We start from the raw sequence: 57,671 nt of genomic DNA, 5'->3' as shown, positions 1-57,671 counted from the left end.
GAAGCCGATGCGAGTCGAGATCCGCTAAATACACAACCCGAGTCGGTACTGTCAGGTTTGACGATTGAAGAAGTAAGGGAGTCGTACTTTTTTACTCCTTTGATGTAGTAAAAGGACTTGGAGTGAAAAGAAATCGAAATTTTTGAGAGTTTGCAGAAAACTACTACCACTGTTGATAAAGCTAATAGATACGATAGAGAGGAAGCTTGTCTCGCGGCAACTCCTTTATTTGTTCATTCAAGTAACGGGTAAGTTAACGGGGAATCGATATATGGTATTTTATAGCGTAACCAAGTTAAAGTTCGTGTGTTAGTATGACAGTGTTCCAAATATACAGCGCTATCCTGCTACTGGGGTCAACATTTATTAGTGAAGTAAGCATAAAAATAAAATATCCTTATAGGACTAAAAATGAGTAACCTCTCATTTTATTAAAGTCAACTTCAACAAATAATCGAAGGCAGCCGCCCAGAAGGGATTGGCTGCCTTTTTTGATATTAACGTGTTAAACTTGGGTGGTTTTTATGATTTGAACCATACAATGCATCTTAAGCTAACGTAGAACGATAGCTAAATAAATACACGAAGGCAGCCGGTCAAAAGTGGGCAAGGGCCGTAAGGTAGGAATTGGTCTTGGGATCGAAGGCAACCAACGTAACGCATTACTTATAAATGAAGAAAGTAAAATTACTGGATTAAACAATTTCGGCTTAATGACTATGTATGGTGATTACTTATTTGATGTTGCTACAGGTTGGGTATTATTTGATATGTATGATGAATTGAAGGCAAATATATTGGAAAGATACCTTAACTTAATTATTAATACCCTAGGTGAAGAAGTGAAAACTCTATTTTTATTCCTCTTCCGCGGTGTATAATGATTCTCGAGGCATTAGCCTCGGATAAGGTCGTACTTTTTCCTTTGTTATGAAGAAGAGCAGCGAAAAGCTGTTTAAGATGTTGCGGAGTAAGGAGTTTAACATGCCTAAAAAAATTGCCCCTGCTTTTTATTTTATTGGTAACCATCCGGTCTTGGATTTTATAAACACGAAAATTGTTGTTGATGGAAAGCCTGTAGATTTACTGGAGAATTTTTCGGATGTACTGGCCTGGTTACCCAAAGCGGATCTTCTTAGTAAAGAAGAAACAGAGGAATATGAACAACGATGGGGGAGTGGCGGACAAGGAGAACCGGTCGTGACGGCTGCCAGAGCGCTCAGAAGCAGTTTGTTGGCGATGATTCAAAAACGTAAGGAAGAGGACAAGGCTTCAGAGGAAGATATGGAGCACATCAATAGCCTTCTTACGGATCAGGTCATTACAACTAGGCTGGTTAGAAGGGATAACCGATTTGCCAGTGAAAGACATGTTAAGATCCATAAGCCGATCGATCTTCTCATCCCCATTGCAGAGGCGGCAATCGTTTTTTTCAGTCATTACGATCTTCATCTCGTAAAGAAGTGCGAGAATCCGGATTGTGTGCTTCACTTTTATGACAACAGCAAAAACAACACCCGCCGATGGTGCAGCCAAAAAACGTGCGGCAACCGAATGAAGGTGGCGGCTTTCTTGGAAAGGCGTCGAAATCAATAACGTATGAGTCTTAGATTTATTTCTAAGGCTCATTTTTTTGCTTTATTTTTAATAATACCCAAAAATAATGTTTGAAGGTTAAATAAATTAATGTATAATACCCGTATGACCTTTATGAAGGTTAAAAGGAGGTGAGAAAAAATGAACGGCGTGTACCATACAGGAGAATTGACTGTACAAAAACTAGCTGGTGCGGATATCGTTGCACAACATAACGGTACGAACATAAAGCCTACTATTTTCAAAGGGGCGATGCCATTTCTAAGGACGCAATCACTCATCATAGCGTCATCCGTTGATCGGGATGGAAGAGTATGGAGTTCGTTTCTAACGGGCGAACCGGGATTTATCGACGTAAAGTCTGAGGCAGCTTTAACCATAACATCCAGCCCTGTTACGAGCGATCCCTTGGTCGGGAATTTGTTATCGAGCCCTGAGATCGGCTTGCTGGCGATTGATTTCAACAGAAGGATTCGAATGAGGATTAACGGAAAGGGAGAATTCGATGCGGATCGACGATTGGCAGTATCAACGGAGCAAGTGTATGCAAACTGCCCGAAGTACATACAGAAAAGATCGTTGCAGCCAAGTGGCGGTTTCCATAGAACTCAGATGTCCGCGCATCGAGGATATCATGTAAGTCCAGAACAACAAGAGTGGATTCGCAATGCGGACACGTTCTTTATTGGGAGTATCAGCTCGGAAGGGAACGCGGATGCTTCCCACCGGGGAGGAGCTCCCGGATTTGTAAAGGTTGTCGATGAAAACACGCTGCTTTTTCCAGATTATTTCGGCAACTCTATGTTTAATACCCTCGGGAATATTTATAGCAATCCGAGCACCGGTCTTTTATTTATTGATTTTGATGCCGGCCACTCCTTGCAGCTAACCGGACGATCCCAAATCATATGGGATGAGAACGAAATTTCCCGTTTCTCGGGGGCGGAACGGTTGGTTCGATTTGAGATCGATGAGGTTCTGTATACGGAAAACGGCACGCCAATCCGTTGGGATTTTATCGAGTTTTCCTCTGCAAATCCAACGTTGCAGCGTAATAATTAAAATTTGAGGAGGAATTGAAGATGGCAACAGTAAACAAGTATGTGATTATCGTTCAAGCGAATCAACAGGATGTAGGCAAAGCGGTTCATGGATTATTGTATGGACAAGAGCTGCATGATGAGGGCTTTGAAGTAGAAATCCTTTTTGACGGGGCTGGGACTGAATGGCCAAATGAACTCAGTAAGGCGGATCATCCTTTTAACGCGTTATATAAGCAAGTTATGAAGTCGGGGATCATTAAAGGCGGATGCCAAGCTTGTTCTGGATTCCACGAAATTGAAGAGGAAATCCAAGAAGCAGGGGTCTCACTGATTGGTAATGAAAAGACCGGAGGACATATTCCATTTGTTCAATATATAAAAGACGGATTTTTCCCCATTATTCTTTAAGCACAGAATCGGGTATAAGACATATAGCAGGCCGCATCGGTGGCCTGCTTTTATACTGCTTGATCCCGGAGCCGCGGACACTAACTTTCGATCAGATTCTGACACCCAAAAACATCTGTGCATAGAAGAGTGGAGATACTTTAATCGGGAATTGAATGCCGATATTATATCCCTAGATAATGAAACTCCGTTTGATTCACGGAAGTTAATCCGCTTAAATTGCGGTTTTTTTTATTTATGAGATAAAGCCATGTTAAATTCACAGGAATTCTTCTTAAATGACCAGTCGCTCAACTAGCGGGCAGCTTAGTTTAATAGATATATGGTAATATTAGGATAACGGTAACTAGATGGGGGGAATTTTATGAAACACCTTATTATTGGAGTTACGGGAATTTTAACGGGAATTATTTTATTTGAATGACCTTGATTTCTGTTTCCTATAGGGCCTAAGAAATAGTATTTTATCAAAAAAGGAGCGCCTCAGTATGATGGGCTTGTCAGGGGATTTATAACCCAACACCATCAGTGAGGCGCTCTTACTATGAATTTAACAATCAGACGGACAAAATCAACACATTGAGAAGAAGAACACAATCTTTGACTAGCTGAGGACATCTGTCCTTCCCCAAGTACCTGAATTATTATTTAATAATGGATAAGTCCAAATGAAGGAGAGAGAAAACTTGAAAGGGATTGTATTTGCCTTTTTAGGCGGAGCCTGTATTACACTGCAAGGAGTAGCCAATTTCCGGATTAGTCAGGATATTGGCACCCGACAAGCGGCAACAATTATCCAGTTTAAATTGGAGAATATTTCTTTTAAATACAAATATCTGAGGAAGTGGTCTCTATGAACTGGGTAAATCGACGAAGATTTGAGCCGATACGCTCATTCTGACCAATCCCTGCAGTCAATCAATTGGACTGGTATATTAAGGGCAGGATAGTGAAAAAAGAAAAATTCGAATGTAGCAACTTTCTAAAAATATTTCGTTTAATATATTCATGAGAAGGAGGTTATTATGTTTATGAAACGTTATGTTTTAGTAAGTTTATTAGTCATAATAATTACACTTGTTGGATGTCAAAGTAATATAGAGACGATACCAAATGCTAAGATGTTCAGTATTAATGTTGATGCTCCTAAAGATTTACAAGCGGATGAACTTTTTATTGTAAAAGGTACTTTGGTTAATAATTCCGACAGTACATGGGAAGTAGAACATGGTGCAGATATGTTCACTTATGTTGTTTATCATAATGGTGAACCTGTTCTGCAAGATGTAAAGTTACGAGTCGTTAATGACATCGGATTAATGATGTCTTTGAAGCCAGATGCGACATATAAATACGATGGAGAAGGGCATGTTAATCCAAAAAATAACGAATTCATATTACAAGCAGGAAACTATGATGTCGTTTCAAAGGCAAAATTCAGAATTAAACATGTTGATAAATACTATGAATTTGAAATCGAATCACAGCCTCTTAAAATCAAAGTTTCATAAAGCATTGTATTAAACTACCCTGAAAGTAGTCGACCAAGAATCTAATTTTCATTCATCTGTGGTGCCCTGCGAGGGGCATGGATGGCTAACGAGGAACGATAGTGAAGGAGCTTGTCTCGTGGCATCTCCTTTTTTTGTTCATTAAAGTAACGGGCAACATAGCTCAATAAATCCCCTTGTTATAATAACAAAATATTATAATATGGATATAAAATTGAAAATATTTTCTGCTGACGACACGTTTTAATACTGATGGACTCATTTATACGTTGTTTAATAAGAGGAATGGTGAAAATGAAGCGTATTATCGGAATAATTTCGTTATGTGCGATTATACTTAGCGGGTGTAAAGAGAATAGCAATATTTATTCGGGTATTGAGAAAAATGACATTGAAGATATATCTAATTCGAAAAATATAGAGTTTGTTTACGAATACAAAGGGCATACCGATCATTGGGCAGCAACTTATCACGTATACAAGAGTAAAAATAATGTCGATGAACACACTTCGAGACTTGTTTTAAAGTATATTGGAAAGCAGCCAGAACCAACAGGAGAATTAAGGTATGCTTATGAAACTGAAGGTGGAGGAAGTGGAAATGGAACTTTGCCAGGTGATATGTCGGAAGCTGGAATTTATTATCTAGGTCATTCTGGAGGCAATGGCTCTATAGCAGCCCAAAATTCCTTGGTTAAGGTGCAGGTAGCTTGGAATGGAAATACAGAATCATTTGAACTAAAGCCCGAGATTAGTCGTTAACCTTAACTGAAAAAATGGGTTCGCTTTAGGAGGATTACCCTGGGAGAAGAGGGAATATTCGTATATGTTCCGCGTTATTCAGACTGTCATGCTCTCGAGACTTGCTTTTTCGGAGTTGGAATAGGTGAAGGTACGGCTTTCTCGATATCGATCGAGATGAATATTTCTAACAAACTGATGATCGATCCTCTGGAATGACTAAATAAACGTAATAACAGAAAGTGGGGGGAAATGGATTCATGATCTCTAGAAGACAGTTTGTTAAAAGATTGCTTGTAGCCGCGTTCGCATTAACCGGTGGCGGTGCTCTGATCATGCAAACCCTAAAGGGCGGAGTGACGAACAGAGCGGTAGCCGAAGCCTCGGCGCAGAAAGCAATCCCGCAAGGATCCTTAAAACCGGAAACGGTCGGTAGTAATCGGCTATTGCTATCCTTTTTCCTTCTCAGCGATGCACATATTTCCAACGGGGTCTCTACTATGACCGATAAGCTACATTCGGCTTTGAAAGATATCAGTAGCTTCGAATTGCCGGTAGATACGATTGTTTTCGGAGGGGATGTCACGGACATTGGTCGGGAACAGGATTACAAGCTGCTTCGAAAAATATTGAACGACTACAAACTGCCGCCACTTTATGCAAATATGGGCAATCACGACTATTACGGCATTTGGATCAACAGTAAGGGCGAATGGTCCACCGAAACGAAGCCCAATGGGAACACTGATGCGATGGCCCGTGAACGTTTCATGAAGTTTTTCGGCTACAAGGATAAGCCTTATAAGGATGTCTGGATCAATGATGTTCATTTAATTATGATGTCTCAGGAGACATATGTGGAGGAAAAACCGGAGGTAGGGGAGGGCGCTTGGTATTCGGATGAGCAGCTAGCCTGGCTCGAGAATATTATGAAAGCCCATGAGGACGGAAAGCCCGCCTTCGTCTTTATACATCAGCCGCTGCCGGCGCCGGATATGGACGGGAGAACGCACCAGTTGATCAGGGCGAAGGAGTTTCGAGCAATCTTGAAGCCCTATAAGAATGTTTTTGTGCTGTCCGGGCACACCCATCGTAACTTCGCGACAGAAAATCACTATAATACACAGAACTCATTTCACTGGTTCAATAATGCCTCCGTCGGCAAAACACGCAATGCTAACAATCCGAATATAGCCCAAGGCATGTACGTTCAGATCTACAACAACGAAGTAGTTGTTCGCGGCCGAGAATTTTCCAATCAGACCTGGATCGAATCAGCAAAATACACCGTACCTATAATCTGACGCAAAGGAAGCTTAGTCCTATGCCTAGAAATCGTAGGGTTTAAGTTTTTTCAGTTACAGTTACCTTATATTGATGAAGAGCAAAAACAATGATAAATAGAATCTTATAATTTCCAGTCGGGTCTATTAAGTACGGTTTTGGACCACGATGAGAACGGGAATCTAATCCGAAAAGCTGGTGTAATGGCTATCGTGCTAACTGGGGGAGAAGTTCGAGTTGGGGACCTTGCTCAGTGAAATTCCTATGGCTGATCAGCTTCAAAGATCTATCAAGAGTCTTGGCCCAATCTGTACGGCAGCTATTCTTTCAGGTGCCGGTGACCTTAGCCAAGAGGTGCTTCCGAGCAACATCAAGACGCTGGCGGAGACAGGAACACGCTGGATTTCGGTTGGTAATGGGGAAGGCTGTTTCAGAAGTGGCTTAGCTGCTACTGAGACAGCCTTCTTTTGGCGACAACAATCGACATTTTTCCTAGCAACCTATTCTCTATCACGAGGGGAGATGGTACAATTTAGGTATCATTTTAGATCGAAAGCAGGAATGGCATAATGATGCAAACACAACACGCAGGAAAGACTCACGCCGTACAAAATCAGACGGTCACTTCCAGTCCGCAGGAAGCGTACCAACAGAAGACGTCTGAACAGGACTTCCTGACAGGAAGCGCTGTTCAAAGGAAGAAAATGAGTGTTCAATCGTTGAGCCCCGCTCATCTGATGCACCTTCAACGTACCATCGGCAACCGCTCGGTCAGCGCATTGTTCAATCAAAGCACACCGAGGACTGGCGATGCGAGTACGAACACTGACATTCAAAGACGCGAGACCGCAGAATCCATACAACCGCAGTCGGAGAGCTCGCAGCAGACGCTCAGCAGCAAGCCGGAGAGCTCATCTTCCGTGCCTGGCATTCAGCGCAAGGTGTACATCAAACGCACACTGCTCCCCGGGTACCGCAATAAGACGAAATCCAGCCATGGAAGTGAAGGCAAAGGGCAGCGAAACGTCGATTCGATGATGAGTGACGAGAAATCGCGCTATTTTGACAGCAAAGAGGAAATGACCCAGTACGCCGCAGGCACCACCGATAAAGTCGGCTATGTCGAGAAAACGAATACCTGGATTCGGATTCCGAGCGAGCTGACGGTGATTGGCGAAGACCACACGGAAACAACGATTGCTGACGTCGTAAAGGCTGTAGGTACGGATAAGTTTATGTATGAGGGGTTCACCGAGCATCCGCCTGAGGCAAGCGATAATCCGGAGTTGGAGCTGGCTATGCAGAGCCGAGACGCTCAAGTTACCGATAAATTCGGCGGTGTTGGCGTCGGCCCAGAAAGTAAAAGTCACAGAAGCGAAAGCTTTTATCCTAAGATCGTAAGGGCTTTGCAAGGCGTTACCGTCAACGAACCTTTTTACGAAGTACAAGGATCACCGACGGAAATTACCTATTTAGCCATGGCGATCCGTTTGGCGTCAAGTGCCCAAGAGGGCTCCGCTCTTTATCAGACCTATATGGCCAACGAAGAGATGTGGAAACAAACGGCGGCAACGGCAAGTAGCGCAAGCATGTATAAGACACCGCTCGTTACCGCGATGAAACAGGCAGGCAGCAGCCAACTGTTTACGGATTTTATTAGAGATTTATCCGAATACGCATACAGCAAAATTCAACAGGAACAAGCTGCTGCGCCGGCTAAAGATAAAGATGCCTTCGCAGAGAACTGGCATGTTGCCAAAGATGATTACGATAAAGATGGCTCGGATATTATGAAAGCGGAAAAAGCCCGTGATTTCTCGATGTATCAGCATATCAAGAAAGCCCAGAGTGACGGATACCTGCTGTATGGACTTGGCGACATGCATTTACAGCGACTCAAGGAACTTCTGGATGCGCAAGGCATCAAGAATGAGAATATGGACAAATTTATAAGTAAGCAGGCAACGGATCATCCGCAAACTTAAGCGGTTAGCCCATTTCAGACTTCATCTCCACTTCGCTTGTAGCCCAAATGGGACAACACCTCATGCCGCACGGGAGACTCCTTTTTGGACGAAAGAAAGTATAACGAGATCAGAATATCTAAGAACGAAATTCTTCTGGTCGTTAAATCGCGACAATAGTCGCTCTAAGAATGATCCGAAGGATACGCTTGTCATTGCTGACGTGATCAGCCGAGGTTACTACTATGATTACTCACGACAAGCTACAGTCTTTCAAAGGTTGCGAAAAATTATGAGTGATCGGAAATATTGGGTGACGAATAGCAACGGCTGCAGAATCGAATCATCCGCTGGATAGACATTTGCTTCTCTGAGTATTTTCTGTGTTTAAAGATTAGTCCTGCAGACGTTCCATGGCTACTCTTAAGGAATTCCCTTCTCCTCAGGTTGTTGAATGTCGATGACTCAGTGGCCCCTAAAAATCTGGGGCCAGCAGACGTTACCGTTGCCATGATCCGTGAAGACTGGCTGGAGAACGCATCGAAGCTAAAATGGGTAGTGAATAAAAGTGGGGTAGAGCAATAAGAATAGCTTAATGGCGTGATTGATGCTAACGGCTTTGAAGGTTTGGCTGGTCATCAAAGTGTAGGGGGGCTGCACGCTCCGTTTCTTTTAGGAGATCTGCACCAAATGGATGATCTACAATATACTGCCAACTTTCATCAAGCTGCTTTCTTACAATTTCTGAGGTATGGCCTTGAATTTGTAACGGGCTTCCATCTTCTCCAACGGTTTCGAGGATAAAGTGTGCTCGAAGCAAAGCGATGTTTTCAAATGTTATGCAGTAAATATTTTTGGATACCATTGTGCCTTTAAATCGTAATAGTTCCTCAAGGGTTTTACGAATCGGTTCAAGTCCTTCATCCTTATTGCCGGTCAGATTAATCAGAATGCCACCTGGTTCATATAAAGCAAGTAAGTTGTCTATGTCGCCGGAATTATAAGCTTGAGCAAATGCAGCATTCATATCTTCCGGATTCATGACTGAGTTTCTTGAAATGGGGGATTTCATAAGATCACTTCTTTCTGTATGATGTATACAGTTGTTAGCATATCTGATTTCTCACAATAATTTAAGTACGCAGAAAATAGTTACATAGTCATAAAAACTTAACCAATGGAGGTAAATATGCCCTATCAAGATGAATCATTTGGTTGTCCTGTAGAGGTGGGGCTTCAAATGATTAGCGGAAAATGGAAACCGAAAATCATGTACGAATTGCTTCAACAAACCAGGAGATTTGGTGAGCTCTTGCGTCTAATTCCTGGTGTATCAAGACATGTTATGACGATACAGCTTCGTTTGCTAGAAGAAGATGGTATCGTTAAACGCACTGCATACTTAACGATACCACCGAAAGTTGAATACGAATTGACCGAATTTGGTAGAAGCTTGGAACCCATTCTGATTCAATTGTTAAAGGTGGGGGAGCATTCCATCTCACTCCGTAAAAATGAACGCAATGAGAGTTGAAGTTTATCGTTAATTGATTTATTATTCTGCAGCAATTTTAGTGCAAATCCCAGGTATCGATTGGATTAAATCATATTCAAGTAACGCTTCAGCTAGGGCTTCTATCGATTTATTAAGGTCTGCTAGATGGTCCTTGTATTGAAGAAGCAATTTGATGAGCAGCTGCATGGAGATCAGATGACCTGGAAAAGCCGTCTCCTTAAAGTGATTTCGCCTTGCTGCTGCTACTAAGATTTGAGCGCGCTCTGGACACCATAAAGCCGTTTTGCCACGTCCTGTAAGGCGACCCGATTGTTGCAGCAATCTCCCTTTCATCCAGTTCCAGAACCTCTTTAGACGTAGGGTGTAAAGCCAGAAATCGAAGGGAAACCTTTGAATAAAGGTCACTAAACACGCCATGATATTCAGGAAAAACTTGATCCAGAATAGCCTGAAACTGTAGTTTTGCTTGGACATACATACCCGTTAAAGATTCATGTTGGCGTGTTAGATAGCGTAAATTCATGAGATGCTGACCTCGCTTTTTGTAGGGTTCAAACTCTTCTTTATAGAACAGCGACCCTAACAGATGGGCATCAGCGGCATCCGTCTTCAACCGTCGCAAATTGGTTTTCTTGGCGTTATGAGATTAAAGGATTAATGACGATGTTCAAATACTGGTGTCCATCCAGAAACTGAACAATAGGGCTATGATAATGGCCAGTTGCTTCCATAACGATGGAAGGGACGCATTCCTGCAGCTGATTCCACTCCTCTCATATAATTTAGAAAAGACGCTAACCCTTCAAGATCATGATTAAACCTAAAGGTCTTCCCATGATGTACTCCACGATCTAAAAAAGCTTGTGCATGGCTCTCTCCCTTTGATACATCCAAACCAATGACTGGATTTATAACATCACTCCAGAAGTATTTTCACCGGCAACCCCTAAAGGTCGAACAGAAATATCTGGTGACCTCATAATACGAACGGGCAGGATAATTGATACTAATACCAGTAGCTTGGTACAATTTTTGATATCAATATTAGAACGAATCCATCTAAATTAAATTATTTTATTGATAAGATACTAAGATTATTATAATCTCATACAGAATAATCCAAAGGGTGAGAAAAATGAACGGTGGTTGGCACGATTCTTATTTAGGCAAACTTCGCAAAGTCATTGGCACACAAAAGATAATCGTAAACTCAGTACGGGCAATTTTATTCGATGATGAAGGTCGTGCCTTGTTTATAAAGCGTAGAGGTGATAAAAAATGGGGTATACCTGCAGGAGCCATGGAACTAGATGAATCAGTGTTTGATGCGATGAAGCGTGAAGTTAAAGAAGAAACAGGGCTTGACGTTCTTAAGGCAACATTAACTGCTATTTATTCTACTCCAACAACGCAAACATTTATAGACCGTTGGGGAAACGAGCATCACATAATAGAATATTTATTTCAAGTGGATGAGTGGACGGGGACGCTTGATAAAGTGACAGATGAAAGCGTAGATGCAAAGTTTTACCCATTAGATAATCTACCAGAAGCTTCAAGCGAGCTTTTTGCAAACCATCACGAAAGGGTATTTAAAGATTATAAAAAGTTCGATGGAAAATTAATATTGGAATAGAAATCGGCATTGCGCTAACGAAGAACGTTAATTGAACAAGACAGCAGCAGTCTTTAGGCTGCATAGGACGGCTAGGGAATTATGCAGTGACGGAGTTCGGCTCGAACCATGATTTTTGATGTGACTAATGATTGCGGGAAATCAAAAAAGAACCTGGATAGTTTTATCAGGTTCTTTTATATTGCATATAAACAGACACGATGATATAATCTGATTACGACTCTGGCATATTACACGAACATAATTATTGCATCTTACAATTTAAGTGTACCATGCCGGTGAAGCTCTTGTCAAATGTTTTTTCTCAATTTAATGATTAGGAGAGATGTTGAATGAGTTCTTTGGTTCTCGGTTTTCAGGAAATGGAAAAAACGCAGCTTTTGCTCGTTGGCGGAAAAGGATTAAATTTAGGGGAATTATCACAAATTGAAGGAATACAAGTACCAGAAGGATTTTGTGTTACAACAGTGGGATATCAAAAAGCCATCGAACAAAACGAAACGTATCGTGCTTTGTTGGATCGACTAACAATGCTAAAAGTAGAAGATCGAGATCAAATTGGTGAAATCAGCAGAAAGATTCGACAAATCATTACGGAAGTAGAAATTCCTTCCGATGTTGTGACTGCAGTTACTCACTATCTCTCCCAGTTTGGTGATGAACATGCTTATGCAGTGCGCTCTAGTGCGACTGCGGAAGATTTACCACATGCTTCTTTTGCTGGTCAACAAGACACTTATTTAAATATTATCGGCAAAGAAGCAATCATACAACATATCAGCAAATGTTGGGCTTCCCTATTTACGGATCGCGCGATAATCTACCGTATGCACAATGGATTTGACCACAGTCAAATTTATATATCCGTTATCGTTCAAAGGATGGTTTTCCCACAGGCTTCAGGGATTTTATTTACCGCTGATCCGATTACCTCCAACCGGAATTCGCTATCCATCGATGCCGGTTTTGGACTTGGAGAAGCACTGGTCTCAGGCTTGGTATCTGCCGATTGTTATAAAGTACAAGAAGGGGAAATCGTCGATAAGAGAATAGCAACCAAAAAATTGGCGATCTATGGACGAAAAGAAGGCGGAACAGAGACAAAGCAGATCGATCCTGATCAGCAAACGACTCAAACACTTACTGAGCAACAAATTTTACAGCTGGCACATATCGGAAGACAGATCGAAGCTTATTTTGGCTGCCCGCAAGATATCGAATGGTGTTTGGCTGATGATACATTTTATATTGTCCAGAGTCGGCCGATCACTACTTTATACCCGATCCCTGAAGCGAATGATCAAGAAAATCACGTCTATCTATCTGTTGGTCATCAACAAATGATGACAGATCCCATAAAACCATTGGGATTGTCTTTTTACCTGTTAATTACTCCTGCACCTATGCGTAAAGCTGGTGGGAGGTTGTTTGTTGATGTTGCACCTAGGCTGGCTACACCTGTCGGCCGGGAAACTTTATTAAATACCGTGGGATCCGATCCGCTCATAAAAGGCGCACTCATGACCATAATAGAGCGAGATTTTATAAAATTGTTACCAAATGATCAAACAGCAGCGATTCCGGGCAGAAGTAATACAGATATGCTGGCACAAATTGAAAACAATCCGAACATCGTTTCTGATTTGATTAAGAGTAATCACGCATCGGTAGAAGAGTTAAAACAAAACATCCAGACGAAATCAGGATCGGATTTATTAGATTTTATTCTAGAAGATATCCAGCAATTAAAGAAGATCTTATTTGACCCACAAAGTACGGCTGTGTTTATGGCTGCCATAAATGCTTCATTATGGATCAATAAAAAAATGAACGAGTGGTTAGGTGAAAAAAACGCAGTAGATACGCTTTCTCAATCGGTACCCAACAATATTACTTCAGAAATGGGTCTGGCATTAATGGGTGTCGCCGATGTGATTCGCCCTTATCCGGAAGTCATTGATTATTTACAGCATGTAAAAGATGATAACTTTTTGGATGAACTGGTTAATTTCGAGGGTGGACAGGAAGCTCATGACGCAATCTATGCTTATCTCAATAAATACGGAATGCGATGCGCCGGAGAAATCGATATTTCTAAAACGCGTTGGAGTGAAAAACCAATTATGCTGGTTCCCATGATTCTGGGTAACATCAAAGCCTTTGAGCCTAATGCCGGTCATCGAAAATTTGAGCAAGGGCGCCAGGAAGCTTTGGAAAAAGAACAAGAGTTATTAGCTCGATTAATCCAATTGCCGGATGGTGAACAAAAAGCTGAAGAGACAAAACGAATGATCCGCCGAATTCGGAATTTCATCGGTTATCGTGAATATCCAAAATACGGTTGGATTAACCGCTATTTCGTTTATAAGCAGGCTTTACTGAAAGAAGCGGAACAGCTCGTACAAGCTGGCGTAATTCGTGAGAAGGAAGATATATTCTATCTCACTTTTGAAGAACTTCACGAAGTCGTACGCACAAACAAACTGGATTATCAGATCATCAGCAAACGAAAAGACGATTACAAATTTTTTAAAAAATTAACTCCCCCGCGTGTCATCACGTCTGATGGTGAAATCGTTGCAGGTGCGTACAAACGGGAAAATATCCCGGCCAAAGCTATTGTCGGTCTGCCTGTTTCTTCCGGAGTGATCGAGGGACGAGCGCGTGTCATCTTAAACATGGAAGATGCGGATCTGGAAGATGGAGATATACTAGTCACTGCCTTTACTGACCCTGGCTGGACACCATTATTTGTATCCATAAAAGGTCTAGTCACCGAAGTTGGTGGACTGATGACCCATGGAGCAGTTATCGCACGTGAATATGGCTTACCAGCAGTTGTCGGAGTGGAGAATGCTACCAAACTGATAAAAGATGGGCAACGAATTCGCGTGCATGGAACAGAAGGGTATATCGAAATATTGTAATGCAAAGGAGCATTAACAATGAAGATTTGGGAATTAAAAAGCGATAATAAATTCGGTGATTTTCAGCTTGGACGGTAAAACCTGAGAAGCTAAACTAATGGGGAACGATAGTTGAATGAATGGAGTGTAAACCAGTCCGTTTTACGGGCTGGTTTTTTCAGTTCATAAGATAAGTTATGTACTGAAATTGTCGTTGAGCGATTGTGCAGGATTGTTGAAGAATATCGAGAATAATACGATTATAAATTGACTAGTAAAGGGATGATTACAAATGGGTAAAGAAGGGAATATCCGAGGAGGAGACGGTCCTGGTCGAAGCGGTAGAATTGGATTGGGTTAGCCGGTTCCTCACATCTCTCGAGCAAGGTAACGTCGATCATGTGCTGTCTTTGCTGACCGAAGACGTCATGCTCGTCGCCGACGGAGGCGGAAAAGTAATCGCGTTCAAGCATCCGGTACAAACGCGCGATTTCGTGGCCCAAGTCCTGTTCGATCGGTTCAAGGGCATAGTGTCCTATTTTCAGGGAAGTCTTCACTTCGAGTTTGCCCCTTTGAACGGCGAAAACAGTTTAGTACTCCGTTCGGGGGACGAAACCGTAGCCACTATATTTTTACAACGCCGACGTGGAAAGTTTGGAAGATTGTAGCCGACTGCAGATTTTTCATAATGATAAGGAACCGGGAAACTAAGATAAAGCGTTCCAAGTCACCTTTAAGTTTGATGAACATTACATCATTGAACAACGGAGAACTATAGCTCAAAAGAACGAAACGAGGCTGCCGGCACAAACGGCAGCCTCGTTTCGTTAGCAGTTTAGTGAAAAAGGAATCAAGTGGTAATAATAAACAAAATTATTGTGCATCCGGGACGGTGAAATAAATGGGATTTGTCGGTATTCTTCTATGGGACATTATTTATTTCCCTTTATGACGTTATAATAGCGCTCCTTACCTGGGGACACTACAGAGAAGAAAAGAAAAAACAAATAACACTTACGCGGGCAATGATTGAAATAAATGGTTAGTGGGTTTTCAACGGATATCTAGAGCTCATCAAAGGTTGCCAACATAGGTCATCCTCGGGTCCCTCTAAACGGGGGACTTTGCTTCCTTGAATTCCTGAATAAAAAGTAAAGATAAGGCGAATAATTGCCTAGTAATGAAATCCACCTTAAGGAGGTTTGCAATGACTGAAAACAACCAGTTTGATGAAGTCGAAGACTTCGTGAGCTTTGAAGCTATGTCGGCTATAACTGCTGCTGAGATGCCAAATGAAAGCGAAAATCCTGATGATCATGATCCGAAAAAAGATAATCAATTCGATAATCAATTCTTATATCCCCCGATTAATCCACATCCCCGAAATGATTTAGAATAGTGTCATCTGCCAATGAACCCCGACAATTATTATCCCGATGAAGTTTGGTTCTCGTTAAAGGGAACGATAGCTCGCTTGAGGCTGCCGACAATGCAGCCTTTTTTCACTTTCGGGCAGTTTACTTTGATCTGTCCGTCGATATTTCCAGTAAGTTATTTCAATATTATGGAGATGATTTTTTGAAACTATATGTTGTGAGACATGGTCAGACAGAATGGAATTATAAAAATCGAGTTTGTGGAGTAAGTTTGCCGCGGCAGCAGCTCCTTGATCCCAGTTGAAAATTAACAAGTCTAATTAAGTCTCGATTAAACTAATCGTTCAGTTTTTTAAAATTGCACGTTCTAGGCTCATTCTTTAAACCTACCGTTTAAGATATAAAGGAGCAATCCGATCAATTCGATTCGTCCATATCCCGCCGGTAAAGTTTTTTGGCAGACGTGTTATATCGTCAGCAGTATCAAATCCACTTGAAAAGTCGCTGCCATTGCCACCGACCACGATGACAGGAGTCCCCGACTTATCCATCCGATTAATAAAACGGTCTGGCCAACCCCATAGCCATGGTGCGATTTTCTCTGGAATGTGAAGTTCCGTATTTTTACATGCTGGCGGAACATATCCAGCCCAGCCAGCAGCTATGTATGGGAGTAAACAGCTTTTCATGGTTGATTTAGACATTGCCTGGATAGTAGGAAGATTTTCCTTTAAAGAAGCAATGGGTTCATCTCCTCCATAGATGGTTAGCTGATTTAAACGATTTTGCGGTAAAGCCGAGAGAAATTGGGCGAGCATTTCTCCCTCATTGGGATCATTGCTTTTTATATGAATTAAAAAAGACTGTTCAGGAAAATAGCTCAGCACTTCATCCAGCGATGGCATCAATCCTATTCCATGACCGCGAAACGGGTAGGTTTGTCCATGGTCGGCTGTATATCCATAGCCAATATCCAAATTCTTCAATTCTGTCATTGTGTAATCCTTGGTAACGCCTTTTACATTCGTTCGACAATCGAGTGTCCAATCGTGAAATACAGCGAACTGTCCGTCCTTTGTTGGTTTTATATCGAATTCAACAATGTCCGCACCTGCCTGAAAAGCTGCTTCCATGGAGGGGATTGTATTTTCCAGATAAGGATGGTCCGGTACATAGATCCGCTCAGCCGTACAGGTTTCATTCGTAATGCCCTCCATTGTAAAGGTCTGGGCAAGTCCTCGATGGGCGAGTAGAAGTGGAGCATCTTTCCTTTGTTGCGTAAGGAGAGAACTGTTATTCAAATAAGTGAAGACAGATAGTACAGCGAGAAATATCACGATTTTGCTTCTTAGTATTTTTTTAAACCTATTCATCTGCAATCCCCTCCCACACCACATCCAACTGTTGCCGCAGCACTTGGAACATTTCTTCTTCATTAAGTTTTGATGAACAGGTAATAAGTAAATTGATAAACAGACCGACTAACACGGCGGCACTTACATTCGAATCTCTGCGACTTCGGAGGTCGCCGCTTATTTTAGCATTCTCAATTATGGTGCCGAGCGTTTCTTGAAATAGCGAGATGTTAGTTGTTGATTCCGGTGATTCGAATGCTGATTTGATCGTTTCAACCAAAGTTAGACGGAGTAAGTCTGCATGTTGTAAATAAATTCTCAGCAAGTCGCCTTGAATATGCAGTAGCCGCTCCTTAATCGAGCCTTCCTTGTGTCGATCAACAATTTGGCTCATAAGCTGCATGTATGAGTTAGACAAATGTAATAGTAAATGCTCCTTTTTTTGAAAATAGTTAAAAATGTTCCTTTGGCAATATCGCTTTTGAACGCTATTTCCTCAACGGTGACATTTGCATACCCTTTTTCTTTAAACAATTTAATTGCATTGCGAATGATATCTTCTTTCGTTTTCTTTTTTTTAACTTCTCTTGACAACCTATTCACCCCATTAAAATGACCGAAGTCATTTATGACCACGGTCATTTTATCGTATATAGCATGATTTAGCAATTAGGAGTTGTACAGGCAAAAGCGGCAGTGTGACGTTAATTGTTATCAATCAAATAAAGTATTTAGAAGTGCACTCAACCACTTCGGTTAGGAGTTCGATCCCCTTTGGATCCCTATATTTCGGTGCTCATATTATATTGGCCATGTTTTAGTTGATCGAGCATTTCACTCTATTGGATGAATACTTATGATTATTATTGTGGGAATGGTGGAGGAGGATGCTAGACTAGATGAATGAACGAATACTTTCTTAGGTGTGTTGGTAAGTGCATCGCCCTAAAGCATAATATATGCTCTTAGTTGTCAGCCTTCAAGAGGGAGTGATGCTATGAAATTCCTCCACTCTAACATTATCTACGCCACGATAAGTGCCGCAACTCCAAAGAATATAGAATTCCTTATTGCATCTTTGAACACTTTTCCTAATACCGCTTTGGGATTGTTAATCTCGACTGCTTGGATTAAACCTGGCAATTTGATTTCCCCGAGTTCATTTTTGAACTAATCCAGGTATTCAACAAAGGCATCAATAAATCCGGACCTGAATGCATTGACTGACATGACACAAGCCATAGAAATATAGTCATTTGAGACTACTTCCATACACAACCAACTGATAGTACTACCCCTGTACGCAAGACTATATCATAACTATTGACACCTCTTATAACACGTGTTATTTTGTTCTGGAGAAGGTGATTAAATGGCAAAACGCGTAACAAGTTTTGACGTCGCTAGACGTGCAGGAGTGTCTAGGAGTATCGTGTCAGCGGTTCTGAACAACACGTCAGGTATCGGTGTCGGCGAAGAGAAGCGGAAAGCGGTGCTAGAAGCAATTGAAGAGCTGAACTACCGTGTTGATGCGCAGGCTAAGGGAATGCGAACCGGTCGAAGTTACTGTATCGGTGTACATGGGGATTTAAGTAACCCGATGTTTACACAAATGTTGCAAGGGTTGCAGGAAGCCTGCAAAGAGAGGGGTTACCACGTCCTTCTATGCGGTGTGAATAATCGATCTGAGTTGATCGAGCTGTTCATGCACAAGCGAATTGACGGCATCGTGACCAAAGATACAACGGGCTATGCCGATGAGAGTTGGGAGAAGGAGCTGAATGATCAGCAGATTCCCTTCATTTCAGTTGAAGGATTTCCAGAGAGCCCGAGAACTACTTCAATCCTCATGGATTATAGACAAAGTGTGCATGATGCACTGAACGCCATGTGGGTGCTAACAAAGGCGCCTCCAATTTACCTCGGGGTTTATAAAGGGGCTGAATATAAACCGAATTGGGGAGACCGTGAACGATTGCAAGGTTATCGGGAGTGGACGAGTCAACACAGCTGCGAGGCTTCTGTCGAATTGCGACAGGAAGAATCTTGGCTCGATGCGCCCAAGGATTGGGAGAACTGGCTGGAGAAGCTGCCTAAGCCGGTTTCTATACTTTCCAATTGGTCGAGGGGGGCCATCTATCTGTACCGCGCCGCCAACATACTGGGCTTACGCATCGGTAAAGACGTGCATATTATGGCAGCAGACAACACAGAAGGTGTCAATAATTACTTGGTGCCCGCATTAAGCGCTGTAGAGGTTCCCTATTCAGATATGGGCAGAGCAGCGGCAATCCGTATTATAGATTACATCGAGGGAAAACAAGTACTTGAAAGCAAGGAAAAGCAATGGGTACCGGCAAAGCTAGTGATGAGGGAAAGTGTAAAGACAGGTAGGATCAGGTAGGCCTACCTTTTTTTAACGAGTATAATAACACGTGTTATGAGGAGGAGTAAGCATGTTTTGGATCAAGGAGAAGCTAGAGGCAAGATTAAAGGAGTTAGCCGGTTACAGGTACCGTGAGGAAAAAACGCTGACACATATTCGCAAGCAGGTTGATCCTGAGGGAATCATTGGAGCCTACCCTTCACGTGAGGGAAAGTGGGATGATGTGAACCTGGGAGATCGTTGGACTGGACGTGATTACTACGTTTGGCTATCTATCGATGTTGAGCTTCCTTCAGCATGGGCAGGACGTAAGGTGCTGGGACGGTTTGATTTCGGTCAAACTGGAGGAGGCCACAACAGCGGATTTGAGTCCTTGCTCTTTGTGAACGGTAAGCCCTATCAAGGGGTGGATTCAAATCACGAGGAAGTGTTCTTCACACCCGAGTTGATCGGAACTAACGTGAGCCTTCGATTCCGGCTTTGGTCAGGATTGAATGGCTATGCTCCTGCCGCTCCCATTGAAAATACACTGCGCCTAGCACGTATTGGTTGGTTGGATGAAGCAGCTGACGATCTTTTCTTTACTGCCCGCGCAGCTTTAGATACGGTGAAAGGACTGAACGAGAATTCGCCGGATTACCACGATTTATCGAAGGTGCTAGATCGTGCCTTTCTGCAGATTGATTGGTCATATCCGGGCTCCGAGGATTTCTATCGCTCAATCTCAGCGGCGAGAGAAACACTGCATAGTGAACTTGGACAGCTAACGAACCGGCACCCTGTGACGGTGCAATGCATTGGTCACACGCATATTGACGTAGCTTGGCTATGGCGTCTAAAGCATACTCGTGAAAAAGCAGCTAGATCATTTTCCACCGTACTCCGACTGATGGAGCAATATCCGGAATATGTATTTTTGCAAACCCAGCCCCAACTTTATGATTATATCAAAAAGGACTATCCGGAAATTTACGAACGAATCCGAGAACGGGTGAAAGAGGGGCGTTGGGAGGCTGGAGGCGCGATGTGGCTGGAGGCCGATTGCAACCTAACCTCGGGCGAATCGCTCGTCAGACAGATGATGTACGGGATGCGGTTCTTCAAAGAAGAATTCGGTGTGGATTGCAAATATTTGTGGCTTCCGGACGTGTTCGGTTATAGCTGGGCATTGCCACAAATATTGCGGAAATTCGGAATCGATACCTTCATGACGACCAAAATCAGCTGGAACCAATACAACCGGATGCCTCATGATACCTTCCATTGGAGAGGAATTGATGGCAGTGAGGTACTGACACATTTCATTACAACACCTGACCCAGGTGGTAATGAGGGAGCCTTCTACTATACATACAACGGAAAAGTGACGCCTCAATCTGTACAAGGAATTTGGGAAGCTTATCGTAATAAGGAGCTTAATCAATCGTTGCTGCTTTCCTATGGTTATGGGGATGGTGGAGGCGGTGTGAACCGCGAAATGCTAGAAATGCGACGTAGACTTGAGAACATGCCGGGTGTGCCGAAGGTGACAACTGGTCGGGCGGATGCTTATTTTGAACAATTGAAGGAGACAGTCAATCAAACAGATCAATATGTGCACACATGGGATGGAGAGCTTTATCTGGAGCTGCATCGCGGAACTTACACGAGCCAAGCTTACAATAAGCGGGCGAATCGCAAGCTGGAGATTTTCTACAGGGAGACAGAGTGGTTGAGTGCTTTGAACAGCATGCTTCGTTACGATTGGACGGAGTATGGACAATCTGAGCTGGCCGAGGGGTGGAAAATTATTTTGCGCAATCAGTTTCATGATATTATACCAGGCTCTTCCATTCGTGAGGTGTATGAGGATTGTAGGCTGGAATATGCAGAAGCATTCGAGATTGGTCAGCGCGTATGGAACCGTGCAGCAGACGCTATTACCGGTTCTAAGGGAGAGTTTGAGGGTAAAAAGGGCTACTTGGTATTCAACAGCGCCATTTGGGATCGAGATGGGATTGTAGCTCTTTCAAGCGATTCGCTGCCCACAACGGGGTTATGGAGCAATCATGAAGGTGTGAAGCTTGATGCGACCCTTTCCGGTGATCAGTGGTTGATCCATGTCAGACAAATTCCTTCTATGGGTTATTCTACGATTTACTATTCGCCTAGTCCATCTCCTGCTTTTCAAGATGAGCATAAGGAAGTCTTCGAACAGGGTACTGGTTGGATGTCTACTCCTTTTTACAAGCTTGAGTGGGATTCCGCCGGTCACCTGACACGAATATATGACAAGACGGAGAACCGTGAAGTGCTCGCCAAAGGCGAATTAGGTAATGTGTTTCAAGTGTTCGAGGATAAGCCGAAGGGACGTCATGAAGCTTGGGAAATTGATTTGTTCTATCAGCAAAAAATGCGCACGATCGGAGACCTCCAATCCGTTCGTCTAATCGAAAGCGGACCGCTTCGCGCCATCCTTTGTTTTGAGTGGCTATACGGGCAATCGACCATTACGCAAAAGATGATCGTGTATGCCGACAACCGAAGAATCGACTTCGATACGAAGGTGGATTGGCAGGAGCGTCGTCAGCTGCTTAAAGTAGCCTTTCCGGTGAAGGTACGAAGCACGGAAGCCACCTTTGACATTCAATTCGGCAACGCGAAGCGACCAACTCATTGGAATACGAGCTGGGATTATGCACGCTATGAGACGGTAGGCCAGCAGTGGGCAGATTTGTCAGAACGCGGATATGGTGTCAGTCTGCTCAACGATTGCAAATATGGCTACGATATTAAAGATAACGTTATGCGTTTGACGCTAATTAAATCGGCGATGATTCCAGACCCGACGGCGGATTTAGGAGAGCACATCTTTACCTATGCCTTGTTCCCGCATCGAGGAGATTGGCTTGAAGGAGGCACCGTCGAGGCTGCTTGGGATTTAAATAATCCGCTTCGAATTACACCAGGAACTACGAAGACAGGGGAGATGATGTCGCTGATCAAGGCTAATGGCGGTCATGTTATGGTGGATGCTGTGAAAAAGGCGGAGGATCAAGATGTGCTGATCTTGCGTCTTCATGAATATTCGGGTGCGCGCAATGAGATCGTTCTGGAGAGTACGATGAAGATCATTTCTTGGCAAGAATGCGACCTGTTGGAGCGGCCTTTAGAGAGGCCTAACTATGGGGAAGAGCTTCATTTTGAGATTAAGCCCTACGAGATTAAAACATTTATCATTGTAATAATGAAATAAATCGTTTACAACTATGGAAAGAAGGAATTATCGATTTGGAGCTGTGAGTGCCCATGATGAAACAGAAAGCGCTAACCATTAAGGCGAAGCTAGTATTTATTATTTTATTTTTCCTATGCGTTCCTTTACTTGCCTTCGGTACCTTGTGGTATTCAAGTTCAACCGAAAGTATTGAGAAGAATGCTATAGGATATAGTGAGCAACTAGTGCGGCAAATCAATGGGCAGCTTGATTCCTATTTTGGAGATCTGCAGCGTGTTACCTATCCGTTACTGCTGCATCCCCAAATCCAAACTTTCATGAAGCTGGATCCGAACGATCAATACGAACGATTTCTTATTAGTAAAAAAATATCTGATGAGTTATTTCCCGCGATCATATTTGGGCGTCCTGATATTTATGGCTTATCGATCGTATCCAAGAGTGGTACGGTGACCTCGAGCTATAATGCTATTGCAGCCAAGGCTAGCTATGACCTTTACAAGGATGCGCTGACGGGTGACCAGAATTACAAGATTACGGGTTTGTCTGTGATCGATTCTACGACTGTACTGACCATTACCCGAAGATTTGTGGATACATTGACTTATCAGTCAACAGGACTGCTTGTTGTGCATGTAAGAATGAACGAAATTATTAAAATATGCGAAAAAATTAAACTCGGACAAAGCGGTTTTGTTTGGATTATGGACCAGGACGGAAAGGTTATTTATCACCCCGAAAAGGAAAAGTGGGGAAAGGCAATTAACACGCAGCACATACAGCCAAATCTACAAGAGCCAAGAGGGTACTATGTAGAAACGATTAACGATACTAAAAAGTTGATCATCACCGACCGATCTCCTTTGACCGGGTGGACACTTATTTCGGAGGTACCGCTGAAAGAACTTAATGGTGATCTCGTCCGCTGGCGTAATGTAACGGTTTGGATCGGGTTGTTACTCGTTAGCTTGGCCTTATTCTTGGTGGGTGGCTTCTCCTTGTATCTTACTCAATCGTTGTTACATTTGCGTCGGTTGATGCGCCGGGCGGAAGAGGGAGACTTAAATGTCCGAGCGCCAGAGAAACGTAACGACGAAATAGGGGGCTTAAACCGAAGTTTTAACCGAATGGTCGGAGAGATTCAAAGATTGATTGTTGAGATCCAGCATTCTAGGCAAAAAGAGATCGAGATGGAGCTTCGACAACGAGAGTCGGCGCTTCTGGTCATGCAATCTCAAATCAATCCGCATTTTTTATACAACACGCTGGAAATCATGAATTCCTATGCCATCATTGAGGGGGTTAAGCCGATTAGTCGTATGGCAACCTCATTAGCGGATATTTTTCGCTATAGTATCGGATATCCTCAGCAGTCAGTGACACTTAAAGAGGAGCTTCGTTATATTAGCACCTACCTTGAAATTCAGCAGGAGAGATTTAAGACACTTCGCGTAGAACTAAATTTTCAAGAAGAGGATCTCCCTGGCGTATTAGCGCTACGTCTCATGATTCAACCCCTTGTGGAAAATGTGTTTAAGCACGGCTATGAGCGTCATAGAGTTAAGCCTACGTATATTGGCATTACAGGTGAACGTTCAGAGGATGGCTATATTCTCCGGATTGAAGATGAGGGTAAAGGAATGGATAATGAGCTAAAAAAAGAGTATAATCTAGCGTTTAACAACAATGAGGTTAATCTTCGGAGTGATTCAGGAGTTATAACGAATGGCTCCTCGGAATCGATTGGACTATGGAATGTGCATCAGCGAATTCGGCTCTCCTTTGGATCACCATACGGCCTTTACATTACCAAATCGAATGAGACGGGAACAGTCGTGGAGATGAAGCTTAAATATGCAGCTCACGAATAAGGAGGCCGACCATGTATAAGGTGCTCATTGTAGACGATGAGATTATGATTAAACGCAGCTTGTCTAAGCTCATCTCCGAAAGCCCGTATGGCTTTGAAGTACTCGGCGAAGCTGATGATGGCTCGGAGGCGCTGACTATTTGTGAGATGCTGCGTCCAGACCTGCTCATTACCGATATCTCTATGCCGGTCATGGATGGATTGGAGCTAATTCGAGAGGTGCGTAGAAGGAAATGGGACATGGATGTCATCATCATTTCTGGATATGATGACTTTGCTTACGCACAGCAGGCACTACGGCAAGGCGTTACCGATTACTTGCTCAAGCCTATTAAGGAGGAGCAGCTCTATGAACTGCTCTCAGACATCGACGGCAGATTGAAAGAAAGGCGCAAGCTTGCAGCAGATAGAAGCCAATGGGTGAAGCAATCCAAAGCTCGGAGTGAATCAGTATCGGAGCAGATATGGTTGTTGAACGAAGAAGAGGCGCTGCGTCTCATGGGCGATATGGTTCAGAAGCTGCGAGAAGATGGTGCTACTGAGGAGATTGCTCGAAGTCTTACGGAAGATCTACTGACCATGGTTGAGGCGGAACTCGAGCATCGCTCAGGTGGCGGAATGTCCGAGATGAGCAAGCCTTTTCTAGCAGAGAGCAATGAAATGCCGCCTGAGGGATGGCTCGAGCAAGCAAGAGGCGGGCTAAAAGCCATGGTGGAGAAGGTTAGAGCTTCTCGAAATTGGGGACAGCGTCAGTCTATTACGAAGGCTATCGATTTTATTAGATTGAATTATTCGGAGGAGGATATTTCTTTGCAGAAAGCTGCGGAGAAGTCGGGGATGTCGCTGTCTTATTTCAGTCGCTGCTTTAAAGATGAGCTTGGGCTAAGCTTCACCGACTATGTGATCAAGCTGCGTATGGAGAAGGCAAAGGAGCTGCTGAAGGCTCCAGGCTGCAGGTCCTCCGAGGCCGCTCTGGCTGTTGGTTACGGGGATTATCCCCATTTTGCAAAAACGTTCAAGAAATATTGCGGCTTGTCACCCACTGAATACAGAAAAAGAGTGGTCAGCAGCTAACGATATGGGGTAACTAACTGAACAATGATGGACCGTTCTTCAGGGAATGGTCTTTTTGTCTTGAAAGCATACTCAATAGGAATATAAAAACACAACTTTCGCAAGAGATCACATGGCGTATTCACTTGTAAGCGTATACAATGAAGTTACTTTCAAGGCAAAACACTTATCCCACAGCAAGGCTAGCACAGGCTCATGGAGAGGAGATATGAAAGAAATGAATATCAGTGAAGAGAAAATTGTGGCGGGAGCAGCTCAATCCACGGCACAGCGGGCAGTAAAACGCAAGCTGTATGTCATTAAATATTGGCAGATCTATTCGATGGTACTCCCTGGACTTCTTTTCTTTATTTTATTCAAATACGTTCCATTAGCAGGGATCATCATTGCCTTTCAGGATTATAGCGTGTTTACCGGGATTTTCGGCAGTAAATTCGTCGGGATGAAGCATTTTATCAACTTGTTTACTTATCCGGAGTTTCTGCGGGTGATCAAGAATACGTTCTTAATAAGCATTTATCAGCTTGTCTTCGGATTTCCAGCTCCGATCATTCTGGCACTTCTTATGAATGAGGTAAGAAAGCTGTTATTCAAAAAAGTCGTGCAAACGGTGCTGTACCTGCCTCACTTTCTCTCATGGGTCATTGTCGGCGGGCTTGTGATTAACTTTCTGTCTCCAACCTCGGGCATGCTGAATGATGTGCTTCGTATGATGGGTAAGGAGCCGATTTTCTTCATGCAAGAGCCTGATTATTTTCGGTCGATTGTCGTGATCTCGGCAATATGGAAAGAAGTGGGTTGGGGTACGATTATTTATCTCGCCGCACTTGCAGGCATTAACCCAGAGCTATATGAATCTGCAGAGGTCGATGGAGCGAGCAAGCTGAAGCAAGTGTTCAGTATTACCCTTCCGTCACTGCTGCCTACGATCATGGTGCTCCTGCTGCTAAGGATAGGGCACATTCTCGATCTCGGCTTTGAGCAGGTTTACATGCTGATGAATCCGCTCGTCACTTCCACCGGTGAAATCATTGACACTTATATTTATCGTATCGGCTTGCTAGGTGGTCAATATAGCTATACAACGGCAATTGGGCTGTTCAAATCTGTCATAGGTCTCATCTTAGTCGTAGGAGCGAATCAGCTCAGTAAAAAAACAACCGGCAATTCCATTTATTAAAAGGAGGGAGGCTTTCAAATGACGAAAAAACCAACTTTCTCACGAGAAGCATTTGCTTCCCTTAACTATACGTTGCTCATCCTAACAAGCATCGCCATGCTTCTTCCATTTCTACACATTGTAGCAGGCTCATTAAGCTCAGGAACGGCACTTTCTCAAGGGAGAGTTACCATCTTTCCCGTAGAGTTTACATGGATCAATTATATTGGGGTCCTAAAAAATATGGCGATTTGGAAATCCTTCGGCGTCACAATGCTGCTGACGGTGGGGGGCACGGCCACCAATCTATTCTTCACTTCGTTAATGGCGTACGCCTTAGCTAAAAATGAGCTTAGGGGCCGCTCCTTCATATTGCTTCTTGTTGTTTTTACAATGATTTTTCAAGTGCCTATTATTCCGGGATATCTGCTTGTAAAATCATTAGGCATGCTCAATTCACTCTGGGCACTCATTATCCCCGGGACGATCAGCGCGTTTAACTTGATCATCATGGTTTCGTTCTTTCGCCAAATTCCTGAGGGTTTGGTGGATGCCGCCAAAATCGATGGTGCTGGCGAGTATCGCACTTGGTGGAGCGTAGTGCTGCCGTTATCACTGCCATCCCTAAGCACGATTGGGTTATTTTACGCAGTTGGACACTGGAATGGTTACTTTAGCGCAATCATGTATATCCGTGACCCCGCGCTTTATCCCTTGCAAGTAAAATTAAGGCAGTTATTAGTTGAGAGCGATACGCAGGGCGTCGCCCAAAGTGTCAGCCTAACCTTGCAGTCAGCAGAGGGCATCAAAATGGCCACCATCATCGTTGCAACACTTCCTATCTTGTTTGTCTACCCTCTTGTTCAAAAGCACTTTATAAAAGGTGCGATGTTGGGTTCTGTGAAGGGTTAATTGTAGAGACAACGACAAAGTTCAATGAAAAAGGAGAAGGTCAGATGAACAAAAAATGGACGAAGGTCGCATTAGCAGTAACGGTAGCAGGAACACTTGTGGGCTGCTCTTCTAACAACATCGCAACATCGACGCAGGGTCCAGGGCAGAGTGATAGTAAGCCAGTTAAGTTAAAAGTGGGCATTGGTACCGAAGGCTTGCAGTACATCGAAGGATCTCCGAACATCAACGAGGAAGAATATACGAAGAAGCTTCGTGAAATTTCCAAAACAGATGTTACGCTTGAACTTATTCCACACCGAGAATTTGATCAGAAATTAACGCTCCTTTTTGCAGGCGGAGAACTGCCGGACCTTTTGCAAACGCACGGTATTAATAAACCGGAAGTAGCACCCGCCATTGATACGGGAGTGATTATTCCACTTAACGAACTTATCGACAAGTATGGCCCTAACCTGAAAAAACATATTTCAAAGGAAGCTTGGGACTTCGCAAGTGTTAGTAAAGATGGAAAGATTTATGGGATCCCTACCGTTAATGCGACTCCAAACGGAAGCGTCATGATGATTCGGAAGGATTGGCTGGATAAGTTGGGATTAAACGTGCCAAAAACGGTAGATGAATACATAGATATGATGCGGGCATTCCGTGATAAAGATCCTAACGGTAATGGAAAGAAAGACGAAATTCCTTTCTCCGGTCGTGAAAAGCTTGCGTTTACAGAAGCGTTCTTTGGAGCTTATGACGCGATACCTAGCGATTGGAAGCTGGAGAATGGACAATTGATCCCTAACCTCATTCGTCCACAGATGAAGCAGGCGTTAGCAACTTACCGTAAACTGTATGAAGAGAAGCTTTTGGATAATGAGGTGTTTGTACAAAAAGCGCCAGTATGGGATGCGAAAATCAAAGCACAAGGCCTTGTAGGTGTATGGACACATGCTCCGCGCCTTGCTGACAAGTGGTCCGCCGAGATCAAGACAGGAACGGCTAGTGCTCTTCTTGAAATCATCCCAGCCCCTGTTGGTCCAGACGGTAAAGGTGGCCATAGTATTGGGTCATCGGTAGGGTCGAATGTATGGGTTATTCCTAAGACGACCAAAAATCCGGAAAATGCGATCAAGTTCTTGGATTGGTTTTACAGTGACGATGCACAGAAATTTCTTACTTACGGACTTGAAGGCAAAGACCATACGGTAGAGGACGGCAAGATTAAGTATAAGTATCCTGAGAAGCAGGAAGACATTTACCGTGAAGAAATGCATCTGACTTGGTTGCGCATGGTAGGTCCACTTCATTTGACGGATGCAGAGTTTATGAAAAATCGTCCGGCTGGGGATAGGGTGATTAAAGGCATAGAGGTTGCTTCCAAAGAAGGTCGTAAAAATGACGCTCTCGGCATGCCTTCTCTACCAACTCTGCAATCACGTCCTGAGCTCGGAAGAGATGGCTTGTGGTTAGAAACGGCTGCCAAAATCATGACGGGTAAAGAACCTGTAGATTCATTCGATAAATTCGTCGAGGATTGGAAGAAACGGGGCGGAGACCAAGTGATCAAGGAAGCAACAGATTGGTATAAGAGCACTCATAAGTAATGAGGAGATAAGCATCCATGGAAAATTTAATTGGCACACATGATCTAAAGGGGCTCCCGTCGTGGGGGCCTTTTACAAAGAAATACATGGGAATCTCCCATATTGCCAATAAGGAACAAGGTATCCGGTTTGATCTTAGCGTGTTTCCCGGATTTTATAGGCGCAAAGTCGATATTCCGAATGTGATGTGGGAGTCAGGATATCACCCATGGGAGGCATCGGCAGACCTCAGCTACTATTCTCATCGCCATGAGCTTGAATGGAAAGATCAAGTTTATGCAGATATGGCTTATGCTTCAGCAGGGACTGATATTCGACTCATCCGTTGTAAGCTGGTTAATCGAACCGAGACAGAGCAGAACTTAGTTCTCCACTGGATGGCCTCGCTTCACTTGCCTCAGGTGCGTTCCCACGGTAAGGTGCTGCAGACGCTTCAGGTTGAGCTTCCAGAAGGAGCGGTATGGATCGATGCTTTGGATTATGTGGATCTTGTATTTGCGACGCCAAGGCCAACTGATCACCTTGTGTACGATGGTTTATATCGTGCAGAGGTAAGAGCGGTGCAGTTTGTTAATGGCTCAGGAATTGGCATGGGCTTTGCACAGGAAAAGGGCGATCGAGTTTCATATCGGATAAACTTATCCCAAACGCTGGACGATGCAGCATTAGGAATGAGGTTTAGGTTACCGAAGGGAGAGTCTGTCTGGCTCTCAATCGAAGGTGACTGCGCCAGTAGAGTGGAGCTCCTTGGTACAGGAGAAGATGAGGTGGCTGAGGTCGGTATTGATGGATGTTCACAAGGAACATTCGTAATCGAGTTCGTTGCTCTAGACGGTGGCTCTGCGCACTTGGAATTGGACGGTTTTTTCTTGGTGGAGCGGGCACAGAAGGAACTTGTGAAGTTTAACCCAGTTACTACCAACGTTCACCCCGAACTCATACCTGGGCCAGTGCCCAACAGCTTAATTCTGCAGTATGAGGGCATAGATCATGTTTACGGCATGCTATGGCATTTTGAGGATTACGAGATCCGGCAATTCCATAGTGATGAGCTGGATCGCTTCATGAGACATAATGTTCATCATCACGTTCATTCCATACTCAAGGGTGAAGGCGAGGGTCATTTCACCAATGTATTTCTTCGGCCTATTCCATTAAGGGCGCAAAGTGAGGAGACACTATATGGAATGGTAACTTCGGGATCACTGGATGAAGTGAACCGTCTAATTTTGGACTGGCATGTGGAGGATCCACGTTATTTGAATTCATTCGCAGAAGGGGAAGCTAAGGCGGCTGCCTTCGAGCATGCCGTTCAACCTGAAGGAAAACAATATGCATTTAGTCAACAACTCTTGTCGGCTACCGTTTTAACGAATGTCGTCTATCCCGTATACACAAAGCGCAGCTATATACGGCACTATACGCCTGGTCGTTGGTGGGATTGCCTGTACACTTGGGACTCCGGTTTCATCGGGCTAGGGCTAGCGGAGCTCGATACACAGCGCGCGATCGAATGCTTAAACGCTTATGTAACCGAGCCAGGTGATACCCATGCAGCTTTCATACACCATGGCAGCATGGTTCCCGTGCAGCATTATGTATTCCTTGAACTTTGGAACAAAACGCAGTCAAGAGAGCTGCTTGAGCATTTTTATCCGAGACTTCGCCAATATTATTTGTTCTATGTGGGTAAAAGTGAAGGCTCCACTACGCGTACCCTTCAGTCTGGTTTGCTGAAAACTTGGGATTATTTCTACAACTCAGGAGGTTGGGATGATTACCCGCCTCAAGTCCATGTCCATAAGCAAAAATTGACGGCAGAGGTTGCACCGGTATCTAATTCTTGCCATGGGATCCGTATTGCCAAGATTCTTAAGATGGCCGCAATCGCTATTGGTCATTTGGAAGACCATGTGAAGGAATATGATAGTGATATTGCCTCCTTCAGCAGTTCCGTTCAGCGAAATAGCTGGGATGAGGAAGCAGGGTATTTTGGATATGTGGTTCACGACCAGCAGGGTAATCCTACCGGACTTTTGCGTCACGAGAGCGGTCATAATTATAATATGGGACTAGACGGTGCTTATCCACTGGTTGCGGGAATCGCCACAAAAGAGCAGGAAGATCGTCTTTTGGGCTATATGCTAGATGCCTCACGGCTATGGAGCCCAATTGGTTTATCAACGGTTGACCAAAGCGCACCTTATTACCGGGCAGAGGGTTACTGGAACGGTGCGGTATGGATGCCGCATCAATGGTTTATCTGGAAGGCGATGCTCAGTCATGGCAGAACCGAGGGAGCACACCGAATTGCATCTACGGCATTAGGACTCTGGAAGCAAGAAGTTGAGCAAACCTACAATTGCTACGAGCATTTTATCGTTCAATCGGGGAGAGGCGCTGGATGGCACCATTTCGGAGGCTTGTCAACACCAGTGCTGAGCTGGTTTGCTGCTTATTATCGTCCTGGTACATTGACCTGCGGTTATGATGTTTGGGTGAATAAATCCGAATTCACCGAAGGCAATACCTCCTTGAATGCGGAAATCCGTTATTTTGGAGATCCAACCCGAGAACATTCCGTAATTGTATGTATGAATTTCGGCCACCGATATAGGGTTTCATGGAATGGTCAAGAAATAAAGGTGACCAGCCTTTCAGACGGTACTATAGAAATAAGGATACCTGGTGAACCAGAAGGTCGGTTGCGTATAGAGGCTATTCGTTCGTAGACGTTTTACAAAATAAAAGCCCACGCACCTCCTTCGGGGAGGGAGCGTGGGCTTTTATGAGGTCAGGGCTTATGGTCATAAACACCATAAATAGCAACAATAGGGGGAGATTCGATAATAGTTTTAGGGAATAAACTTTGGAAGTAATAGTATTTCATTAAAACATCTCCACCTTTTAATAAGTCGGCATAAATCGTTATTGAAAGGATATGTCAAGCATTGTCCTTCGCTATCGCTCCGTTCGCGCGGGCGAACCCATGACTTCATCGCTGCCAGCGATGCGCTCTCCACCATTGGGTATTTCACTACCATAGTTATGAACTTACCCAAACGGATGGGACAATTCATCTGCATATAAGATTACTACGGCAATAGCAATCAAGATATTCAGCAAGGCAGGCATCACTTTCCCAAACGGATGTTTGACTCTAAAATGCGAGAGGATCGCAATTAACATCATAATGCCTATCAATATTCCAGTCCATGCGGCAATCCCTGGATACCAGTAGCCGATAATGAGGCCTATGCATCCAACAATTTGAATATAGCCTGTAATGAGGCGGAACCACTGAGGAAGTTTAATCGAATCGAACAGCTCGACCTGATGCTTGGCTCCTGCAATCTTGCTTCCGCCAAAGAAGCCCATGGAGAAAAGCAGCCAACTATGAAGAACGATGGTTAGTATAATCATTTGAAACCTCTTCCTTTTTAATTTATTTGTATTCGACACCGATAAGTGTCCTAATTCATAACTTTATAATATAACACCATAAGGTGTCCTGTAAAGCAATTATTCTGATGTAGTTGAAACGGCCCATGCTCATGCAAGTTATACAAGTTCGGTAAAGGCACCGGCGTACCACGCATCGGGCTTTACGTCGCCCAATTAACGCGGTGATCGTATTAATTTGTTTTGGTATAAAAGAAGACTGTCGAGACTTTCTCGACAGGTCTGAACACGGCAAAATTGGCGTGTCTATTATTTGTGTTTGGTGAAGCCAATTGTACAGTCCAATGACACAAATGTACTGCACAAATGTGTCTACATTGTCATCCAGTGACACAAATCAACCTACAGTTCCTGGGGATGTTGATAGAAAGCGCTATACGTATACGCCGACCTCCTTCTTGAACAGCTGTCAAGATTGGTAATACTGTTAGCCTAAAGGTTGTTGCACCTCTACAGAGGTGTGTGATGGTGAACAATGATATGATAAATCCATTCCGATAATGGTTTATGGTTTCTTAAACAAGGGGAGCGTTAGTTCGACACAAACATCATGAGGCCGCCGCAGAATCGATCCGGCGGCCTCATTAAACTAAAGGGCAGCATAGTGGAATTGAATACTTGAGGACAAGTCTATCTAACATAGAGGGAGTCCACGTTCTGTTCGAGCCAGGTCATCAACTCGTTGAATAAAGGCAGTTTTTGCTCGTGTGTAGCCCTCAGGATCGGAATGATATGTTCAGGAGGTAGTCGCGAAATAGCAATTCTTTTCTTTCGTGAAATCCCACGATCGGCAGGAAATGCAAATGATGCGTTCGCTCATCTGCGAATTCTTTTGCAAATAAATGTCGCCCGGTCATGCCGGTTTCAACATAGTAGTAACCCGAATTACTAAGAAAGTCCGCATAAACCTCTTCATTAAGCAATGTATGAACGCCAGCGAACATATCGAAAAGAATTGAAAATGGCGCAACCAGCGGCGAGAAAAAATGCATCGCGAGAAATAAACCGGCAATATGCCAAGTTTATCCTGAGGTTTCTCTTTCACTTCCCGAGGAAAAGTGCGAGCATTGTCAATAATCATTCAACATCTGAGCTAATGATTATTGCGGAACTAAGCGTGCCGCTAATATACTTTGGTTATCTTTTCAAAGTAGATTAGGAGGTTGAAAGACTACATGATGAAAGCGCTTCGAATTATACTGTGTCTGTTGTTTCTTTTTTCCTATGTGCCGCTCACTAGTGCGTCTGAAGTTCGGGCGGCGGCGGCGCCGGTTACATCTCTTATCAATGATGATTTTGAAGGGAGTACGTTAGGAGTATTACCGGAAGGGTATACCCCGCCTTTTGGCAGCGGTGTGATTACTGCTTTTTCGGCTACGAACAATTCTACGATAATTAATAGTAGTAATCCTAGAAACAGCTATGGCCAAACATCGACTACTTTAGTCGGAAACACAACCAACGTATTATGGATCAGTGACGGTGGTGGCAGAGGTGGCTTCAATAAAGCGTTTACACCTGTAACCGCAGCGAGCAACAAAGGGATTACCGCCCAGCTCGAATTTATGGAAGGCGCTATAGTAAGCGATTCATATGTATTGGAATTGCTAGATAGCAATAAGAAATTAGCGCTTTCCTTAAAGGCCGATTTCGCCTTTCCGAATCCTCAAACAGGCGGCACACAAAAATTCCAGGCGAAAACCTGGTATACGGTGAAGTACGTTGCCGATATAAAAGCAAATACGGCAGATCTTTATATTAATAGCATATTCTCCGGAAATTTCAAATTCGCCAGCCCGGTTACAGATATCGCCTCTATAAATTTTAGAATGGCGGGTACGTCGACAGGGAATGCGTATGTTGACAACATCATCGTTTATCCACAAGAAGCGGTGACACCGCTAAATTTGACAGCCGAAGGCGCAAACCGCAGGGTTGAGCTGAGCTGGGATGCTACCAGCGGTGCGGATTCCTATAATGTGTATCGCAGCGAATCCCCGGATGGAACCTATGTAAAACTTGCTGAAGGTGTGCCGTCTAACAGCTATACGGATACTGCCGGTCTGATTAACGATAAATACTACTATTACAAGGTGACTTCGATGAACACGTCTGGTGAAAGTGAGTATTCGTATTATGCACCCGGCTATCCTAACAACGTGGAACCCCCATCAGACGAGATTACAAGCCTTTACGCCACCGTCAGAGACGGGCAACTTTCGGTCGCCTGGGATCCTGTTAATAAAGCGACCTTCTATACGCTTGAGCGAAGCACAACACCGGAAGGACCTTTTGTCCCATTACTGATGAACGGGAAACCAAAGCTTACCAGCACTTCCTATTTGGATACGAACTTGAGGTCGGATACGGAGTATTATTACAGACTTACAGCCGGGAATGTCGGCGGTCTAGGGCAGCCAAAACTGCTCGAAAAGGTATCCCCTGCAGCACCGTTAGGTGCTCCGACGTTATTGAGCGTCGAACCTGGAAATAACCAGGTCCAGCTAAATTGGACTTCAGTAACGAAGACATCTACTTACAGCGTAAAAAGAAGTTTGGTAAACGGTGGACCATACATAGCTCTGGCCAATGTTAACGAAACCGGTTACTTGGATACCTCAGCGGAAAACGGCAAGACTTATTATTACGTAGTTACTGCTGTAAATGATAGGCAAGAAAGCATGATTTCAAATCAATTAAAAGCAAAGCCAAATGCTCCGGTTATGGGTGCACCGGCTAAACCTACAAGCTTCAAAGCAGTCGCGAAAGAAGGCAGCATAAGCCTTTCCTGGGATGCGGTTAATGGTGCTACCTCTTACAATGTAAAGAGAGCTATTTCCGATGACGGATCATATACGGTAATCTCTTCAACTTACCATTCAACATTTGACGATTCGAGCGTGATAAACGGGATAACTTATTATTATGTTGTTTCCGCTGTAAATTCGAACGGCGAGAGCCCTGATTCGGATGAACTTGTTGTACTCCCAGCGGTTATGCTGACGGTAGATAAGAATGTAGCAGCTGATGGTGTAAGAGTATTCAATACGATTCAAAGCGCTATTAATAGGGTTCCGACAAATAACACCATAAGAACGATCATTTCTATCGCTCCCGGAACATATACCGAAAAGCTTAAGGTTGATCGTCCATATGTAAGTCTTGTCGGTGCGGGCATGGATAAAACATCTATTTTGTATGGCGATTACGCAGGGACAGCGGCAACACAGGGCAAGCCCGGTCACACAGGAAACACGTTCCTAAGCCAGACGGTGGACGTAACTGCAGACTTCTTTAACGCTTCCAATCTGACGATCGAGAACAGCGCCGGACCGCGCAATGAAGTGGCACAGGCGGTAGCACTGTCGCTCAAAAGCGATATGGCCGTATTGGAAGCGGTGAGATTGAAAGGCTATCAGGATACGCTGTACAACGGCTTAAATTCCAAAAATCAGGGACGTCATTATATCCACAACAGCATTATTGAAGGAGACGTCGATTTCATCTTCGGTGAAGCTCCCGCTGTCGTCATGGACAATGTGAGAATAGTGCTTGTGAGTAATGTCCCGGCCGGAGCGAGTGCAGGAGGACATATTACGGCAGGAGCGCAGAGAAATACGACGGACAAGGGATATGTATTTTTTAATTCTCAAGTGGTCGATGGCCCTTCTGCACAAGGGATTTACGACTTGGGGCGCGCTTGGAAGGATTACGCAAGAGTTACATTTATCAACACTTTAATCGATTCGAATAAGTTTCTTCCGGAGGGCTGGGCGGCTTCCTGTGCGGGTTCTTGTATAGCTAGCTATTTTTCGGAATATAACAGCTATGGATACGGAGCGAATGCAACCACACGTCAAATTTCCACTCAGCTCACAGGACAGGAAGCAAGTTTGACGATTCCGCAAATTTTAGGTGGTTGGGATCCATCCATTCCGGTTATCATGCCGAAAGTAAACTATACGCCAGAAGTTGTGGTTACATCCTCCAACTTTGATAAGAACCCGGCAAATAATGCGGATATTAACGTAAGTGTCAGGAGCAACGGATTTGCGTTGACGAATATCACGAATGGCACAGGAGTTCTTGGATCGTTGGACTACACCGTTACCGGCAGCGTATATACGCTCAAGAAAGATTACCTTTCCGGACTGCCAATGGGATCAACAACACTGGTCTTTAACTTCGGAGACATCGCCGTGCCATTGACCGTAAATGTGGTCGATAGCGGAGATAACGACATTGGCAGACAAGTACTGGCGCCTAATGACGGATGGGGATCCCATACCACAGGAACAACCGGCGGATCGACGGCTAATCCGGATCATATTTTCATCGTGAGTAAGCGCAGTGAACTGGTGAAAGCAGTGGCCGGCAGTACGCCGAAGATTATCTACATTAATGGTTCGATGAATATGAATGTGGATAATAACGACAACCAGATAGGTCTGGAATTTTACAAGGATCCGCTTTATGATTTTGACGCTTATCTCAAGACATACGACCCGGCCATTTGGGGTAAAACATTGCCTAGTGGCGCTTTGGAAGAGGCGCGTACAAGATCGGCTAGTAATCAAAGCAAACAAATCAAAATAAATGTCGGTTCAAATACGACGATCGTCGGTTTGCCCGGAACCAATGCGAAGATTCTCGGCGGCAACCTGAACCTAGAGAATGTGGATAATGTAATCATCCGGAACGTCGAATTCCAGAACACATTCGATTATTTCCCGCAGTGGGATCCGACGGATGGCGATTCGGGCAATTGGAACTCCGCTTATGACAACATCTCGGTTAAAGGCTCCACTCATGTTTGGATCGACCACAACACATTTAATGACTTAGGCGGCATTGATGATCCGAATCATAAATATTTTGGACGCAAGTATCAACAACACGACGGTGCCCTAGATATGACGAATGCATCCGACATGATTACTGTATCCTACAACTACTTCCATGATCATGACAAGACTACGCTTGTAGGTGGAAGCGATAGCTTTAGCGGCGATGCCGGCAAGGAAAGAATTACTTTCCATCACAACGTTTATCGGAACGTAGGTCAGCGTGCACCACGTGTACGTTACGGTCAAGTTCATGTGTACAACAACTATTACGAAGGAACAGCGCACCATCCGAATAACCCGTACCTCTATGCAATCGGGGTAGGATTCCAATCGCAGGTCTATGCTGAAAATAACTATTTTGCGAATGATGCAGGATTACTGCCTTCATCCCTGATTCAAGTATCCGGCGGAACTGCATTCACTGACAAAGGCTCCGTATTGAATAGCGAAAATGTTGAAATTGCCAAGAGTAGCGCTACTTTGCAGCCTGTAAATTGGACGCCTAGACTGTACACGTATACGAATCAAACGGCTGATGTTCCAGCTATCGTTCTTAATCAAGCAGGTGCAGAAAATACACAGGCGGGCGATACTTTTGCACCACTTTGGAACTCCGGCAATTTGACCTTAACCATTGTAACGAAAACCGACTTGACCCTAAAATGGAATGCAGCAGTTGATAACATCGGCGTGACCGGTTATAGGGTTTATCTAGTGAACGATACTTCTGCTAAGGAAATCGCTGTTTTGGGCAACGTCACAACTTACAATGTCGCCAATTTGCAAAAAGATACGAATTACAAGTTTATGATCAAAGCGGTTGATGCAACTGGAAACTTGAGTCTTTCCGGTCCAAGTGTCACGATTAAAATGGATCACGATAACAGGGACAATAATCCAAGCGCCGAAAGAAAGGGCAGTTAATCGTTTTTAAACAGAGATTAGGTCATATGTGAAGTCACCCCTAAGAATAGACATAGGAACTCCCATTGTTAATCCGATGAATTCTAGGGGGTGCATTTTTCATGCCAGCGAACAAAGTTCAAGGTATGGATGAGAAAATTCAGGAGTTAGGGGAATACGGCCTGCTGAATCAGTGTTATGTTAAATGCATCTAAGAATAACAAACATTTAAGGAAATTAGTCATTAAGCACACGGAGAACGATAGTGAAGGAGCTTGCCTCGCGGCAACTCCATTTTTTGTTCATTCAAGTAACGGTCAGGAATGGGGAAATGGTGCTAATGAAAACTTTTACACTTCGCAATGCCCTGTTTTTGCAATTCATCATCGTTGGCGGAATGTTTGCAATTAATTATGGGAGCCCCCATTTCAGTTATTTAGCAAATGTGGTCATTAGCATCATTGGAAGCTTGCCGTTATTCTTCTATTTTCGAAGCAGTAGGAGAAAAAGTTGGGCGTTACTGTCACTTAACTTTCTTGCGATGAATTTTTTGTTACTCGCCATGCCTGTCGCTAATGTGAGTTCGAAGCGTTTGCGAGCACCTTAATCTACCCAGACGCAGATAGTGACCACGATCGCAGCTATTTTTAAGGTTTCCAACTGTTTCATAGGATGACATTTCTATAACGAAAAAAAACCGCAAAAAAATAAAGAGCCGTCTTCCAAACAATTAATTGGAAGGCGGTTCTTCTATTTGTATGAACTCAAAAGAGTATCGTCCAGCCAGGTTTCACTTGATGCTTTGTATATGAGACTCCGGCGACTTTTAGGCCGCTACGGTCGAGTAGTGTAATAATATCACCCTTGTCTCGGAAGAATGCAGGTTCGGCTACTGGGATTGACATAAACTGTCCGGGTTCGATGATGCCATGAATCTTATACTTTTGCTTAGCCTTGTTTGCGATTACCCAACCTGTCAAGTCTACTGCCCGATTGGAAGCATTCAGCAGTGTGACCGTTTCGTAACTGCCATCTTCATTCTGTACGATGACCCCTGCGATTAGAATGCCGCCGACTTCCACCTGAACTGGTTCCTCCGCAGGGTCAGTAATTACGTGTCCCGAATTATCGTCGGTGTGCCATGACTGGGACTGAAAAGCGAGGAATACGGCGATCCACCTGTCTTCCGACGGGAAGTGAATCAGCAACCCCCCGTCCTGGTAGACACCGTCGTCTTTCGTAAATGTGCCACTATTACCTTGATTCATATGAATATTGTGAATGCCGTTGCCGATTTCGAATCCAAAAATTTTGTCCGCCTTGCCGTGTTCAGGACCCCATCTTTCACCGAATGCGTACATAACAGCATCATCTGTTTCCATCGCGCGTCTGATGTAGAAGTCAAGCTTCTCGTTCAAATCGTTGTCTCTTCCCGGTATATTGAAGGCAAGCGGTAGCATGTTGAGGCGATCGAATAGATTGCTGCGAATATAATCGAGTGCCTGTCCGTCAGGCTTGCTTGCCAGCTGCGAAAAACCAAATGGCATAGCAGACAATTCGGCCGTCATGACATGCTGAAAATGTTCAATCGTACAGTACAACAGCTCGGATGGACTCAACTGCGACTTGACATTGATCGCTATTCGGAAGTGTTCGTTATTTGCGCTAGCGTGCACCTGATAATGTGGGTTCTCGTTTGTGCCGAGACGCCGATCGTGTACTTTGCATTTGAGTACTCCGTAGGGATGGATGGGCATAATGTTCCTCCTTCAATCCGGACTCGAAAATGTCCGTTGTTCACTCAATTAACCTTTCCACATAAAGGGAATAATTCCTCTTTCTATTCATTGTAACTTTTTGTAAACCACATAAAAAGATGATGTCGGATGTCGGATTCAATCAAAACTGGTGGCCACAGCGTATTGGCTTTAGACAATTGTAACAGTCAGTTATATGAAGGAAATTTCTCACGGGTGTAGAAATACTTGTCAACACTGCAAGTCATCATCGTATGAGAAGAAAGTGGGGGCTGCCTGCGTGTGGAGACAGTGGGTAAAGAAGGCCAGTTTTAAGAGCAAGCTGTTGATAGGTATTTCCGCTATCATTTTCTTTACCGTGAACCTCACCGGGCTGATTTCCTACCAAACGCATCTTCGTTTATTCGAGGAGGAGGTCAAGGATCAGTATGTGAAGGCAAGCGAGCAGGCCATGACGCAACTGGAGCTTCGTATTCAGGAACTGTACCGGATTTCGAATTATATTGTGTTTAATCCGACCATTGAGAGAATCATCGCGAATCTTTCCACAGGCGGCCGGGAGACGTCGTACGCCGATCGGCACTTTGAGCAAGAGCAAATAGCCGAGCAGCTGCGGCAGGTCAAATTCGATGCGCCGCAGTTGCTGTCTCTATACTTATACGATCGATCTGGCACCAACTATTATCACAACCTGATGAAAGAAACAGTGGAGCCGCTGAGCCAGAAGGTGTTCGACGAAATCCAGAGCAGCGTTGCTTCCTCCAAAGGCGATCTGGTCTGGACCCGGAAATCGATCCCCAGTCAAATCGAGAAGAGCGGCTACCGGAAAGTCATTATCGGATCACGCTGGATGAAGAATAACGTAAATGAGGTTTATGGACTTCTAGTTATGGTCATTGACGAGGAATTTATTAACCGATCGTTCCAAGAGCTTGGTGGAGGCGACGGAGGCCGTGTGTATTTATTTGATCCTCAAGCGAAACAGCTCTATACGAATGAGCCTGATGGAGGCGAGGATGAAAAGCTTGAACATTTCCTGCATGGCAACACTACAAGCATGATGGAAGAACGCGGGAAAGCAACTTATTTGTATACATCCGTCCATTCCAAAAATATTCAGTTTACGTTGGTAAGCCGTGTTTCGTTATCCGATATTTTCCGAAAAAGTCGATTCATTCTGAACACTAGCTTATGGCTAGGGCTGCTCAGTATATGTCTCAGCGGGCTGCTTATCGTGCTGCTTAGCAGCAGGCTGCTGGCTCCACTGAAGGAGCTGGTCCAGGCGATGAGAATGATGCGGGAGGGGAATTTTGACATCAGGATTACCCCTCGCACGAATGACGAATGGGCATTTCTAGGTGAGAGCTTCAACTCGATGGCGGCTAATGTGCAGGAGCTGATCAAGAAGGTATATATCAGCCAACTTAGTGAGCGGGAGGCGGAGCTGAGGGCGCTGCAGGCACAGCTGAACCCGCATTTTCTATACAACACGTTAAATGGACTGTACTGGAAGCTGTATTTGCAGAATGATCTGGACACAGCGAATCTGGTGTACTCGCTGTCCAATCTGCTTAAGTATTCCTTGGAGCGCCTCAAGAAAAGAACTACCCTTCGCGAGGAGCTTGCACAGATCGACAATTATTTGCGTATCCAGGCGGCCTTCCTGGAAAATGACTTCGACGCCAGCATTCATGCGGACGACGATGTATATGACTGTGAAATTCAGCGGTTGCTTCTTCAGCCGCTGGTGGAAAATGCTTTTGTACATGCCTTTCGAGACCAGACTGCCCCTAAGCTGCTCGAAATTCGAGCATATCGACTGGGAGATCTTCTAAAGATTGAGATTAAGGACAATGGTCGCGGGATGAGTAAGCAAGAGGTGGAAAGACTCTTCACACCAGCATCTGAGAGTGCGGAAGAGCGAGGTTCCCTAGGTGTTCAGAGTGTCATGAGACGGATTAGCTTAGTTTATGGGTCTCCCTATCATCTGGATATCGTGAGTGTTCCTGCACAGGGAACGGTAGTGCATGTATACTTGCCCTTGGCACAGACTGGCAAGGAGGAGGCGAATACAAATGACAGGTAAGCTGATGCTTGTTGAGGATCAATCTTTTTTTCGCAAAGGGCTTCGCAAAATGATAGAGGAGCACTCCTTAGACTGGAAGGTCGTTGGAGAGGCGGAAAATGGGAGTGAGGCACTGGAGCTGATTGAAGTTCTGCAGCCGAATCTGGTGCTAACTGATATTCGGATGCCGGGAATGAGCGGCATTGAATTGGCCGAGAAGCTGCACGGCCAGCGCTCGGGCATCGACGTTGTGATTTTGACAGGGTATGATGATTTTTCATATGCGCAAGCTGCTGTACGTTTCGGGGTCATTGACTTTCTGCTCAAGCCCTGCAACGATCAAGCCCTTATGGAAGTGCTGCAGAAGGCTTACGTACGGCTTGAGGACCTGCTTCGACAAAAGGAGGAACGGGAGGCCGATCAGCGCAGGAGAGAAGAGGATCAGCTGCGAGCACTGCTTCTGAGATTGCCGGGCTTTTCACATGATGAGAAGCAAATATTGCCTAACGTAGCGGGAAATAAGCTGTTGTTAATTGCAGTAACGGACTACATTCCTTCCCATAAAAAATATCGTCCGAGCGACCTTAGCCTGCTGCAATTCGCCATAATCAATATCCTGACAGAGTTGCTTCAGCAGCAGCAGCTGCACGGTCCCTTCATTTCGCTGGAATATGACCGCTTTTGCATCCTGCTGGAGGGTGATCAAGATCAGGAGATGATTATGCAGCTTATGGAGCAAATGGTGGAAAGCTATTTGGCGATCAAGATTATACTGCACTGCTCCGAACGGATTGCTAATCAGAAGGAGCTCTCTTTCTTATATGATTCATTTGTTAAAATGATAGGGAAAGAAGACTCTGCAAGAAAAGACAGATTAGAGGCAGAAGCAGCAGCGATTCCAGCCGCGAGCGGGCATCGTGTGAAGGAGCTGCAGACACAGCTAACCGGTGCCATTCTCCTTGGAAATCCGGACAAGCTGGTGCAGATAGTAAATGAGTTGGCAGAAAAGCATGACGCTCTCCCGCTCGAGGATGCGAAGATGGAAGCGCTGGGGCTGGCCTTCGCTATGCACCAGGTAGCGAAGCAGCAGCTGGAGCATGCTGAGAAGAGCCCGCGTTTGGCGGAGCAAATCGATCGGCTGCAGCGATTATCCACAGAGAAGGCTATCAAGGAATGGACGAAAGAGCAGGCAGGACGCTTCCTCGAACTATATGATGCATGGCGCCTGCATAACCAGGAGGGCATCATCCGACGCTCGCTGGAATTTTTGGACAAGCATTATATGGAAGACTGCACGCTGACGGATCTCGCGAATCGGGTTCATGTGACCCCCGCCTATTTCAGCAAATTGTTTAAGAAGGAAACAGGAGATAATTACAGCACTTATTTGACCAAGCTCCGGATGCAAAAGGCGGTTCTGCTGCTTGTACATTCAGATATGAAGGTGTTCGAGATCGCGTCCTCTGTCGGTTATGATGATCCGAATTATTTCACGAACGTTTTTCGCATGTTATTCAAGATGTCGCCGAGTGATTACCGAAAGCAACTCAAGAGTTGAACGAAGCCGTTTCAAGGGACAACCTTGAGACGGTTTTTTTCTTTCTGTGCAAAAAATTACAGATTGTGTGCTTGAAATTCAAGGTTTCCGTTTGGAAAACTCCGTAAGATAGAACTACAAGGGCTACAACGACAGCTCAATTATGCAGATGAGGTGATGTAGGTGGCTGTCCAATCGAGCCAGACGGATCCGGTGCCCCATACCGATACAAACCGATGGCTGAAAGCTAGCACCATTAAGCGAATCAAGCAGAACATTCCGCTCATGCTGATGTTTTTGCCCGGACTCATGTTCTACATGATTTTCAAATATGCTCCGATGGGTGGTGTGATCATCGCCTTTAAGGACTTCAACCTTCGAGAGGGCGTATTCGGAAGTCCTTGGGTTGGAATGGACAATTTCGTCCAGCTCTTCAATCAGGTACAGTCACTTCAAATTATTCGAAACACGCTGCTAATCAGTATTGTTGGGATCGTTGTAGGGTTCCCCGTTCCGATCATTCTGGCGATTATGCTCAATGAGGTTCGAAAAATGTGGTTCAAGCGGGTAGTTCAGACGTTGGTTTACTTGCCGCATTTTCTTTCATGGGTTATCGTAGGCGGTATCGTTCTCTCGTTATTCGCGCTCGAATCCGGCACCATCAACCGTTGGCTGGAAAGCATACTCGGGGAGCCGTATCCGTTCATGTATGAGAAGCTCTCCTGGCTCATCATCTATTTCAGTTCAGGAATATGGAAGGAAATGGGTTTTGCAGCGATTATTTACTTGGCGGCCTTGGCCGGAATCGATCCTCACTTGTACGAGTCAGGGAGCATCGACGGGGCCAACAAATGGCAGCAGATGCTGCACATTACCCTTCCCGGCATTAGCACGACGATCATTTTGCTGTTGATCCTGTCCGTGGGAAAGGTGATGGATGTGGGCTTCGACCAAATTTACAATTTGCAAAATTCGGTTGTCTCCGATGTGTCGAACGTGATTAGCGTTTATATTTACCAAATCGGGATTCAGCGTGGACAGTACAGCTTGACGGCAGCGATGGGCTTGTTTGAAAATCTTGTCGGCTTTGTTCTCGTGCTCTCGGCTAATTATATTGCCCGCAAATTCAATCAAGGCTTATGGTAAGGAGGAGCAAAAATGAAAGCAACCTTGGGAGAAAAAGTATTTTATGGAGTTAACTATTTCATTCTGCTCTTGCTGGGTTTAAGCTGTCTGCTGCCGCTAATGCACATCCTGGCCTTATCCTTCAGCGATGCTCACGCTATCATGTCGGGACACGTAGCCTTATGGCCTGTAGGATTTACGCTGGAATCGTTCCAGTCGTTGTTCAAAGGGACCCGAATGGTAGATTCGTTCAAGAATAGCATCATTATTACGCTAGTAGGCACGCTACTATCCATGATCGTTACGGTACTGACCGCATATCCGCTCGCTAGGAAATATTTTATCGGCAAACGATTTTTCATGCTGGCGTTTCTGTTTACGATGATGTTTGGCGGCGGCACCATTCCGAACTATCTGGTCTTAAAATCTCTTGGAATCATTAACACCTACTGGGCTCTTTGGCTGCCGGCGCTCGTCAACACCTATAACCTGCTCATACTGCGTTCTTTTTTCCTTGGAATACCTGAGGAAATCGAGGATGCGGCACGAATTGACGGGTGCGGCGAATGGAGGCTGCTGGGCAGAATTATTATTCCATTGTCGCTGCCCGTGCTCGCTACATTAACCTTATTCAATGCGGTAGGTTTCTGGAATGCATTCCTGTCTGTCCTGATCTACATCAATGACACACACAAATATAATCTGACGGTGCTCGTTCAGAACATGATTCAAAGCCAATCCGTACTGCAGGAGGTCGTTGCTTCACAGCTGATTCAAGCCGATGACTCCGCTCAGATTACTCCCGAGGGGATTAAGGCTGCAGGGATTATCACGCTAATGGCACCTATGGTGATGGCTTACCCGTTTCTCCAAAAATATTTTGTGAAGGGCGCGTTGCTGGGCTCTGTGAAAGGCTAGAGCTTCTCGTTTACCTTGAGCGGGAGGGATGTGAATGAGTTAATAAGGGATGGCTATCGAACAACGAATGAACAAACCAATGAAGAAAAAGAGGGGATTGTATATGAAAGTTGGAAGAGCATGGTTAAAAGGCGGAGCTGCGCTGCTGATGACCTCAGGACTGATTGTTGCTGGCTGCTCACAGAGCGGTACTACTGCGCCGATGAACACCGACAACAAGCAGGCTGATGTGCGTAAAGATATATCCGCAACGATCTATGACCGGGGATCCGTTCCGGCGGCAGAAGGCTCGATTGAAAATAACCGATGGACTAAGTGGCTGAATGACAAGGGGCCGGCCAATGTAAAGTTTGTTGCCGTGCCGAGATTCGAATCTCAGCAGAAGCTGAATGTGCTCTTTGCGTCTGCCAGCGCGCCTGACTTGATTTTTGAATATGCCCCGCATATTAAAAATCCGCTGATCGATCAAAAGCTGCTCATGCCTCTTGATGAAATGATTGAGAAGCACAGCACGACCTATAAGCAAATGCTGCAGCAGTATCCGGCGCTGAAAAAGGTCGGCATGAAGTCGGACGGCAAAATCTATGAGTTCGCCCGGCTGTCGGAGGTATATCCGATACATGCCCTGCTGATCCGTGAGGACTGGCTGAAGAAGCTAAATCTGCAGGCTCCACAAACGACGGAAGAGTTGTACAAGGTAGCGAAAGCGTTCGCAGAGAACGACCCGGACGGCAACGGTAAGAAGGATACGCACGGTATTGCTATCAGCTTGCAATCCGGTCAGGTTGTGGATCAAATATTCCAAGCTACACGCTGGGTCGTGAAGGACGGCACAGTGACACGGAATTGGGATAACTTCACAGCCGTAACGGATTTTAAGAAGCGCTTGTTTGATGAAGGCATTGTGGATAAGGATTTCTTGAACGATAAGAATGGGGCGAAGGCGAAGCAGGACTTTGTGAATGGCAAGGTCGGCATTTATCCGCTGCAGATTAACTGGGTCAGCTTCGCACAAAACGAATTGACCTCACTTAAGAAGAATGTTCCGGACGCTATCGTGACTCCGATTGCGTATCCGAAGAGCCCGGCGGGTCAGTTCAACCCGGCCTACGCGAACCCGGTGCAAGCAACGGCAGTCGTGAACGCTAGCACGAAGCATCCGGATGCTGTGATGAAGTTCGTTGACTTCCTGGTGAAGCAGGAGACGGCAAGCACGCTGAAGAATGGGATTGAGGGCGAGCATTGGAAGCAGGGAACGAATGGATGCCCCGAGCCCATCAGCGCAGAGAAACGGAAAACGGAGGTGGCGTGGAACACCGACACCCAGATGCTCAGCAGCCCCGTTCTCGATATGAAGTGCGGCAAGTTGGAGATGAGCTTCAACCTAAGCGAACCGGTTCAGAAGGAAGGCTTCGAGATGTACAAGAAAGCAATGCAAATCTATTCAGACCCGAATAAGCCGTATGTGGAAATTACGCACCCGGAGCACATGCCGCAGCTGCCGAAGGATATTGAAGCTATCTCCGGCCCGCTTGTTAAGCCTATTGATGACATGTTCGTCAAAGGAATTTTGGGTGGGAAGGCGTATACGGCTGAACAAGCGACGAAGGATGCAAAGGAGGTATGGGAGAAAGGCAACGGGAAGAAGATTGAGGAATGGTTTAGACAATGGTATGAAAAGGACAGCAAGAATGCCTTCTTGGCAAAAGATATGTATGAAATACTGAAGCAGCAAACTAGCCAGAAGTAAGAAGCGAGGGGACGAGGTATACAGCTGCTGCGTCCCCTTTTGTATGTGTAAGCGCATTGGAGGTTAATATGATTGATTCAAATTCTTACACCGTTCCTTTAGATTTTCCGGCTTCTATCGTCTCTGAAAATGAAAAAGACCATCTATCGGTGAATTAACACTGACAGATGGCCGCTTGCGGAATATGAGATTAGTCACTTTTCCACGTCAATCAACAATCGCCAGAATTGCGAATGCTTTAAATGTTCCGAAGAGGATTTAATCGTTGGTCCCCAGTATAGTCACGATGATTTGATGCGAATGGTCATTGAACAGCATATCTCTGATTTTATCGATGAAAATCGGGAAGTGATAGCTAAAGCAGTAGCAGAGGTTTTGGTAAATGATAAGCAGGTAATAAAGTTGAATAAATTATTGAAGACAATTTTAAAAACTGCAAGTGAAACAATGTGATTTTTATTGATGTCAATTAGCGCAGCGTTAGTCTAGGACTTTATTTCTAGACTTTGGTTTGTTAGGAGTCTCGGTTCGGGTTAGTTGATTAGTGGTAATTTCGTAGTCCTTTTCACTACTAATAAAGCAAGCCCCGATTCCTACAAGGATCGGGGCTTGTTCGTTCTCTAGATTCATTTATTTCCCGCCCGCAACTGTGTCTACAGTGATCGGTTGCCGGACGTCCATTAATTTTCGTTTGGCAATGAACAACGTTAAGATCCCGCTTGATATTGTAATGAGGGCGAGCGTCAGTAAAAATGTGGAGATCCCAAACCAATCGAGACAAGCACCGGTCGCAAGCAGCGAAATCTGGAACATGACGCGGTCAAGCATTCCACGAAATGAGAAAAAGCGGCCTTGTGCTTCTTTCGGCACTTTGATTTGGAATAGTGTAGATACCATCGGAAAGAAAAAAGCGACTGCGCAACCGAACATAACGAAAGAGCCGAGAACCGCAAAACTGCTCTCGCTGAAGGACATTCCTGCAAAAGAAAGCGCAAATAATAACATAAACAGCGTAGAGCTGGTTACCAGATTCCGCATGCCGATCACACGCTTTGCGAATAGACCTGCAATCAAAATGCTAGTGCCTTCTAAAGAATAGATCCAGCCCATCAGTTCCGGTTTCTGCTGGATTTGACTAAACTTCAGTACAAGCAAATTAAAACCGCCTAGAAACAAAGTAATAACCCCGCTATTGATAAGTGCGATGAATATAGACGGTTCTGATCGAATAAGTGGAAACAACTCCGTAAAGCGGATTTTCTCCTTCTTTCTTGCAGCCAAGGTATCCGCAGTATTGGGAATCCTCAACTGTGTAATGAGCATCACGAGGATGACGTAAAAAGCAAGCGATAGCGCGTAGACTGTGTACAAATTCATCATGGATACCAATATACCTGCTGCTGCAGTGCCGCCAATTCTCGCTATAGTAATCACGTTAAAATTTACGCTGTTCGCTTTAAGAAGTTCGGAGGCTGGAACGACGGAAGGCAGCGCTGCTTGTACGGTAGGCATATAAACAGTAGCCGCTACTTGCATGATGACGACGGACAACAGCATGATGGCGACAGATTGATACTGTATGGCCGCAAACATGACAATCGGAGCCAGACAGCGGACAATCCCTGATATAAGCAATATTTTTTTCTTATCATAGCGGTCTGCCCACACCCCGGCTTGAGGCGAAATGAGAACACCGAGAAATAAACCGCACATCAAGATCAAGCTCTTGCCTAAATCAGACGGGACGTGGCTTTGCATAAATTGCAAATTGGCAATGACGCTTGTCCAAATACCTGCGCCCTGAATGGCTTCTCCGATCATCATGAAAACAAATGTCCGATTCCGAAGTAACGAATAATTCATACCTAATCTCCAATCTAAATGACACTCAGAATCTTCCAATTATAGCACGTACGTTCGTGATGTGTCTATTAGAACACGAGGCCGAAGAGGATCTCCTGCCTACGCTCGGGCGATGGCGATACGCCTCGTTATCGCCAGGAATGAACTTGTAACTAGGGAAATAGATAAGATTTTATCTGGGTAAGAAGAGTATCATGTCTGGTACGGGAACGTATTTAGATATCCCATATGAGTCAATGATAGAAACTGTTGAGTTTAGGAAATTGATTGAGATTTGGCTAAAGGAGTTAATGGATTTAAACAGTAATGCATACAGTTGATTTGCCAATTGCTCATTTAGCTTCTGCAGTATTTCGAATCAGCCTTATGACCTCTTCGATTCGTTGCTTTTCTGTTTGAATGTTATATTTCTGTAGATTGACTACCCATAGAGCCTGTTCTCTGTGGCCTTTCTTTAATAACCTCATGACATCGTAGACGACAGGAATATCGTATCCCTTAATTTAAACATGTAAGGCAACGAATGCTTGAACATGGAACGATGTGTAACATCTTCTTTTACTTGCTGTTCGAGGTACGTCGGGTACCAAGTCGAGTTCTTCATATCGTCGCAAGTTGGTCGTGCTAACGCTAAGTTTCTTGGCAATCTGCTTCGGCGTATAATTGATTTCCATTGTTGATCACCTTTCCTTTAAGTTAAACCTTAAACTTCTACAACAATATTAAACGAAATATTTGGTTTCTGCGCAAGGGTTCAAGGAATATGAAACGAAATCTTGCATGAATGTTATATGATCAAATATGATCGGATGGAAAGAAAAGAATACGAGGAGGTAAAACATGGATTGCATTTCACCGAAAGAAGCGGCGTTAAAGGTGAAAAGGTGGCCTAAAGATACCATAGCGGCGGGTTATCGTCATACCGTCGGGCTTAAATTGGACGGCACGGTGACAGCTGTGGGTGATAATAAATATGGCCAATGTGATGTAAGCGGCTGGCGCGATATTGTGGCGGTTGCGGCGGGTAATGCTCATACGGGTAATGCTCATACAATCGGGCTTAAATCGGACGGCACGGTGGCGGCTGTGGGTTGGAATAAGCATGACCAATGCGATGTAAGCGGCTGGTGCGATATTGCGGCGGTTGCGGCGGGTTGGCGTCGTACCGTCGGGCTTAAATCGGATGGCACGGTGGTGGCTGTGGGTCGAAATAATGAAGGCCAATGCAATGTAAGCGGCTGGCGTGATATGGTGGCGGTAGCAGCGGGTGACTGGCATACCGTCGGGCTTAAATCGGACGGCACGGCGACGATTGTGGGTAATAATCGGTATGGCCAATGCAATGTAAGCGGCTGGCGCGACATAGTGGCGGCAGCGGCGGGTTACCTTCATACCGTCGGGCTTAAATCGGACGGCACGGTGGCGGCTGTGGGTTGGAATAAGCGTGATCAATGCGATGTAAGCGGCTGGCGCGGTATTGTGGCGATAGCGGCGGGTAGTAATCATACCATCGGCCTTAAATCGGACGGCACGGTGGCGGCTGTGGGTTGGAATGAGCATGGCCAATGCAATGTAAGTGGCTGGCGCGATATTGTGGCGGTTGCGGCGGGTTGCGCTCATACTCTCGGCCTTAAATCGGACGGCACGGTGGTTGCTGTGGGTGATAATGAATATGGCCAATGCGAAGTAAGCGGCTGGCGTGGCATCCAACTGCCCGGCAATTAGTTTACAATATTAATAATACATATAATGAAAGCCATGCGCCGATTTCCCTCGCATGGCTTATATTTTGTATTAATAGCCAAATGTTTTACACGACATCACGGAGCAGCTGAGGGTCGAAGCCAGGTACTCAGGGCTTTATTTTGATTGCAACTACTTTTGCTTCACAAAAGGGGAATGCGAACCGGTTTTGCTTCCATGCCTGAAAAGGTGAAGGGTTTACTCTTAGGAAAACTTTTGGATGAAAATGGACTAAACCTTTAAGATTTTGCAAATCTTAACAAACCCTCATTATCGCTTTCTTGTAATTAGTTCAAGAGTAAGATTTACTACTCCTGTAGATTCATTGTGGAGTACTTTGACCTTTTGATGGGGATGACGCAATGTATTTCTCGAAAGGATGGATAGGCCCTATTAGATTCACACTGTTAAGTAATACAAAAAAACTACCCGAAGGTAGTTAACTCTACAATTTTTTAAAGTTAAGAACAAGTCCACCAGTGCCTTCTAGACTTACAACCCATTTTAATGCGTTGCCTGATCCTATTTTTGCACTCACAGATACTTGAAGATTATTTAATTCAAAGTTGGTAAACTTGGCTGCGATTTTTTCAACGATTTCTTGAGTAAAGGGAACAAGTTCTTCATTGGTGTCGTCTTCTGTTAAGTCGCCGAGTGTATTAAAGGATTTTTCAACAGATTCTTTTTTTACTGGAATATAGAGCTGGATGTCATCAGGCATAATATCATCATCTCCCTATAATTAATAGGAAAATTATACCATTGTGTAGTTTTGAAGTCAGTAATTTAATTTAATTCTTGCATGAACGGAGCCTAGAAATAGGCTCTTTTAACTTTGTAGAGGTAGGAGAAACATGGCAAACGAATTTATTGACGGTGAAAGACTAGCTAGGCTAGAAGCAAAATTCGAGACAGAGCTAACAGCTAAAGTCGACTTGAGATAGCGGAGGGGGCAGCAGGAGAAAGGAAAAGCCATTGTTGAATATTATCGTGATGGCGTTGGCTTTCGTGAAATCGAACAAGGCCCCGATGGTCTCCCGAAAAGGATCGCTAACGCAGTTGATCTTGCTTATGATGAGGCTATTCTCGACGCACTGGATTCTTGGAAAATGGGATGGAGGGACCTAGCACCACTTAAAGAAAAAGACTGGGGTAGTAAGTACTTCAAAAATGGGAAATTGAGTGTGAGGACTTTGGTGGACATAAGTTGGAAGTATTTTATCTTTCTGACTTTAATGTTGCATGAGGGTAAGTGATGCGATTCCCCATCTTATCTTTATTGTAGTTTAAGTTAGAGTTTTTTGATCTTACTTTTTGTCAATAATGTATGGATGGAGGGATGTTTATGAGTTTTCAGACCGTAGTTGTTGTGCTAGTAATAAGCTTAATACCAATGATGTATTATTATTTCCGAGAAAAGTTAAACCAAGAACGTGAAAACATTATCGGAATGTTGAAAATCAATCACGAATTACGTGATACGTTAAAACATGGTATTTACCAGAGGTTTAAGAAGGATGAGGATAATCCTGATAAAGAAGACCCTTTTGATTTTGAGTATTTTGTAGCAGAAATTATGGAACACATACACGATAGTCGAACCTATGTCACAAAAAAATCTGGAGATTTTGGTGTTGATATTGAAGAGTATCGGGAAGACGGTTTATACCTTGGACAAGTTAAGTGTTATGACAAACCTTTAAAATATGAACCAATAGCAATAATCCACTCTCAGATGATAAAACAAGGTGCAAAAGGTGGTTATGTAGTAACAACCAGCAGTTTTACAGAAAAAGCACGTGACTACGCAGAAGGACTTAATATCGAACTAATAGAAGGTACACAATTAGTAGAAATGTGGTTAAGAAGATTGGAGTCAAGAGCCGTTTTCCATAACCCAACGTTAGTGCATTAAGTAACCAGAAAAGCATCATCATTCGATGATGCTTTTCTCATTCCCATCAGAGCGAAGAAGCAATATAGAGGTGTGTTGATGTGGATTGGATTCAATCATTCATTCATTCATTCATTCATCAATCAACTTTATCCCATTCCCGATTTTGACAAGAACTTTATCTCATTCACGACAGATGGTTGGGAGTGAATGAGGTGGATATAGAAATAGCTGGAAAGGATACCTAATGATTGAACTGGCAGGTTAACGCAACTATTTAAGTTCCATTAAGATGGGCTTTGGTTTGTTGAATTTAGAAGAAAGGGTGAAGGAGTGTAACAGAGAAGTACGTTTTAGGATGGGTCAGAAGACAGGCTTAGCAGTTGAATTTAAATTTCCTTATTCAAAAATGTGCGACAAAATATAAAATCCTGGATGGTTATACTTTGCTGGTTTATCCCTTTGTAGAAGGCATCGAATAATCCAGAAAGACAAGCAAAATTAGACGGCCTCATTCCGATGGAGTTCAGGAGCAAGGCTGCCTAACAGTTTGTAATATTTATGCTGTGTACTTGATGGGTCTACACATTCCTCTCTATCAATTCCCCTAACTGCTTGGCTAATTCTTGGTGGGGGATTGGTCGGTCATTCTTAAACCACCATTCCACTACACCTACGTAAGCAGATGCAATAAAACGTACAGTAACATCCCTATCGAATCCCTTGTTTATTCCATTTGTAACATCTATGTCTTTAACAAACTCTTCGATCTGATAGTCCATGAATCGCTTATGAAAATAAGGAGCTCCCTTACTCGCTAACATCGTGGCGAAGAAATCATAATTATTATCTAAGTATTCGGTGCAAATGAAAGAACATTCAATATGATCCATGTCCGCATGGTCAACGCACATTTCTCTCATTTCGTCTATGTGTCCTTCAATCAGCTTATCAAGCAGATCATATTTATCCATGTAATGAAGGTAAATGGTCCCACGGCTTACATCCGCTCGGTCCGACAGATCTTGAATAGTAATGTCGTCAAAGTTTTTTTCAGCCATCAATTCAAGAACCGCTTTCTTTAATGCTTGTTGGGATTTTTTAATTCTTCGATCAACTTTCGGCATCAAAATTCACCAAACTTTCTATATTAATTAACGTTAATAAACTATAATCGTGCAACTGTGTGCTTGCCTCTAATAATTGACAAAACACACCAACTTAACCATTGCGTGCTCCCCATACACGTATATAATTATAGACGAATGTTTAATAATACATCAAGGTCTACTATTGGTTATGTTTTCAACGACCAAGAAAGGAGGATTAGCACGCTCATTAGACATTTCAAACAATTCATTAGTAAGTTGGCGGCAGTTGTAAGCACTTGCTGCATAGAAAAAAGCTTCATTTGAAAAAAATGATGTTTCGAAGGAGGGAAAACGGTGAAAAGAATATTTTGGCTTGTTCTCGGATTAGTGCCAATTTTAGTAGTCACCTCATGTGGAAGCAAAAATAATGACATGATGAGCATGACTGGACAGCTGGAAGCTAAAGTCGAGAACTATCAAAAAAATTATGATAATCCTGTTAAATTTCCTGGAAATTACGAGGATGGTATTCTCTATTCAACTATAAAGCGAGGAAATATCACAGAACCGCTATATACAAGTCGGGAAGCGATTGAGGCTGCGAAAAACGGAGAGCCTTTTCCTGATGGAACAGTACTCACTCTTGTGATATATAAAGATGGAAAGCTTGATGAAACTCTCGTAGCGGAAAAGCGCAACGACTGGAACGATGAGCCCTCAGGGGAGAAAAACGGGGATTGGCGTTATCAAGCATTCAATCCCGACAGGTCGGTAAATGAACAGCGCAGCATTCCAAGCTGTATCTCCTGCCACGCAGGCCAGGAAGTTAATGATTTCACGTAAGCTTGTCATTGATTTTATGATGCTGATTTTCACGATAGTCGCAATGGCTTATTCGATTACTGGAAATCGGGCCCACGAAATAGTCGGAGTATTCCTGTTTATCTTGTTTATTGTCCACAATATCTTAAACCGGCGCTGGTATAAGGCGATCCTTAAAGGCAAGTACAATGTATAGCGAATTATCGGTATAGCGATAAATCTGTTATTTCTGATGACTATGACTATGGCGCTGATTAGTGCCGTGCCTATATCCCGTGATCTATTCGACTCTATTTCTACCAATGATGATATGCTCGCTAGACAGACTCATGTTCTATCTGCATACTGGGGATTTATTCTTATGGCTGTTCATATTGGAATATCCTGGGGAAGAATCATTCAAACGGTACGAAAAATGACAGGAATAACTGCTGAAAATCGCCAACGCCTCATTATCCTACGTATACTTGTGGTGTTAATTGTTATCTATGGTGTGGAAGCTTCCGTTAAGGGGAATATGGGTTCCAAGCTATTTATATATAATCCTTTTGGTTGGGGCGGTAATGGTTCTCTTTTAAGTTTTATTAGAGATCAACTAGAGATCATGGGAATCTATATCGGCGGGACTCATTATTCGTTAATATTTATGCGGAAGCAGAAGGTAGCCATCAACGAAAAAATGACTGATTAGCGTTTTTTAAGGTGGTTGAAGCACAATAATTAACACTTTTAATGTGAATGTTCAATACTTGACAGATTAAGCGTAATTAACAATTGAAGAAGTCCTATACATGTTTAATATATAGACATATGTGCTACATCAAAGAAAGCCGACACTAGCTGGGATCAATGTGCTAAGAAGAAGACATTTATAATAGCCTATTTGGACATAAATCGAGGTGTATTTTGGTTAAACGCAATAATTTGTTGATTTTCATTTTAACCGTAGGAGTCTTCGGCATTTTAAATACCGAAATGGGGGTTATTGGATTATTGCCTTCCATCTCTGATCACTTTAATGTGAGTGTATCCACTGCAGGATGGTTGGTAAGTTCTTTTGCCCTTGCAGTTGCAGTGTCTGGTCCAATCTTGCCATTATTGTTTTCGGGTATGAATCGGAAGAAGGTCATGTTACTGGTACTTGGTGTTTTCGTTCTGGGGAATATAGTCTCCATATTTACATCTAGCTTTACTGTTGCATTAATTGCTCGTGTAATACCAGGGATTTTTCATCCAGTTTATTGTTCATTGGCATTTACTGTAGCTGCGGCCTCGGTTAATAAAGAAGAAGCTCCAAAAGCTGTTTCAAAAGTTTTTATTGGAGTATCTGCCGGAATGGTAATCGGTGTACCAATCGCCAGTTTCATTGCAAGTGTAACTACTTTACAAATGGCGATGGTATTCTTTGCTGCTGTAAATATTATGGTATTCATTGCTACATTACTATTTGTACCATCTATACCTGTTGAGGAAAGACTTTCTTACGGAGCACAATTATCCGTATTAAAAAAACCAATTACATGGCTTTCCATCGTGGCTATTCTTTTAATCAACTCAGCAATATTTGGAGTTTATAGTTATCTTGCTGAGTATCTGAAAACTGTTACGAATATGTCTTCGAATACAATTAGTTCAATGTTGTTTATATACGGTGGTGCCAATATTATTGGAAACGTAGTCGCAGGAAAGCTACTCACTAATAATGCTAGCAAATCTGTCGTATCTTTTCCTTTTATATTAGGAGCTGTTTACACCATATTATTCTTCACAGGACAGTTTAGCCTACCAATGGCGATCATTACTTTAATCTGGGGTATATTAGCTGGTATAGGGGCGAATATGAATCAATATTTGATGATGTCTTCGGCTCCTGAAGCACCTGATTTTGCTAATGGACTATTTTTAACATCTGCTAACTTAGGGGTAACATTTGGTGCTGCTGTAGGTGGGTTATTTATAGAGGAAATGGGTACACAATATGTCGTATTAGTGGGACTACTATCATTAGTATTGAGTTTTATAACCATTTTACTAAGAAACTACATGTTTACTCCCACTCGACAAGTTTCAAGATAAGGAATTCCTCTATTTTTTAAACAAATCTAACCAATACGAATGAAATAACAAATAGTTCATGAATTGTAGGAGGTAATACGATGATAATTGCTAATGCACGTGCTGTATTCAGCCCAGAGGGTCCGTTCAAACTGACCACGATTGAGCGCAGGGATCTTGAGCCGCATGATGTCCTTATTGAAATTAAGTACGCAGGTATTTGCCACTCTGACATCCATACAGCCCGCGGCGAGTGGGGACCGGTAAACTATCCTCTCGTTCCAGGGCAC

General features: G+C 43.9%; 50 protein-coding genes and 4 pseudogenes (2 of these 54 running past the window's edge). 39 read left to right on the top strand and 15 right to left on the bottom strand.

Annotated elements, in window-relative coordinates; translation table 11 throughout:
* The 11 genes and pseudogenes from QFZ78_RS05405 to QFZ78_RS05355 form a co-directional block, all read left to right on the top strand.
* Nucleotides 1-108, top strand: the 3' end of a protein-coding gene (locus QFZ78_RS05405) for a DNA polymerase ligase N-terminal domain-containing protein (RefSeq protein ID WP_307546009.1). The gene continues 483 nt to the left of window position 1, outside the view; only the last 108 of its 591 coding nucleotides appear in the window; the start codon falls outside the window, past its left edge; it ends in the stop codon at nucleotides 106-108.
* 494 nt (nucleotides 109-602) lie between these two features.
* Nucleotides 603-881, top strand: a complete 279-nt coding sequence (locus QFZ78_RS05400) for a hypothetical protein (RefSeq protein WP_307546008.1) — start codon at nucleotides 603-605, stop codon at nucleotides 879-881.
* Nucleotides 882-984: 103 nt separating this feature from the next.
* Entirely contained in the window at nucleotides 985-1,596 is a 612-nt protein-coding gene (locus QFZ78_RS05395; protein ID WP_307546007.1) for a CGNR zinc finger domain-containing protein, read from the top strand.
* A 141-nt stretch (nucleotides 1,597-1,737) separates the two neighbouring features.
* A complete protein-coding gene (locus tag QFZ78_RS05390; RefSeq protein ID WP_307546006.1) occupies nucleotides 1,738-2,658 on the top strand; it encodes a pyridoxamine 5'-phosphate oxidase family protein in 921 nt (306 codons plus the stop codon).
* Nucleotides 2,659-2,678: 20 nt separating this feature from the next.
* Nucleotides 2,679-3,047, top strand: a complete 369-nt coding sequence (locus tag QFZ78_RS05385) for a hypothetical protein (protein ID WP_307546005.1) — start codon at nucleotides 2,679-2,681, stop codon at nucleotides 3,045-3,047.
* A gap of 686 nt (nucleotides 3,048-3,733) precedes the next feature.
* Nucleotides 3,734-3,847, top strand: a pseudogene (locus QFZ78_RS05380) (DMT family transporter); the annotation flags it as partial.
* Between the two features lie 231 nt (nucleotides 3,848-4,078).
* Nucleotides 4,079-4,558 carry a hypothetical protein gene (locus QFZ78_RS05375; protein WP_307546004.1) on the top strand — a complete coding sequence of 160 codons (480 nt, stop codon included), beginning with the start codon at nucleotides 4,079-4,081 and terminating at the stop codon, nucleotides 4,556-4,558.
* Nucleotides 4,559-4,852: 294 nt separating this feature from the next.
* Nucleotides 4,853-5,320 (top strand): hypothetical protein, encoded by a 468-nt coding sequence (locus QFZ78_RS05370; RefSeq protein WP_307546003.1) that lies wholly within the window; start codon nucleotides 4,853-4,855, stop codon nucleotides 5,318-5,320.
* 239 nt (nucleotides 5,321-5,559) lie between these two features.
* Nucleotides 5,560-6,603, top strand: a complete 1,044-nt coding sequence (locus tag QFZ78_RS05365; RefSeq protein ID WP_307546002.1) for a metallophosphoesterase family protein — start codon at nucleotides 5,560-5,562, stop codon at nucleotides 6,601-6,603.
* 217 nt (nucleotides 6,604-6,820) lie between these two features.
* A complete protein-coding gene (locus QFZ78_RS05360; RefSeq protein ID WP_307546001.1) occupies nucleotides 6,821-7,153 on the top strand; it encodes a hypothetical protein in 333 nt (110 codons plus the stop codon).
* On the top strand, nucleotides 7,153-8,568 hold the full coding sequence (locus QFZ78_RS05355) for a hypothetical protein (protein ID WP_307546000.1): 1,416 nt from the start codon (nucleotides 7,153-7,155) through the stop codon (nucleotides 8,566-8,568). Before QFZ78_RS05360 ends, QFZ78_RS05355 begins: the two co-directional genes overlap by 1 nt.
* 589 nt (nucleotides 8,569-9,157) lie before the next feature.
* On the opposite strand, the gene QFZ78_RS05350 is transcribed toward QFZ78_RS05355, so the two are convergent.
* A complete protein-coding gene (locus QFZ78_RS05350) occupies nucleotides 9,158-9,619 on the bottom strand; it encodes a YybH family protein (protein ID WP_307545999.1) in 462 nt (153 codons plus the stop codon).
* 117 nt (nucleotides 9,620-9,736) lie between these two features.
* On the opposite strand from QFZ78_RS05350, the gene QFZ78_RS05345 reads away from it, so the two are divergent.
* Nucleotides 9,737-10,081 (top strand): winged helix-turn-helix transcriptional regulator, encoded by a 345-nt coding sequence (locus QFZ78_RS05345; protein WP_307545998.1) that lies wholly within the window; start codon nucleotides 9,737-9,739, stop codon nucleotides 10,079-10,081.
* A 21-nt stretch (nucleotides 10,082-10,102) separates the two neighbouring features.
* Here the strand turns inward: QFZ78_RS05345 and QFZ78_RS05340 are convergent, their stop codons facing one another.
* On the bottom strand, nucleotides 10,103-10,396 hold the full coding sequence (locus QFZ78_RS05340) for a hypothetical protein (RefSeq protein ID WP_307556122.1): 294 nt from the start codon (nucleotides 10,394-10,396) through the stop codon (nucleotides 10,103-10,105).
* Nucleotides 10,281-10,676 carry an IS110 family transposase gene (locus tag QFZ78_RS05335; RefSeq protein WP_307555505.1) on the bottom strand — a complete coding sequence of 132 codons (396 nt, stop codon included), beginning with the start codon at nucleotides 10,674-10,676 and terminating at the stop codon, nucleotides 10,281-10,283. Before QFZ78_RS05335 ends, QFZ78_RS05340 begins: the two co-directional genes overlap by 116 nt.
* A gap of 522 nt (nucleotides 10,677-11,198) precedes the next feature.
* On the opposite strand from QFZ78_RS05335, the gene QFZ78_RS05330 reads away from it, so the two are divergent.
* Nucleotides 11,199-11,699 carry an NUDIX domain-containing protein gene (locus QFZ78_RS05330; protein ID WP_307545997.1) on the top strand — a complete coding sequence of 167 codons (501 nt, stop codon included), beginning with the start codon at nucleotides 11,199-11,201 and terminating at the stop codon, nucleotides 11,697-11,699.
* A gap of 332 nt (nucleotides 11,700-12,031) precedes the next feature.
* Nucleotides 12,032-14,626 carry a phosphoenolpyruvate synthase gene (gene ppsA / locus QFZ78_RS05325; protein ID WP_307545996.1) on the top strand — a complete coding sequence of 865 codons (2,595 nt, stop codon included), beginning with the start codon at nucleotides 12,032-12,034 and terminating at the stop codon, nucleotides 14,624-14,626.
* 239 nt (nucleotides 14,627-14,865) lie between these two features.
* Here ppsA and QFZ78_RS05320 read toward each other — a convergent pair whose 3' ends face one another.
* On the bottom strand, nucleotides 14,866-15,162 hold the full coding sequence (locus tag QFZ78_RS05320; protein WP_307545995.1) for a hypothetical protein: 297 nt from the start codon (nucleotides 15,160-15,162) through the stop codon (nucleotides 14,866-14,868).
* Between the two features lie 650 nt (nucleotides 15,163-15,812).
* Here QFZ78_RS05320 and QFZ78_RS05315 point away from each other — a divergent pair.
* Nucleotides 15,813-16,004, top strand: coding sequence for a hypothetical protein (locus QFZ78_RS05315; protein WP_307545994.1), 192 nt, complete (start codon nucleotides 15,813-15,815; stop codon nucleotides 16,002-16,004).
* A gap of 363 nt (nucleotides 16,005-16,367) precedes the next feature.
* Here the strand turns inward: QFZ78_RS05315 and QFZ78_RS05310 are convergent, their stop codons facing one another.
* From QFZ78_RS05310 to QFZ78_RS38430, 3 genes are read right to left on the bottom strand one after another with little or no spacing between them, the layout of a single operon-like run.
* Nucleotides 16,368-17,354, bottom strand: coding sequence for a glycerophosphodiester phosphodiesterase family protein (locus QFZ78_RS05310; RefSeq protein WP_307545993.1), 987 nt, complete (start codon nucleotides 17,352-17,354; stop codon nucleotides 16,368-16,370).
* The gene (locus tag QFZ78_RS05305) at nucleotides 17,347-17,754 is read right to left on the bottom strand and encodes a hypothetical protein (RefSeq protein ID WP_307545992.1); all 408 of its coding nucleotides are present in this window, start codon (nucleotides 17,752-17,754) and stop codon (nucleotides 17,347-17,349) included. Before QFZ78_RS05305 ends, QFZ78_RS05310 begins: the two co-directional genes overlap by 8 nt.
* On the bottom strand, nucleotides 17,727-17,978 hold the full coding sequence (locus tag QFZ78_RS38430) for a TetR/AcrR family transcriptional regulator (RefSeq protein WP_373460999.1): 252 nt from the start codon (nucleotides 17,976-17,978) through the stop codon (nucleotides 17,727-17,729). Before QFZ78_RS38430 ends, QFZ78_RS05305 begins: the two co-directional genes overlap by 28 nt.
* A gap of 730 nt (nucleotides 17,979-18,708) precedes the next feature.
* Here QFZ78_RS38430 and QFZ78_RS05300 point away from each other — a divergent pair.
* The 8 genes from QFZ78_RS05300 (at nucleotide 18,709) to QFZ78_RS05265 (ending at nucleotide 32,281) form a co-directional block, all read left to right on the top strand.
* Complete coding sequence (locus QFZ78_RS05300) at nucleotides 18,709-19,740, top strand: LacI family DNA-binding transcriptional regulator (protein ID WP_307545991.1); 1,032 nt, start codon at nucleotides 18,709-18,711, stop codon at nucleotides 19,738-19,740.
* Nucleotides 19,741-19,792: 52 nt separating this feature from the next.
* Nucleotides 19,793-22,957 carry an alpha-mannosidase gene (locus QFZ78_RS05295; RefSeq protein ID WP_307545990.1) on the top strand — a complete coding sequence of 1,055 codons (3,165 nt, stop codon included), beginning with the start codon at nucleotides 19,793-19,795 and terminating at the stop codon, nucleotides 22,955-22,957.
* A gap of 53 nt (nucleotides 22,958-23,010) precedes the next feature.
* Entirely contained in the window at nucleotides 23,011-24,810 is a 1,800-nt protein-coding gene (locus tag QFZ78_RS05290) for a sensor histidine kinase (RefSeq protein ID WP_307545989.1), read from the top strand.
* An 11-nt stretch (nucleotides 24,811-24,821) separates the two neighbouring features.
* Complete coding sequence (locus QFZ78_RS05285; protein WP_307545988.1) at nucleotides 24,822-25,883, top strand: response regulator; 1,062 nt, start codon at nucleotides 24,822-24,824, stop codon at nucleotides 25,881-25,883.
* Between the two features lie 208 nt (nucleotides 25,884-26,091).
* A complete protein-coding gene (locus QFZ78_RS05280) occupies nucleotides 26,092-27,063 on the top strand; it encodes an ABC transporter permease (RefSeq protein ID WP_307545987.1) in 972 nt (323 codons plus the stop codon).
* An 18-nt stretch (nucleotides 27,064-27,081) separates the two neighbouring features.
* Nucleotides 27,082-27,954, top strand: coding sequence for a carbohydrate ABC transporter permease (locus tag QFZ78_RS05275; RefSeq protein WP_307545986.1), 873 nt, complete (start codon nucleotides 27,082-27,084; stop codon nucleotides 27,952-27,954).
* A 44-nt stretch (nucleotides 27,955-27,998) separates the two neighbouring features.
* Nucleotides 27,999-29,549: an extracellular solute-binding protein gene (locus tag QFZ78_RS05270; protein WP_307545985.1), complete on the top strand. Its 1,551-nt coding sequence runs from the start codon at nucleotides 27,999-28,001 to the stop codon at nucleotides 29,547-29,549.
* Nucleotides 29,550-29,566: 17 nt separating this feature from the next.
* Entirely contained in the window at nucleotides 29,567-32,281 is a 2,715-nt protein-coding gene (locus QFZ78_RS05265; RefSeq protein WP_307545984.1) for an MGH1-like glycoside hydrolase domain-containing protein, read from the top strand.
* Nucleotides 32,282-32,603: 322 nt separating this feature from the next.
* Here the strand turns inward: QFZ78_RS05265 and QFZ78_RS05260 are convergent, their stop codons facing one another.
* The gene (locus QFZ78_RS05260) at nucleotides 32,604-32,972 is read right to left on the bottom strand and encodes a DoxX family protein (RefSeq protein ID WP_307545983.1); all 369 of its coding nucleotides are present in this window, start codon (nucleotides 32,970-32,972) and stop codon (nucleotides 32,604-32,606) included.
* A gap of 755 nt (nucleotides 32,973-33,727) precedes the next feature.
* On the bottom strand, nucleotides 33,728-33,955 hold the full coding sequence (locus QFZ78_RS38425) for a GrpB family protein (protein WP_373461103.1): 228 nt from the start codon (nucleotides 33,953-33,955) through the stop codon (nucleotides 33,728-33,730).
* A gap of 231 nt (nucleotides 33,956-34,186) precedes the next feature.
* On the opposite strand from QFZ78_RS38425, the pseudogene QFZ78_RS05255 reads away from it, so the two are divergent.
* The 4 genes and pseudogenes from QFZ78_RS05255 to QFZ78_RS05250 form a co-directional block, all read left to right on the top strand.
* Nucleotides 34,187-37,189 (top strand): annotated as a pseudogene (locus QFZ78_RS05255) (pectinesterase family protein); the annotation flags it as partial.
* Nucleotides 37,169-38,428 (top strand): annotated as a pseudogene (locus QFZ78_RS38420) (pectate lyase family protein); the annotation flags it as partial. The pseudogenes QFZ78_RS05255 and QFZ78_RS38420, both read left to right, overlap by 21 nt.
* Nucleotides 38,429-38,479: 51 nt before the next feature.
* Nucleotides 38,480-38,782, top strand: coding sequence for a fibronectin type III domain-containing protein (locus QFZ78_RS38415; protein WP_373461102.1), 303 nt, complete (start codon nucleotides 38,480-38,482; stop codon nucleotides 38,780-38,782).
* A gap of 319 nt (nucleotides 38,783-39,101) precedes the next feature.
* Nucleotides 39,102-39,368, top strand: a complete 267-nt coding sequence (locus tag QFZ78_RS05250) for a hypothetical protein (RefSeq protein WP_307545981.1) — start codon at nucleotides 39,102-39,104, stop codon at nucleotides 39,366-39,368.
* A 157-nt stretch (nucleotides 39,369-39,525) separates the two neighbouring features.
* On the opposite strand, the gene QFZ78_RS05245 is transcribed toward QFZ78_RS05250, so the two are convergent.
* Nucleotides 39,526-39,843, bottom strand: coding sequence for a lamin tail domain-containing protein (locus QFZ78_RS05245; RefSeq protein WP_307555503.1), 318 nt, complete (start codon nucleotides 39,841-39,843; stop codon nucleotides 39,526-39,528).
* Between the two features lie 33 nt (nucleotides 39,844-39,876).
* Nucleotides 39,877-40,518 (bottom strand): annotated as a pseudogene (locus tag QFZ78_RS05240) (DUF2278 family protein); the annotation flags it as partial.
* Nucleotides 40,519-40,798: 280 nt separating this feature from the next.
* On the opposite strand from QFZ78_RS05240, the gene QFZ78_RS05235 reads away from it, so the two are divergent.
* From QFZ78_RS05235 to QFZ78_RS05210, 6 genes are all read left to right on the top strand, one after another.
* On the top strand, nucleotides 40,799-42,604 hold the full coding sequence (locus QFZ78_RS05235) for a cache domain-containing sensor histidine kinase (protein WP_307545980.1): 1,806 nt from the start codon (nucleotides 40,799-40,801) through the stop codon (nucleotides 42,602-42,604).
* Complete coding sequence (locus tag QFZ78_RS05230; protein ID WP_307545979.1) at nucleotides 42,594-44,141, top strand: response regulator; 1,548 nt, start codon at nucleotides 42,594-42,596, stop codon at nucleotides 44,139-44,141. Before QFZ78_RS05235 ends, QFZ78_RS05230 begins: the two co-directional genes overlap by 11 nt.
* Nucleotides 44,142-44,405: 264 nt before the next feature.
* Nucleotides 44,406-45,266 carry an ABC transporter permease gene (locus QFZ78_RS05225; RefSeq protein WP_307555501.1) on the top strand — a complete coding sequence of 287 codons (861 nt, stop codon included), beginning with the start codon at nucleotides 44,406-44,408 and terminating at the stop codon, nucleotides 45,264-45,266.
* Nucleotides 45,267-45,278: 12 nt separating this feature from the next.
* On the top strand, nucleotides 45,279-46,163 hold the full coding sequence (locus QFZ78_RS05220; RefSeq protein WP_307545978.1) for a carbohydrate ABC transporter permease: 885 nt from the start codon (nucleotides 45,279-45,281) through the stop codon (nucleotides 46,161-46,163).
* Nucleotides 46,164-46,266: 103 nt separating this feature from the next.
* Nucleotides 46,267-47,913 carry an extracellular solute-binding protein gene (locus QFZ78_RS05215; protein WP_307545977.1) on the top strand — a complete coding sequence of 549 codons (1,647 nt, stop codon included), beginning with the start codon at nucleotides 46,267-46,269 and terminating at the stop codon, nucleotides 47,911-47,913.
* A 300-nt stretch (nucleotides 47,914-48,213) separates the two neighbouring features.
* Nucleotides 48,214-48,366 carry a hypothetical protein gene (locus QFZ78_RS05210; RefSeq protein ID WP_307545976.1) on the top strand — a complete coding sequence of 51 codons (153 nt, stop codon included), beginning with the start codon at nucleotides 48,214-48,216 and terminating at the stop codon, nucleotides 48,364-48,366.
* A 177-nt stretch (nucleotides 48,367-48,543) separates the two neighbouring features.
* Here QFZ78_RS05210 and QFZ78_RS05205 read toward each other — a convergent pair whose 3' ends face one another.
* Both QFZ78_RS05205 and QFZ78_RS05200 read right to left on the bottom strand, forming a co-directional pair.
* The gene (locus QFZ78_RS05205) at nucleotides 48,544-49,776 is read right to left on the bottom strand and encodes an MFS transporter (RefSeq protein WP_307545975.1); all 1,233 of its coding nucleotides are present in this window, start codon (nucleotides 49,774-49,776) and stop codon (nucleotides 48,544-48,546) included.
* 503 nt (nucleotides 49,777-50,279) lie between these two features.
* Nucleotides 50,280-50,450: a MerR family DNA-binding transcriptional regulator gene (locus tag QFZ78_RS05200; RefSeq protein ID WP_307545974.1), complete on the bottom strand. Its 171-nt coding sequence runs from the start codon at nucleotides 50,448-50,450 to the stop codon at nucleotides 50,280-50,282.
* A gap of 166 nt (nucleotides 50,451-50,616) precedes the next feature.
* Here QFZ78_RS05200 and QFZ78_RS05195 point away from each other — a divergent pair, with 166 nt between their 5' ends.
* Nucleotides 50,617-51,501: an RCC1 domain-containing protein gene (locus QFZ78_RS05195; protein ID WP_307545973.1), complete on the top strand. Its 885-nt coding sequence runs from the start codon at nucleotides 50,617-50,619 to the stop codon at nucleotides 51,499-51,501.
* A 463-nt stretch (nucleotides 51,502-51,964) separates the two neighbouring features.
* On the opposite strand, the gene QFZ78_RS05190 is transcribed toward QFZ78_RS05195, so the two are convergent.
* The gene (locus QFZ78_RS05190; protein ID WP_307545972.1) at nucleotides 51,965-52,240 is read right to left on the bottom strand and encodes a hypothetical protein; all 276 of its coding nucleotides are present in this window, start codon (nucleotides 52,238-52,240) and stop codon (nucleotides 51,965-51,967) included.
* A gap of 624 nt (nucleotides 52,241-52,864) precedes the next feature.
* On the opposite strand from QFZ78_RS05190, the gene QFZ78_RS05185 reads away from it, so the two are divergent.
* Nucleotides 52,865-53,434, top strand: a complete 570-nt coding sequence (locus QFZ78_RS05185) for a restriction endonuclease (protein ID WP_307545971.1) — start codon at nucleotides 52,865-52,867, stop codon at nucleotides 53,432-53,434.
* A gap of 560 nt (nucleotides 53,435-53,994) precedes the next feature.
* Here the strand turns inward: QFZ78_RS05185 and QFZ78_RS05180 are convergent.
* On the bottom strand, nucleotides 53,995-54,540 hold the full coding sequence (locus tag QFZ78_RS05180) for a TetR/AcrR family transcriptional regulator (RefSeq protein WP_307545970.1): 546 nt from the start codon (nucleotides 54,538-54,540) through the stop codon (nucleotides 53,995-53,997).
* Nucleotides 54,541-54,858: 318 nt separating this feature from the next.
* Here QFZ78_RS05180 and QFZ78_RS05175 point away from each other — a divergent pair, with 318 nt between their 5' ends.
* The 4 genes from QFZ78_RS05175 to QFZ78_RS05160 all read left to right on the top strand — a co-directional run.
* Nucleotides 54,859-55,347, top strand: coding sequence for a cytochrome P460 family protein (locus QFZ78_RS05175; RefSeq protein WP_307545969.1), 489 nt, complete (start codon nucleotides 54,859-54,861; stop codon nucleotides 55,345-55,347).
* 340 nt (nucleotides 55,348-55,687) lie between these two features.
* A complete protein-coding gene (locus QFZ78_RS05170; RefSeq protein ID WP_483874718.1) occupies nucleotides 55,688-56,017 on the top strand; it encodes a hypothetical protein in 330 nt (109 codons plus the stop codon).
* Nucleotides 56,018-56,232: 215 nt separating this feature from the next.
* Entirely contained in the window at nucleotides 56,233-57,402 is a 1,170-nt protein-coding gene (locus QFZ78_RS05165) for an MFS transporter (RefSeq protein ID WP_307545968.1), read from the top strand.
* An 80-nt stretch (nucleotides 57,403-57,482) separates the two neighbouring features.
* A protein-coding gene (locus QFZ78_RS05160; RefSeq protein ID WP_307545967.1) for an NAD(P)-dependent alcohol dehydrogenase crosses the window boundary here: on the top strand, nucleotides 57,483-57,671 show its 5' end (the start). The gene runs 852 nt beyond the window's last position; 189 of the gene's 1,041 nt are visible here — the first part of the coding sequence; its start codon is at nucleotides 57,483-57,485; the stop codon falls past the right edge of the window.

Source organism: Paenibacillus sp. V4I5 (genome assembly GCF_030817255.1).
Taxonomy (GTDB): domain Bacteria; phylum Bacillota; class Bacilli; order Paenibacillales; family NBRC-103111; genus Paenibacillus_E.
This window is presented reverse-complemented; position numbering and strand designations above follow the sequence as displayed.

What these genes read in the sequence shown, in the direction of transcription:
- ppsA (WP_307545996.1), top strand. Translation starts at nt 12,032, where the DNA reads ATGAGTTCTTTGGTTCTCGGTTTTCAGGAAATGGAAAAAACGCAGCTT.
- QFZ78_RS05270 (WP_307545985.1), top strand. Translation starts at nt 27,999, where the DNA reads ATGAACAAAAAATGGACGAAGGTCGCATTAGCAGTAACGGTAGCAGGA.
- QFZ78_RS05275 (WP_307545986.1), top strand. Translation starts at nt 27,082, where the DNA reads ATGACGAAAAAACCAACTTTCTCACGAGAAGCATTTGCTTCCCTTAAC.
- QFZ78_RS05340 (WP_307556122.1), bottom strand. Translation starts at nt 10,396, where the DNA reads ATGAAAGGGAGATTGCTGCAACAATCGGGTCGCCTTACAGGACGTGGC.
- QFZ78_RS05300 (WP_307545991.1), top strand. Translation starts at nt 18,709, where the DNA reads ATGGCAAAACGCGTAACAAGTTTTGACGTCGCTAGACGTGCAGGAGTG.
- QFZ78_RS05220 (WP_307545978.1), top strand. Translation starts at nt 45,279, where the DNA reads ATGAAAGCAACCTTGGGAGAAAAAGTATTTTATGGAGTTAACTATTTC.
- QFZ78_RS05365 (WP_307546002.1), top strand. Translation starts at nt 5,560, where the DNA reads ATGATCTCTAGAAGACAGTTTGTTAAAAGATTGCTTGTAGCCGCGTTC.
- QFZ78_RS05190 (WP_307545972.1), bottom strand. Translation starts at nt 52,240, where the DNA reads ATGCCTGATGACATCCAGCTCTATATTCCAGTAAAAAAAGAATCTGTT.
- QFZ78_RS05290 (WP_307545989.1), top strand. Translation starts at nt 23,011, where the DNA reads ATGATGAAACAGAAAGCGCTAACCATTAAGGCGAAGCTAGTATTTATT.
- QFZ78_RS05315 (WP_307545994.1), top strand. Translation starts at nt 15,813, where the DNA reads ATGACTGAAAACAACCAGTTTGATGAAGTCGAAGACTTCGTGAGCTTT.
- QFZ78_RS05215 (WP_307545977.1), top strand. Translation starts at nt 46,267, where the DNA reads ATGAAAGTTGGAAGAGCATGGTTAAAAGGCGGAGCTGCGCTGCTGATG.
- QFZ78_RS05285 (WP_307545988.1), top strand. Translation starts at nt 24,822, where the DNA reads ATGTATAAGGTGCTCATTGTAGACGATGAGATTATGATTAAACGCAGC.
- QFZ78_RS05310 (WP_307545993.1), bottom strand. Translation starts at nt 17,354, where the DNA reads ATGAATAGGTTTAAAAAAATACTAAGAAGCAAAATCGTGATATTTCTC.
- QFZ78_RS38430 (WP_373460999.1), bottom strand. Translation starts at nt 17,978, where the DNA reads ATGACCGTGGTCATAAATGACTTCGGTCATTTTAATGGGGTGAATAGG.
- QFZ78_RS05395 (WP_307546007.1), top strand. Translation starts at nt 985, where the DNA reads ATGCCTAAAAAAATTGCCCCTGCTTTTTATTTTATTGGTAACCATCCG.
- QFZ78_RS05355 (WP_307546000.1), top strand. Translation starts at nt 7,153, where the DNA reads ATGATGCAAACACAACACGCAGGAAAGACTCACGCCGTACAAAATCAG.
- QFZ78_RS05295 (WP_307545990.1), top strand. Translation starts at nt 19,793, where the DNA reads ATGTTTTGGATCAAGGAGAAGCTAGAGGCAAGATTAAAGGAGTTAGCC.
- QFZ78_RS05350 (WP_307545999.1), bottom strand. Translation starts at nt 9,619, where the DNA reads ATGAAATCCCCCATTTCAAGAAACTCAGTCATGAATCCGGAAGATATG.
- QFZ78_RS05390 (WP_307546006.1), top strand. Translation starts at nt 1,738, where the DNA reads ATGAACGGCGTGTACCATACAGGAGAATTGACTGTACAAAAACTAGCT.
- QFZ78_RS05170 (WP_483874718.1), top strand. Translation starts at nt 55,688, where the DNA reads ATGGCTGTTCATATTGGAATATCCTGGGGAAGAATCATTCAAACGGTA.
- QFZ78_RS05205 (WP_307545975.1), bottom strand. Translation starts at nt 49,776, where the DNA reads ATGAATTATTCGTTACTTCGGAATCGGACATTTGTTTTCATGATGATC.
- QFZ78_RS05330 (WP_307545997.1), top strand. Translation starts at nt 11,199, where the DNA reads ATGAACGGTGGTTGGCACGATTCTTATTTAGGCAAACTTCGCAAAGTC.
- QFZ78_RS05200 (WP_307545974.1), bottom strand. Translation starts at nt 50,450, where the DNA reads ATGGAAATCAATTATACGCCGAAGCAGATTGCCAAGAAACTTAGCGTT.
- QFZ78_RS05260 (WP_307545983.1), bottom strand. Translation starts at nt 32,972, where the DNA reads ATGATTATACTAACCATCGTTCTTCATAGTTGGCTGCTTTTCTCCATG.
- QFZ78_RS05180 (WP_307545970.1), bottom strand. Translation starts at nt 54,540, where the DNA reads ATGCCGAAAGTTGATCGAAGAATTAAAAAATCCCAACAAGCATTAAAG.
- QFZ78_RS05230 (WP_307545979.1), top strand. Translation starts at nt 42,594, where the DNA reads ATGACAGGTAAGCTGATGCTTGTTGAGGATCAATCTTTTTTTCGCAAA.
- QFZ78_RS05280 (WP_307545987.1), top strand. Translation starts at nt 26,092, where the DNA reads ATGAAAGAAATGAATATCAGTGAAGAGAAAATTGTGGCGGGAGCAGCT.
- QFZ78_RS05250 (WP_307545981.1), top strand. Translation starts at nt 39,102, where the DNA reads ATGAAAACTTTTACACTTCGCAATGCCCTGTTTTTGCAATTCATCATC.
- QFZ78_RS05370 (WP_307546003.1), top strand. Translation starts at nt 4,853, where the DNA reads ATGAAGCGTATTATCGGAATAATTTCGTTATGTGCGATTATACTTAGC.
- QFZ78_RS05210 (WP_307545976.1), top strand. Translation starts at nt 48,214, where the DNA reads ATGGTCATTGAACAGCATATCTCTGATTTTATCGATGAAAATCGGGAA.
- QFZ78_RS38425 (WP_373461103.1), bottom strand. Translation starts at nt 33,955, where the DNA reads ATGTTCGCTGGCGTTCATACATTGCTTAATGAAGAGGTTTATGCGGAC.
- QFZ78_RS05195 (WP_307545973.1), top strand. Translation starts at nt 50,617, where the DNA reads ATGGATTGCATTTCACCGAAAGAAGCGGCGTTAAAGGTGAAAAGGTGG.
- QFZ78_RS05185 (WP_307545971.1), top strand. Translation starts at nt 52,865, where the DNA reads ATGAGTTTTCAGACCGTAGTTGTTGTGCTAGTAATAAGCTTAATACCA.
- QFZ78_RS05225 (WP_307555501.1), top strand. Translation starts at nt 44,406, where the DNA reads ATGCTGATGTTTTTGCCCGGACTCATGTTCTACATGATTTTCAAATAT.
- QFZ78_RS05385 (WP_307546005.1), top strand. Translation starts at nt 2,679, where the DNA reads ATGGCAACAGTAAACAAGTATGTGATTATCGTTCAAGCGAATCAACAG.
- QFZ78_RS05345 (WP_307545998.1), top strand. Translation starts at nt 9,737, where the DNA reads ATGCCCTATCAAGATGAATCATTTGGTTGTCCTGTAGAGGTGGGGCTT.
- QFZ78_RS05265 (WP_307545984.1), top strand. Translation starts at nt 29,567, where the DNA reads ATGGAAAATTTAATTGGCACACATGATCTAAAGGGGCTCCCGTCGTGG.
- QFZ78_RS05375 (WP_307546004.1), top strand. Translation starts at nt 4,079, where the DNA reads ATGAAACGTTATGTTTTAGTAAGTTTATTAGTCATAATAATTACACTT.